At 70.7% G+C, this 57,270-nt stretch carries 46 protein-coding genes (2 of these 46 cut by a window edge); 22 read left to right on the top strand and 24 right to left on the bottom strand.

Going from position 1 to position 57,270, the window contains the following annotated elements:
- A protein-coding gene (locus WMF12_RS17905) for a type VI secretion system Vgr family protein (RefSeq protein WP_437872770.1) crosses the window boundary here: on the bottom strand, positions 1–1,194 show its beginning. Its footprint begins 1,224 nt before the window's first position; the window shows 1,194 of its 2,418 coding nt (coding positions 1–1,194); the start codon lies at positions 1,192–1,194; its stop codon lies beyond the left edge, outside the window.
- A 758-nt stretch (positions 1,195–1,952) separates the two neighbouring features.
- Here WMF12_RS17905 and WMF12_RS17900 point away from each other — a divergent pair.
- Positions 1,953–5,141, top strand: coding sequence for a DEAD/DEAH box helicase (locus tag WMF12_RS17900; RefSeq protein WP_437872768.1), 3,189 nt, complete (start codon positions 1,953–1,955; stop codon positions 5,139–5,141).
- The gene (locus WMF12_RS17895; RefSeq protein ID WP_437872767.1) at positions 5,138–6,061 is read left to right on the top strand and encodes an SWIM zinc finger family protein; all 924 of its coding nucleotides are present in this window, start codon (positions 5,138–5,140) and stop codon (positions 6,059–6,061) included. Before WMF12_RS17900 ends, WMF12_RS17895 begins: the two co-directional genes overlap by 4 nt.
- An 8-nt stretch (positions 6,062–6,069) precedes the next feature.
- Here the strand turns inward: WMF12_RS17895 and minE are convergent, their stop codons facing one another.
- A complete protein-coding gene (minE, locus tag WMF12_RS17890) occupies positions 6,070–6,384 on the bottom strand; it encodes a cell division topological specificity factor MinE (protein ID WP_437746852.1) in 315 nt (104 codons plus the stop codon).
- A gap of 12 nt (positions 6,385–6,396) precedes the next feature.
- Positions 6,397–7,224 (bottom strand): septum site-determining protein MinD, encoded by an 828-nt coding sequence (minD, locus tag WMF12_RS17885; protein ID WP_437746851.1) that lies wholly within the window; start codon positions 7,222–7,224, stop codon positions 6,397–6,399.
- 246 nt (positions 7,225–7,470) lie between these two features.
- Here minD and WMF12_RS17880 point away from each other — a divergent pair, with 246 nt between their 5' ends.
- The 4 genes from WMF12_RS17880 (at position 7,471) to WMF12_RS17865 (ending at position 11,530) form a co-directional block, all read left to right on the top strand.
- Positions 7,471–7,641 (top strand): hypothetical protein, encoded by a 171-nt coding sequence (locus tag WMF12_RS17880; protein WP_437872763.1) that lies wholly within the window; start codon positions 7,471–7,473, stop codon positions 7,639–7,641.
- A gap of 371 nt (positions 7,642–8,012) precedes the next feature.
- The gene (locus WMF12_RS17875; protein WP_437872759.1) at positions 8,013–9,176 is read left to right on the top strand and encodes a sugar ABC transporter substrate-binding protein; all 1,164 of its coding nucleotides are present in this window, start codon (positions 8,013–8,015) and stop codon (positions 9,174–9,176) included.
- A gap of 76 nt (positions 9,177–9,252) precedes the next feature.
- Positions 9,253–9,690, top strand: coding sequence for an NADAR family protein (locus WMF12_RS17870; protein ID WP_437872756.1), 438 nt, complete (start codon positions 9,253–9,255; stop codon positions 9,688–9,690).
- Positions 9,691–9,889: 199 nt separating this feature from the next.
- Positions 9,890–11,530 (top strand): hypothetical protein, encoded by a 1,641-nt coding sequence (locus tag WMF12_RS17865; protein WP_437872755.1) that lies wholly within the window; start codon positions 9,890–9,892, stop codon positions 11,528–11,530.
- 84 nt (positions 11,531–11,614) lie between these two features.
- Here WMF12_RS17865 and WMF12_RS17860 read toward each other — a convergent pair whose 3' ends face one another.
- Together WMF12_RS17860 and WMF12_RS17855 are read right to left on the bottom strand one after the other, a co-directional pair.
- Positions 11,615–11,980: a hypothetical protein gene (locus tag WMF12_RS17860; RefSeq protein WP_437872753.1), complete on the bottom strand. Its 366-nt coding sequence runs from the start codon at positions 11,978–11,980 to the stop codon at positions 11,615–11,617.
- 106 nt (positions 11,981–12,086) lie between these two features.
- A complete protein-coding gene (locus WMF12_RS17855) occupies positions 12,087–12,758 on the bottom strand; it encodes a cyclase family protein (RefSeq protein WP_437872751.1) in 672 nt (223 codons plus the stop codon).
- A 321-nt stretch (positions 12,759–13,079) separates the two neighbouring features.
- Between WMF12_RS17855 and WMF12_RS17850 the strand changes: the two genes are divergently transcribed.
- Positions 13,080–14,822, top strand: a complete 1,743-nt coding sequence (locus WMF12_RS17850) for an ABC transporter substrate-binding protein (RefSeq protein WP_437873866.1) — start codon at positions 13,080–13,082, stop codon at positions 14,820–14,822.
- Positions 14,823–14,844: 22 nt separating this feature from the next.
- On the opposite strand, the gene minC is transcribed toward WMF12_RS17850, so the two are convergent.
- A complete protein-coding gene (gene minC / locus WMF12_RS17845) occupies positions 14,845–15,675 on the bottom strand; it encodes a septum site-determining protein MinC (protein WP_437872750.1) in 831 nt (276 codons plus the stop codon).
- Between the two features lie 180 nt (positions 15,676–15,855).
- Here minC and WMF12_RS17840 point away from each other — a divergent pair, with 180 nt between their 5' ends.
- Positions 15,856–16,644 carry a hypothetical protein gene (locus WMF12_RS17840; protein ID WP_437872746.1) on the top strand — a complete coding sequence of 263 codons (789 nt, stop codon included), beginning with the start codon at positions 15,856–15,858 and terminating at the stop codon, positions 16,642–16,644.
- Between the two features lie 161 nt (positions 16,645–16,805).
- On the opposite strand, the gene WMF12_RS17835 is transcribed toward WMF12_RS17840, so the two are convergent.
- Together WMF12_RS17835 and WMF12_RS17830 are read right to left on the bottom strand one after the other, a co-directional pair.
- Positions 16,806–17,837, bottom strand: a complete 1,032-nt coding sequence (locus WMF12_RS17835) for an SDR family NAD(P)-dependent oxidoreductase (RefSeq protein WP_437872745.1) — start codon at positions 17,835–17,837, stop codon at positions 16,806–16,808.
- Complete coding sequence (locus WMF12_RS17830; protein ID WP_437872740.1) at positions 17,834–18,574, bottom strand: TetR/AcrR family transcriptional regulator; 741 nt, start codon at positions 18,572–18,574, stop codon at positions 17,834–17,836. Before WMF12_RS17830 ends, WMF12_RS17835 begins: the two co-directional genes overlap by 4 nt.
- A gap of 413 nt (positions 18,575–18,987) precedes the next feature.
- Here WMF12_RS17830 and WMF12_RS17825 point away from each other — a divergent pair, with 413 nt between their 5' ends.
- Complete coding sequence (locus WMF12_RS17825; protein WP_437872738.1) at positions 18,988–19,383, top strand: four-helix bundle copper-binding protein; 396 nt, start codon at positions 18,988–18,990, stop codon at positions 19,381–19,383.
- 57 nt (positions 19,384–19,440) lie between these two features.
- Here the strand turns inward: WMF12_RS17825 and WMF12_RS17820 are convergent, their stop codons facing one another.
- From WMF12_RS17820 to WMF12_RS17805, 4 genes are all read right to left on the bottom strand, one after another.
- Entirely contained in the window at positions 19,441–22,908 is a 3,468-nt protein-coding gene (locus WMF12_RS17820) for an efflux RND transporter permease subunit (RefSeq protein WP_437872735.1), read from the bottom strand.
- Complete coding sequence (locus WMF12_RS17815) at positions 22,898–24,139, bottom strand: efflux RND transporter periplasmic adaptor subunit (RefSeq protein WP_437872732.1); 1,242 nt, start codon at positions 24,137–24,139, stop codon at positions 22,898–22,900. The genes WMF12_RS17820 and WMF12_RS17815 overlap by 11 nt, the downstream gene beginning before the upstream one ends.
- On the bottom strand, positions 24,136–25,377 hold the full coding sequence (locus tag WMF12_RS17810) for a TolC family protein (RefSeq protein ID WP_437872729.1): 1,242 nt from the start codon (positions 25,375–25,377) through the stop codon (positions 24,136–24,138). The genes WMF12_RS17815 and WMF12_RS17810 overlap by 4 nt, the downstream gene beginning before the upstream one ends.
- Before the next feature lie 282 nt (positions 25,378–25,659).
- Positions 25,660–26,208 carry a DUF305 domain-containing protein gene (locus tag WMF12_RS17805; protein ID WP_437872728.1) on the bottom strand — a complete coding sequence of 183 codons (549 nt, stop codon included), beginning with the start codon at positions 26,206–26,208 and terminating at the stop codon, positions 25,660–25,662.
- A gap of 543 nt (positions 26,209–26,751) precedes the next feature.
- Here WMF12_RS17805 and WMF12_RS17800 point away from each other — a divergent pair.
- From WMF12_RS17800 to WMF12_RS17785, 4 genes are all read left to right on the top strand, one after another.
- Positions 26,752–28,017: an FG-GAP repeat domain-containing protein gene (locus WMF12_RS17800; RefSeq protein WP_437873865.1), complete on the top strand. Its 1,266-nt coding sequence runs from the start codon at positions 26,752–26,754 to the stop codon at positions 28,015–28,017.
- Between the two features lie 554 nt (positions 28,018–28,571).
- Positions 28,572–29,414 carry a hypothetical protein gene (locus WMF12_RS17795; protein ID WP_437872727.1) on the top strand — a complete coding sequence of 281 codons (843 nt, stop codon included), beginning with the start codon at positions 28,572–28,574 and terminating at the stop codon, positions 29,412–29,414.
- Positions 29,415–29,662: 248 nt separating this feature from the next.
- A complete protein-coding gene (locus WMF12_RS17790; RefSeq protein ID WP_437872726.1) occupies positions 29,663–30,901 on the top strand; it encodes a cysteine synthase family protein in 1,239 nt (412 codons plus the stop codon).
- A complete protein-coding gene (locus tag WMF12_RS17785) occupies positions 30,888–32,201 on the top strand; it encodes a hypothetical protein (protein WP_437872725.1) in 1,314 nt (437 codons plus the stop codon). The genes WMF12_RS17790 and WMF12_RS17785 overlap by 14 nt, the downstream gene beginning before the upstream one ends.
- A gap of 102 nt (positions 32,202–32,303) precedes the next feature.
- Here WMF12_RS17785 and WMF12_RS17780 read toward each other — a convergent pair whose 3' ends face one another.
- Both WMF12_RS17780 and WMF12_RS17775 read right to left on the bottom strand, forming a co-directional pair.
- On the bottom strand, positions 32,304–33,491 hold the full coding sequence (locus tag WMF12_RS17780) for an aminotransferase class V-fold PLP-dependent enzyme (protein ID WP_437872724.1): 1,188 nt from the start codon (positions 33,489–33,491) through the stop codon (positions 32,304–32,306).
- 386 nt (positions 33,492–33,877) lie between these two features.
- Complete coding sequence (locus tag WMF12_RS17775; protein WP_437872723.1) at positions 33,878–34,417, bottom strand: substrate binding domain-containing protein; 540 nt, start codon at positions 34,415–34,417, stop codon at positions 33,878–33,880.
- Between the two features lie 132 nt (positions 34,418–34,549).
- Here WMF12_RS17775 and WMF12_RS17770 point away from each other — a divergent pair, with 132 nt between their 5' ends.
- A complete protein-coding gene (locus WMF12_RS17770) occupies positions 34,550–35,032 on the top strand; it encodes a hypothetical protein (RefSeq protein WP_437872722.1) in 483 nt (160 codons plus the stop codon).
- A gap of 8 nt (positions 35,033–35,040) precedes the next feature.
- Here the strand turns inward: WMF12_RS17770 and WMF12_RS17765 are convergent, their stop codons facing one another.
- The 3 genes from WMF12_RS17765 to WMF12_RS17755 form a co-directional block, all read right to left on the bottom strand.
- Positions 35,041–36,408: a multicopper oxidase family protein gene (locus WMF12_RS17765; RefSeq protein WP_437872721.1), complete on the bottom strand. Its 1,368-nt coding sequence runs from the start codon at positions 36,406–36,408 to the stop codon at positions 35,041–35,043.
- A 32-nt stretch (positions 36,409–36,440) separates the two neighbouring features.
- Positions 36,441–36,917, bottom strand: coding sequence for a hypothetical protein (locus WMF12_RS17760; RefSeq protein WP_437872720.1), 477 nt, complete (start codon positions 36,915–36,917; stop codon positions 36,441–36,443).
- A gap of 250 nt (positions 36,918–37,167) precedes the next feature.
- On the bottom strand, positions 37,168–37,854 hold the full coding sequence (locus tag WMF12_RS17755) for a TetR/AcrR family transcriptional regulator (RefSeq protein WP_437872719.1): 687 nt from the start codon (positions 37,852–37,854) through the stop codon (positions 37,168–37,170).
- 30 nt (positions 37,855–37,884) lie between these two features.
- Here WMF12_RS17755 and WMF12_RS17750 point away from each other — a divergent pair, with 30 nt between their 5' ends.
- Positions 37,885–38,787, top strand: coding sequence for a sterol desaturase family protein (locus WMF12_RS17750; protein ID WP_437746826.1), 903 nt, complete (start codon positions 37,885–37,887; stop codon positions 38,785–38,787).
- Positions 38,788–38,892: 105 nt separating this feature from the next.
- On the opposite strand, the gene WMF12_RS17745 is transcribed toward WMF12_RS17750, so the two are convergent.
- From WMF12_RS17745 to WMF12_RS17735, 3 genes are all read right to left on the bottom strand, one after another.
- Positions 38,893–41,142, bottom strand: a complete 2,250-nt coding sequence (locus tag WMF12_RS17745; protein ID WP_437872718.1) for a copper-transporting P-type ATPase — start codon at positions 41,140–41,142, stop codon at positions 38,893–38,895.
- Between the two features lie 202 nt (positions 41,143–41,344).
- Positions 41,345–42,760 (bottom strand): sigma-54-dependent transcriptional regulator, encoded by a 1,416-nt coding sequence (locus WMF12_RS17740; RefSeq protein ID WP_437872717.1) that lies wholly within the window; start codon positions 42,758–42,760, stop codon positions 41,345–41,347.
- Complete coding sequence (locus WMF12_RS17735) at positions 42,757–44,253, bottom strand: sensor histidine kinase (protein ID WP_437872716.1); 1,497 nt, start codon at positions 44,251–44,253, stop codon at positions 42,757–42,759. The genes WMF12_RS17740 and WMF12_RS17735 overlap by 4 nt, the downstream gene beginning before the upstream one ends.
- Positions 44,254–44,740: 487 nt before the next feature.
- Here WMF12_RS17735 and WMF12_RS17730 point away from each other — a divergent pair, with 487 nt between their 5' ends.
- From WMF12_RS17730 to WMF12_RS17710, 5 genes are read left to right on the top strand one after another with little or no spacing between them, the layout of a single operon-like run.
- Complete coding sequence (locus tag WMF12_RS17730) at positions 44,741–45,457, top strand: hypothetical protein (protein WP_437872714.1); 717 nt, start codon at positions 44,741–44,743, stop codon at positions 45,455–45,457.
- A 37-nt stretch (positions 45,458–45,494) separates the two neighbouring features.
- Entirely contained in the window at positions 45,495–46,763 is a 1,269-nt protein-coding gene (locus tag WMF12_RS17725) for a TolC family protein (RefSeq protein ID WP_437872713.1), read from the top strand.
- Positions 46,760–47,404: a hypothetical protein gene (locus WMF12_RS17720; protein ID WP_437872712.1), complete on the top strand. Its 645-nt coding sequence runs from the start codon at positions 46,760–46,762 to the stop codon at positions 47,402–47,404. Before WMF12_RS17725 ends, WMF12_RS17720 begins: the two co-directional genes overlap by 4 nt.
- On the top strand, positions 47,401–48,579 hold the full coding sequence (locus WMF12_RS17715; RefSeq protein ID WP_437872711.1) for an efflux RND transporter periplasmic adaptor subunit: 1,179 nt from the start codon (positions 47,401–47,403) through the stop codon (positions 48,577–48,579). The genes WMF12_RS17720 and WMF12_RS17715 overlap by 4 nt, the downstream gene beginning before the upstream one ends.
- An 8-nt stretch (positions 48,580–48,587) precedes the next feature.
- Complete coding sequence (locus WMF12_RS17710) at positions 48,588–51,866, top strand: efflux RND transporter permease subunit (protein WP_437872709.1); 3,279 nt, start codon at positions 48,588–48,590, stop codon at positions 51,864–51,866.
- On the opposite strand, the gene WMF12_RS17705 is transcribed toward WMF12_RS17710, so the two are convergent.
- The 4 genes from WMF12_RS17705 to WMF12_RS17690 form a co-directional block, all read right to left on the bottom strand.
- Positions 51,760–52,710 carry an STAS domain-containing protein gene (locus tag WMF12_RS17705; protein ID WP_437872708.1) on the bottom strand — a complete coding sequence of 317 codons (951 nt, stop codon included), beginning with the start codon at positions 52,708–52,710 and terminating at the stop codon, positions 51,760–51,762. The two genes, WMF12_RS17710 and WMF12_RS17705, sit on opposite strands and share 107 nt — an antisense overlap.
- A 222-nt stretch (positions 52,711–52,932) precedes the next feature.
- Complete coding sequence (locus tag WMF12_RS17700; protein ID WP_437872706.1) at positions 52,933–53,505, bottom strand: hypothetical protein; 573 nt, start codon at positions 53,503–53,505, stop codon at positions 52,933–52,935.
- Between the two features lie 2 nt (positions 53,506–53,507).
- Positions 53,508–54,866: a hypothetical protein gene (locus WMF12_RS17695; protein WP_437872705.1), complete on the bottom strand. Its 1,359-nt coding sequence runs from the start codon at positions 54,864–54,866 to the stop codon at positions 53,508–53,510.
- Positions 54,863–55,777 (bottom strand): hypothetical protein, encoded by a 915-nt coding sequence (locus WMF12_RS17690; RefSeq protein ID WP_437872704.1) that lies wholly within the window; start codon positions 55,775–55,777, stop codon positions 54,863–54,865. Before WMF12_RS17690 ends, WMF12_RS17695 begins: the two co-directional genes overlap by 4 nt.
- A 159-nt stretch (positions 55,778–55,936) precedes the next feature.
- Here WMF12_RS17690 and WMF12_RS17685 point away from each other — a divergent pair, with 159 nt between their 5' ends.
- On the top strand, positions 55,937–56,788 hold the full coding sequence (locus WMF12_RS17685; protein ID WP_437537716.1) for a DUF350 domain-containing protein: 852 nt from the start codon (positions 55,937–55,939) through the stop codon (positions 56,786–56,788).
- Positions 56,785–57,270 carry the 5' portion of a glutathionylspermidine synthase family protein gene (locus WMF12_RS17680; RefSeq protein WP_437872703.1) on the top strand. 759 nt of this gene lie beyond the right edge of the window, so 486 of the gene's 1,245 nt are visible here — the first part of the coding sequence; the start codon lies at positions 56,785–56,787; its stop codon lies beyond the right edge, outside the window. The genes WMF12_RS17685 and WMF12_RS17680 overlap by 4 nt, the downstream gene beginning before the upstream one ends.

Raw genomic sequence — 57,270 nt, 5'->3', positions numbered from 1 at the left:
GTCGAAGTGAAACTTGACCCGGTAGCGACCATGGCTGTCGATCTGGGCGTAGTCGCTGACCGCCGCGCCTTCGATGATCGCGGTCTCGGTGCCGTAGATGCGCGGCCACTCGGTGACCTGCCGCGCCCGGAACTGCGCCGTCGCGGCGATGGCCTTGGCCTCGATACGGTAGCCTTCCTCCCACGGCGCGAGCTCCCGGAGCTCGGGCACGCCGGGGGCCTGGTTCGACCAGTGCTCGATCTCGGTGGTCAGATAGCTCGTGTTGTACGCGGCCCGCGGATGGTCCTCGAGCTCGAAGGTGAACCCAGGGATCAGCGTCCCCGCCGCGCCCGTCGCCTGGTAGACAACGCCGGCGACCGCGAGGCTCTCGGCCTTGATCCGCGCGAGCCGCGCCCCTTCTCGCGGTGAGAAGAACCGCGCGCCGTACAGGCTGACCTCGCCGAAGCCATTGGCGCAAACGGGCGACTGCCCGGCGACCGCTACGGCCGGATTGGTGTAGTCATAGTCCTTGAGGCGGACCGAGCCGGGCACGGCGCCATGCCGGCACGTGAAGGAGCGGAAGGCGTCTCTCGCCGTGTCGGCACCGCCGCTTTGCGGATAATAACGGACCGGTTTGTCGCCATGGGGCTCATGGGCCGACCGATCGTCGACCAGCACCAGCGTCTCGCCGCCCTCCCCATGCTCGAAGTGATAATAGATGCCTTCGCGCTCCATCCACCGGGCGATGAAGTCATAGTCGCTCTCGCGGTACTGGCAGACATGCTCCTCGGCGCCGTAGGCGCCCCGGAGCTGGAAGGCGCAGTCCGTGACGCCGCCCTTCTGAAGGACGTCTCGAATGATCGCCGGGATGGTCTTCCCGCTGAAGACACGGCTGTGGAGCGACAGGGTGAGCAGGGCGAGGCGCGGGACCATGATGGCCCGGAAGACGCACCGACCGGCCAGATCGTTGATCAGCTCGATGCTCTCGAGGACGCCGCTCCGGAGGAAGCGCGCGCCGCCGTCGCTCCGGTCCAGGGAGATGGTCACCGGCTTGCCCACGGCCGCGGCCATGTCGACCTCATGGCCGACGTCGTTGGTCATCGTCAAGTAGAGCTCAAAGCGATAGAGCTTCGAGATACCCTCGGTACCGTGAAAGGCCACGAGCTGGGCGGAAGAGGGCAAGGAGCTCGATTGAACGACAAACATGTCGGGCATGGGGAGCCTCACGGGTGCGGACCAGCAGCAGGGACAGCCATGCGATGCCGATCATGGAGGGGCATTGCATCAAGCGTGTGTCAGGACGCTGTATGTCGAGACGTCTATCGTCGTTATTTTCTCGATTTGCTGGAGGAGACCGTTCGCATCGCGGTCTCTCTCGCCTGGTGGATGCCGCGTGGCGGGCCGTCCTTCACCAAATCACCGGCGGCCATCTCTTTTTCGAGAGGAGCCTCCCGTCGCGCTGGCGCGCTCGATCCCCTCGAGCCGGAGCTCGCGGAGATCCTCGAGGTCCACGGGCGAGCTCGCGCGAGGCTGGCTCGGAGACGACGCGCGCGGGGGCGCTCCCGCCCAGCACGCCGCGCCGCGAAGGGTGAAAAATTTCAACGAAACAGAATTGCCCAACAGGCTCTGCTTCGTTCTCGTCCGGGGAAGGCTCGCCCCGAGGCTCAGCCGCGCGAGCGGTCAGAGCGGCTGCGCCATGTCGGCGGAGGCGACCAGCTGAGGCTCTCCGCGCGTCCAGCCACAGCGGACCACGGCGCGCATTGCATCGAGTCACGACTTTTTCCCATGGCACGCTCACCGACCCTGTGAATCGGAGGTTCCAAAAAAATCCTGGTAATTTACCGGGCGAGTCCGGAATGGGTCACAACCGCTGATCCGCGGGTGCGCTCCCGCCCGACCCACCGCTTTTTTCACCTCACGACGCGCGACGACCCTTTTCGTCTTGCCCGGTTGTGCAATGAATCTGCGCGCCGATGCCGCTCGTCTTTCTGCCCGGCGATCTCCGCTTCTTCCTCTGGGACGACACGGCCCCTCCGCGGCTCGCGGCCCGGTCGCTCGGCGCGACGACCCCGGCGGAGGCGATCGTGGTCTCCGAGGCGGGCCGCGCCGTGAGGAAGACCGGAGAGGCCGCGGCGCTCCTCGACGGCCTGGCCGCGCTCGCCAGCATGGCCCAGGACGACCTCGGGCGAGCGCCGCCGTCCATCGCCGCATGGAGCCTTGCGAGCAAGCTCGCGCTCGACCTCGTGGTGCGCGAGCGGGTCGTGCCCCGCGTCGTGCCCGCCAGCGCCGCGGGGGGGCGCACGGAGGCCCGCTGGGCGGTGTCGCTGGCGGCCCCGGAGGACGCCGCGCGCGTCGCGGCGCTCGCCCGCGCCATGCCGCCCGCCGCGCACGCGGTGCCGGCGGGCGCGCAGCAGGCCAGCGGCGACGGCGGGCGCTCCCGGGCGCCCGCCGCCGCGGAGGTCTGGTCCGCCGACGCCCTGCTGCGCGCCTTCCTGGACGCCGCGGCCGACGCGCTCGCGCGCGGCGGCGACACGGACCGCCCGGCGCGCGCGCCGCGTCCGGCGCACGCCCCGTGGGAGCGCCGGCTGGTGCTCGCCCTGACGGGCCCGCGGCGCGCCTTCGCCGCGGAAGGGCTCGCCGAGCGCGCGCTCGTGGCCGATCTCGACGCGTGGGTCCGGCCCGCGCTCGGCGCGTGCGACGCGCTGCGCGCCTGCTTCCGGCTGGAGCTGCCCCAGGGCGACCGCGGCTTCGTGCTCCGCTTCCTGCTGCAGGCGACCGACGATCCCAGCCTGCTCGTGCCCGCCGCCGACGTGTGGAAGACCCAGGGACGCACGCTGAAGGCGCTCGGGCGCGCGTTCTCCGGCGCCGAGGAGGTCCTCCTCGGCGCGCTCGGCGCCGCGGCGCGGCGCTTCGCGCCGATCGCCCGGGCCCTCGGCGAGGCGCGGCCGGAGCGCGTGGACCTCGATCCCGCGGAGGCGTGGGACTTCCTCGCGCAGGCCGCGCCGGCGCTGGGCGAGGCCGGGTTCGGCGTGGTCGTTCCGGGAGAGCTCCTTGTCTCGGGGCAGCGCCGCCTGCGCCTCCGCATGCGCGTCGGCGCGGCGCGCCCCACCGCGGGCGTCGTCGCGGGCAGCGCCGGGCTCGGCCTCGACGAGGCGCTCGATTTCGCGTGGGAGGCGGCGCTCGGCGACGAGGCGCTCTCCGCGCGCGAGCTCGCCGCCCTCGCGCGGCAGAAATCGCCGCTCGTCCGGCACCGCGGGGCCTGGGTGGTCGTGGTCCCCGAGGAGCTCGCCGAGATAGCGCGGCGCCTCGAGGCCGGCGGCGGCCGCATCTCGGCGCGCGAGGCGCTGGAGGGCGCCCTCGCGGGCGAGACCCGCGTCGACGGCCTGGCCGTCCCCGTGGTCGCCGAGGGCGCGCTCGCGCGCGCGATGGAGCGGCTCCGCTCGGGCGCCGAGCGCGCCGCCGCGCCGCCCGCGGGGTTCGTGGGGACGCTGCGCCCGTACCAGGCCCGCGGCGTCGCCTGGCTGCAGACGATGGCGAGCCTCGGCCTGGGCGCCTGCCTGGCCGACGACATGGGCCTCGGCAAGACCGTCCAGCTGCTGGCGTTCCTTGTCGGCCGGCGGGCGGCGGCGCCCGAGGACGCGCGCCCGACGCTGCTCGTCGCCCCGACGTCGGTCGTCGGCAACTGGGAGCGGGAAGCGGCTCGCTTCGCCCCTGCCCTGCCCCTCGTGCGGCACTACGGCGAGGGGCGCGCCCGCTCGGCCGAGGAGCTCGCTTCGCGGGCGTCCGGCGCGAGCGAGCGGCCCGCCGAGGGCGGCGGGCTCGTCCTGACCACGTACGGCCTGCTCCGCCGCGACGCCGCGGCGCTCGCCGGCGTGGACTGGGCCGCGGTCGTGCTGGACGAGGCGCAGAACATCAAGAACGCCGCGTCGCGCACCGCCCGCGCCGCGCGCGCGCTCCGCGCCCCGCACCGCGTCGCGCTGACCGGAACGCCCGTCGAGAACCGCCTCGCCGAGCTCTGGTCGATCCTCGAGTTCGCGAACCCCGGACTGCTCGGCCCGCTCGAGGCGTTCCGGCGCGCCTACGCGGTGCCCATCGAGCGCTACGGCGACCGGAAGGCCGCAGAGCGGCTCCGGCGCGTCGCCGGGCCGTTCTTGCTGCGACGCGTCAAGAGCGATCCCGCCGTGCTTCAGGACCTTCCGCCGAAGGACGAGGCCAGGGTCTTCTGCACGCTCACGCGCGAGCAGGTGACGCTCTACCAGGCGGCGCTCGACGAGGCGATGCGCCGCATCGAGGAGGCCGAGGGCATCGAGCGGCGCGGGCTCGTGCTCTCGCTGCTGACGGTGCTCAAGCAGATCTGCAACCACCCGGCGCAGTGCCTCGGGGAGGCGGGGCCGCTCGCGGGCCGGTCCGGCAAGCTCGCGCGGCTCACCGAGATGCTCGAGGAGGCGCTCGCGGCGGGCGATCGCGCGCTCGTGTTCACGCAGTTCCGCGAGATGGGCGACCGGCTGGTCCGGCACCTCGCGCCTTCGCTCGACACGGAGGTCCTCTTCCTGCACGGCGGCACGCCGAGGCTCGCGCGCGACGAGATGGTGCGGCGGTTCCAGGACGATCCGCGGGGGCCGCGCGTGTTCGTCCTCTCGCTGAAGGCCGGCGGCGCGGGGCTCAACCTGACGGCGGCGAGCCACGTGTTCCACTTCGATCGCTGGTGGAACCCCGCGGTCGAGGACCAGGCGACGGACCGCGCGCACCGGATCGGGCAGCGGCGCGCGGTGCAGGTCCACAAGCTCGTCTGCGCGGGCACCGTGGAGGAGAAGGTCGACCGGATGCTGGAGCAGAAGCGCGATCTGGCGGCGCAGGTGGTGGGCCAGGGCGAGGCGTGGATCACCGAGCTCGACGACGCGGCGCTGCGCGAGCTGTTCGCGCTGTCGAGGGACGCCGTGACCGGCGCGGGCGAGCTGGACGATCGCGAGGAGCCGGAGCCGGGGCCTGGGGAGGAGCGCGGCGCCGCGCCGGACGGGCGCGGCGTGCCGGAAGGCGAGCGCGGCGCGCAAGAAGGCGGCCGCGGCGACGCACCGGGCGCGCGGCAGGTGCGCCGCGCGGAGAGCCGGCGGACGGGCGCGAGGCGCCAGGTGGACCGAGCGCGGGGAGGAGCGCCCACATGAGCCCGCCGGCGCGATGGGCGCCGTTCCACCGGGAGGCCGGGCCGAAGCCGCCGCCGCCGGCGCGAGGCATCCGGATGAAGCGGGCCGGCACGACCTGGTGGGGCAAGCGCTGGGTGGAGGCGCTGGAGCGGATGGCGCCCGACGACGCGGGCCGCCTCGCGCGCGGGCGCACGTACGCGCGCACGGGGAGGACCCACGATCTCACGGTGAAGCCCGGCCTCGTGACCGCGCGCGTGACCGGCTCGCAGCCGAGGCCGTACAAGGTGATCCTCACGATCGCGCGGCTCGACGACGCCACCTGGGCGAAGGCGATCGCCGCCATGGCGAAGCGGGCGAGCTTCGCGGCGGAGCTCCTCGCGGGCCAGATGCCGGAGGACATCGAGTCCGCGTTCCAGAGCGCCGGGACGAGCTTGTTCCCGGAGCGGCCCGAGGACCTCACCACGGCCTGCTCGTGCCCCGACATGGCGAACCCCTGCAAGCACGTCGCGGCGACGCACTACGTGCTCGGGGAGGCGTTCGACAAGGACCCCTTTCTGCTGTTCGAGCTGCGCGGGCGCACGCGCGAGCAGGTGATCGAGGCGATCCGGGCCGCGCGGGGCGCCCCCGCGCGCGCCAAGCGGGCGGGCGCCGGCAAAGGCGCCCCCTGCGCCGGAGACGCGCCGGCGATCGCGACGGTGACGCCCGGCAAGATGGCGGTGAAGGACTACGACGCCTGGCGCGAGGCGCCGCCGGCGCTCGACGTGGCGCTGGAGCCGCCCGCGGCGCACGCGGCGCTCCTGTCCCAGCTCGGCGCGCCGCCGGGCTGGACCGAGGAGCGCTCTCCGGCGGATCTCTTCGGACCGCTCCTCCGGGCGGCGTCGGAGCGGGCGCGGGAGATCGCGATGGCGGAGGGCGCGCCGCGGGGGCGAGGGCGCGGCTGAGCCGCGCTTCAGCAGTTCCGCGCGGCGGGGGCCACCGCCCGGGACGCGGCGGCGCGCACGGCCGCCCGCTCCGACTCGGAGAGCACGACGTTCAGCTCGAGCACGTCGCAATCGCCGCTCCGCTCCACGTTCACGCTCACCTGGTCCAGGTCGATCCGCTCGTACTTCGAGATCACCTGGAGCAGCTCCTGCTTGAGCCGCGGCAGGTAGTCCGGCTCGCCCGTCGGGCGCACGCGCTCGCGCGCCACGATGATCTGCAGACGCTCCTTCGCCACGGTCGCCGACTTCGGCTGCGACTTACGGAAATAATCCATGATCGACATGGCAGAGCTCCCTCAGACGGTCGCCGCCTGGCCGCCAAAAATCCGGCTGAAGAACCCCTTCTTGGCCGGCTCCAGGAAGCGGTGGGGGCGCTCCGCGCCAAGGAAGCGCTGGACCACGTCGAGGTAGGCCTGCGCCGCGTCGCTCGTCGGATCGAGCACCACGGGCGTCCCGGCGTTCGACGCCTGGAGCACCGCCGGCGACTCCGGGATCACGCCGAGCAGCGGGATGCCGAGGAGCTCCAGCACGTCCTGGTGCGCCAGCATCTCGCCCTTGGCGACGCGCGCCGGCGCGTACCGCGTGAGCAGGAGGTGCGTCTTCACCGCCTCCTCGCCGAGCTCCGCCCTGCGGGTCTTCGCGTCCAGGAGGCCGAGCACGCGATCCGAGTCCCGCACCGAGGAGACCTCGGGGTTCGTCACCACGATCGCCTCGTCGGCGAAATACATCGCCATCTGCGCGCCCCACTCGATCCCCGCCGGCGAGTCGCAGAAGATGTATTCGAAGCCCGCGCCGCGCAGCTCGTCCAGGATGCGCCCGACGCCGTCCAGCGTGAGGGCGTCCTTGTCCCGCGTCTGCGACGCGGGGAGCACGTACAGCGAATCGAGCCTCTTGTCGCGGATCACCGCCTGACGGAGCGTCGCCTCTCCGCGGATCACGTTGACGAGATCGTAGACCACGCGCCGCTCGCACCCCATCACGAGATCGAGGTTGCGGAGCCCCACGTCGAAGTCGATGGCGATCGTCTTGCAACCGACGGCCGCGAGGCCGGACGCGAGGTTTGCGGTCGTGGTGGTCTTGCCGACTCCGCCTTTGCCCGAGGTGACGACGACTACCTTTGACACCAGAAACCTCCTTAAGATGGTTCGAGAGACGTGGCCTGTCCTACGGCCGAGCCCGCGCGGATGCCCGCCTCCCGGCGTTGAGGGGGCGGCGTCGACGTGATGGGAGCTCGGCGCCCACCCGATTCCATTGAGGCCGGGGACGCGCTCGACTGGGTACGTCATCGCGAACCGAACGAACAACTTTTTCGCGACGAAACTTGCAGCGTAACCCGGCCGGCGATCTGGAGCCAAGTTACCTACATGTAGGTGCGCCCTGCCGACGCGCCGTGGTGCGGCGAGAAGGACGCCACGTTCACGCCCGTCACGAACAGCCGGATCCTCGTGTCGCTCGCCCAGGCGTTCGGCGTCGAGATCGAGTCGTTCGGCTCCCAGCCCGACCCGGCGCTCACCACGGGCGCGCTCAGCGAGCTCACGTAGGCATTCTCCACCTCCTTCCGCGACGGGCGGCGACCTGGCCGAGACGCACCGTCGGCGCGAGGCGAGGTGTGTAATCGTGCTTCCATGGCTCGTCTGCGCCTGGTGCCTTCGGCCGAGAGCTCCCACCTCGCCTTCACGCCGCTCCTCATCGGCGATTTTCCGTGCCTATTGACAGTCACTTCGTCGACGTCGTATCTCAAAATTGCAAACATGGGTTTCAGGATGCCCACGACGTTGCAATGCGCCCGTCGAACCGACATGGTGCTCGTTTATCGCAGATGTCGGCGGCACTGTAGGGAGACCAGGACGCTTGTGGGACTCGCGTCCAAGATCTCGGCATCGTGCTCGCCGACCGCCGAGGAGGGAATGTCATGAAGATGACAGGACGACGCTGGATGACGGCCCTCGGGCTCATGCTGATGACGGCGGCGTGCGCGGCAGAGGACGCCCCCCAGTCGGACAAGCCGACCGAGGAGATCGCGCTGATCAAGCGAGACCGGACGCCGCTCACCGAGTTCACGCCAAAGGAGCTCGAGGAGACGGTCGACAACCTCATCGGCGCGATCAACCAGAGTGGGCTCGAGCCGATTCAGATGGTGGTCCTGCTGAAGCACCTCTCCACCTTCTTCGAGCCGATCGCCACCGGCGCGAACCGAGCCATGGGGGAGCTCGAGGCCGTGGGGAACGTGCTCGGCCCCAGCACGCAGATGACGACGGACGACGGCACGGCGTCGCAGAACCTCCAGAATCAACAGATCGCGAACGCGATAGAGGATGGCGTCCAGGGCCTCGGCGTATCGCCCTACGACGTCCTCAACGAGGCCTCCATCAAGGACGCCGTGGCGGAGGGGCTCCACGTGGTGACGTTCGACACCGACCTGAAGGACTCGGGGCGCACGCTCTACGTCGGGGCCATCCAGGAGAAAGCCGGCAAGTTGGGGGCAGAGACCCTGATCAATCTGCTACCGAAAGGGCCAGGCACGGTGGTGGTCCACGGCGACACGTCAACGCAGTGGTACGACGGGTCCCAGCGAACGTTCGGCGTCCTGGATGCGCTCGGGAAGACCGGTTACACGGCGCAGGTGGTCCAGGCCGTCTTCATCAACGGTCAGGAAAGCTTTGACCTCGATCAGCTGAAAACCCTGATCCTGAACGCGGACCCGCCCGTCGTGGGCATGATCGGCGTGTTCAACATCTCGTATCGCTGCGTGATGGCCGCAGAAGCCGCCGGCAGGCCGGAGATCCCCATCGTCACGTTCGACTTCGATCCGAAGACCGCCGAATACATGCAGAAGAAGCGCATCAAGGCGACGATCGTCCAGCGGCAGTACTACGAGGGGTACCTCGTGCCCTACATTCTCTATGGCATCCAGCACATCGGCCTCGAAGCGACGAAGCAGATCCTCCGTCCGCTGATGGTCGACGAGAACGGGATGGTCGACGAGCACCGGGTCAACCTCGGCGTCGACGTAGTCCCGCAGGACAAGTTCGACGAATACAACGATTTCCTCGACCAGATCGGCTCGATCCAGTAGCGGCGCCGTGGATGGCGGCGGGCTCGCGGCGAGGTTCCACCCCTGTGCCGCGGGGGCCGTGGGGTAGACTGGGCTGATGACCGTCATCCGCTTCTATCGCTCCGGCGACGCTCACGGGTTCTTCTCCAACTTCTCGCGCCACCCGGTCACGCTCAAAGGCAAGGTGTGGCCCACGAGCGAGCACTACTTCCAGGCCCAGAAGTTCCCCGGCACCGAGCACGAGGAGGCGATCCGCAACGCCTCCGGCCCCGGCGAGGCGGCCCGCATGGGCCGGCAGCGGAGCCGCCCGCTGCGCCCCGACTGGGAGCAGGTCAAAGACGATGTCATGCGCGAGGTGGTGCTGGCGAAGTTCACCCAGCACGAGGATCTCCGGCGCGCCCTGCTCGACACCGGGGACGCGGAGCTGGTCGAGCACACCGCGAACGACGCCTACTGGGCCGACGGCGGCGACGGGAGCGGGCGGAACATGCTGGGCATCATCCTGATGGAGGTCCGCGCGCAGCTGCGCCGCTGACGCGTCAGGGCGGCTCTCTCTCCCCGGACGGCCCTGGATCGCTCGCGATGGGCAGGACGCGCGTGGCGACCGGGGCATGCGCTTCCCGGCCGCTCAGGCGCTTTGACGGAGACGCCTGAGCCGGTCGGGTGTACCACAGCGCACGTCCATGAGGAGAACCCGCCTGTCCATGCGCCCAGCGTTTCCCAGACTTCTCACCATGGCTGGGCTGGTCGCGCTCGCGTCCTGCGGAGGGCCCCCCGCGGCGACGCCGCCGCGCTCGGCCGCGGCCCCGGCGCTCGCGGGGACGGCGCCGCCGGGCGGCCCCGCGATGCCGCGAAGCGTGGAGTCGCTCGTCGACGTCATCCCCGGCGACGCGGTGCTGGTAGCGAGCGTCCCGCAGGCCGGCGCGCTCCTCGCCGGCGCTGCGCCGGCCATCCGGGAGGAGCTCCTCGCGGCGGTCCTGGCGCGCCAGCCAGGCCTGAGCCCTGAGCTCGCCCGAGATCTGATGGCGTCGTTCGACGGCGCCACGGTGTTCGTCGGGGGCGAGGCGGCCCCACGCGAATCCCTGGGGGCGATCGTCGAGAACGGCTGCGTGGCGGCGCGGTTCCGCGACGGAGCCCCGGTCGAGCGGCTGCTGAAGGAGCTGCCGCGCGAGGCCGGCGAGGGCAGGTTCGCGCTCCGAGGCGACGAGGACGACGTGATCGCCCACGGCGCGTGGCTCGCCGAGGCGCGGGTCGCCCTCGTCTGCGCCCGGCCAGAGCCGCTCTCGAGGGCCCTGCGTGTCGCGGGGCAGCGCGAGCCGTCGTTCAAGACGTCCTCGCTCTTCCAGGCCGAGCGCGCCAAGGATCCCTGGCTCGCGATCGACCTCCACCGGCTGCAAGGCGGCGGCGCGACCGGCCCCGAGCCCGGCTCGCGGCTCTTCATCGCCGTTCCCATCCACCAGGACGCGCCCGGGCTCCACGTGGAGCTCGCGCTTTTTGGACCGGAAGTTCCCGCGCTCGGCACGGTGCTCGCTGCGACGGACCATGCCGCCGTGGCGAAGCTGCCCCAGGGGGCGCTTGTGACGTTCGGGCTGTCCCTTCAGCGGTCGCCAGGAAAGACGGTGAGCGATGTCCTCGGCGCCTTCGACGGGTTCGCCGGCGAGCCCACCGCGGCGGCGGCCGCGGCCGCGCTCGCCGAGGTAGGGCTCGAGCTCGGCGATGTGGACAGGGCGCTCGGCGGCGAGGCCGCGGTCGGGATCTACCGCGATCCGAAGCACAAGCTCGGCCTCGCAGGCGCCAGGCGCGCCGAGGCGCTCAGGCACAGCGCCGTGCTGATCGCGCTGGCGACAGCGGATGAGGCAGCGCAAAAGAAGGTGTTCGGCGCGGTCGCCGCGCACATGAAGCGGACATCGAAGAAGCTCAGGGCCAAGCCTGGGTCGCTCGCGCAAGATCTCGATGACGGCAACGAGCTGAGGGCCGAGACCCGGCCTGGGTTCATCCTGATCGGCGCGGGCGACCGGCGCTACCTCGCCCAGGTCGCCGCGCGCTTCGGGAAGGACAAGGAATCGCTGGCCGCGACCCCGTCGTTCGCCGAGGCCCGGGCGCTCGCGAAGGGCGCCTCGCATCTGCAGCTGTACATCGACCGTCAGGCGTTCGCGGGCCTGCTCGACGGCCCTGTGGCGGCGAGCGTCGGCGCGCTCGGCGCATCGCCGACGCTGGTCTCGCTCGCGCTCGCGCCGAGCGACCGCGGGCTGGATCTCACGCTGAGCGGCCATGGCGGGGTCGAGATCCTCGGCGCGAGCGCCGCGCTCGCCGTCGCCGGCGTCAGGCGTTACATCAACTCCGCGAAGGCAGCGGCGGCGGACGAGCTGGAGTAACGCGCCGGGGCCGCGCCCGGCGCGCATCGCCCTGGACAGCGAGGCTCCGCTGAAGTTGGCTGTCGTGCGACCGCGGCGCCGCGCTCAGAACTGCGCCACGCCGAACGGCTGCCCGGAGACCGACCCCGCGAACGACTCGTCGAACGCGCCGTCCTCGGTCGAGAAGGCCAGCGGGACGTCGATCTGCAGGTGATCCGAGCAATCCACGGCGAGCGCCGGCTCGGCGCCGCTCGAATCGCCCTTTGCCACCGTCGATCGCACGAAGCGCGCGGCGACGAGCTCGCCCACGGAGACGGTCGCCGTCGTGCTGCCGCCCTTCGCCCACGTGAGCGGGACGGAGCGCTCTCCGGAGATCGCCGTGAGCGCCGCTCGCGCCGAGAAGCCCAGCGGGGAGACGTCGTCTGCGCCGATGTCCTCCTTACTCCTCGTCGCACCCGCCCTCCGCGCCATGGACTCCGCCGATCTGGCCGCCCTGCGGCCCGCTGCCCGCGCCATCGACGCACCCGAAGAGCCCGACGCTCGTCGCCGCCACAATCACCCAAGAAAGCCGCGCGGCTCATACGATGGCGAACGCCCGGACCGGGAACGTGCCGAAGGCGCGGACCTTCACCGGGACGGCGAAGACGCGGGCTCCGGCGGCGGGGAGCTTGTCGAGCCCGGTCATGTGCTCGCAGATCGGGATGTCCGCTCCGAGCAGGAGGGAGTGGACTGGCCGCGCGGGATCGGCCGTGTCGTCGATATTGTAGGTGTCGACGCCCACGAACACGGCGCCTGCGCCGGCCAGGAGCCGCGCCGCGTCCCGCGTGAGGTACGGGTGTCCTTCGAAATAGCGGTCTGTGCGCCAGTGAGCGCTCCAGCCCGTGCGCACGAGGACGGCCTTCCCGGCGAGATCGAGCCCGTCGAAGGCGTCGGCGTCGATCGCTCTGCCGGACCGGCCCCGCGCCTCGACCACCACGCTCTCCAGATCGGCCAGTGATTCGAGCGGCAAGCCGGCGAGATCCTTGCCGTTCGCATAGCGATGAAACGGGCTGTCCACGTAGGTGCCCGTGTTGGCGACCATGTCGATTCGGCCGATGTGGAACTCGACGCCTTCCGCGTAAACGCCGCGGGACTGCTCGCGCGAGAGGAAATCGCAGACGACGGGCGCCGGCACGCCCTTGTACGTCGTCATGCCGTGCTCGACGGTGTGGCTCAGGTCGACGAAGGTTCGTGAGACGGGGGTGGTCACGGTCGGCTCCTCGGAAGGGGCTCCGCGCGGCGGAGCCTCCTGTGCGGCCCGGTCGGGGCCCCGAGCCGCCGCCAGTTTCGCGGGAGGGCGCGAGGAGATCCAGAAATCGCGAGCGAGCGGGTCAAGTTGACATGTGCTCACATGCGCCGATAGAGTGCGAGCGCGGCGATACCTGGCCCGATGGTTCACGGGGGCGAGCGTCGTGCATGGGTGCCTCGGCGGGGGCCGGGCGTCGTCGCTGGAGTGGTCACGGGAACGGAGCGTCGCGGGGGGGTCGAGATCGCCCGCGTGGAGAGGTGGATGTCTGGGATGAGTCGAACCATGCCGCGCCGCGCGTTCGTCCTGTCGGCGCTGCTGCTGTCCACCTGCGCCGCGGCGGGCTGTCGTTCGAAGAATGGCAGCGAGAACCCGTCCGCCGCTCCGGAGCGGGCGGCGGCGCCGGGGGGGTCGGCGCAGGAGGCGGCGGCCGCCTCCGCGCAGCAGCCCCCGCCGAAGCGGGCCGCGGTGGTCACGATCGCGAGGGAGCAGCAGGCCACCTGGGTGCGCAACTTCAACCCCCTGCTCCCCGAGGGGAGCGCGCGCTTCCCGACGGTCGCCGGCATCTACGAGCCGATGCTCGTCTACAACACGATGCGGAGCGATTACACGCCGTGGCTCGCGACGAGCTACGCGTGGAGCGACGCGAACAAGAAGCTCACCTTCACGACCCGCTCCGGCGTCAAGTGGTCGGACGGACAGGCGTTCACGGCGAGGGACGTCGCGTTCACGTTCGCGCTCATCAAGAAGCACGCGGCGCTCGATCTCGCCGGGGTGTGGCGGTTCCTCGGCGCCGTGACGGCGATCGACGACACCACCGTCGAGTTCACGCTGCGGCGGCCCTATGTCCCCGGGCTCAGCTACATCGGCCACCAGCCGATCGTGCCGGAGCACGTGTGGAAGGAAGTCGTCGATCCGGTCGCGTTCGCGAACGAGAACCCCGTGGCGACAGGGCCCTTCACCGAGGTGAAGGTCTTCCAGAACCAGGTGTACGAGCTCGGCAAGAACCCGCGCTACTGGCAGGAGGGCAAGCCGGCGGTCGACGGGCTGCGCTTCCCGGCGTATCCGAGCAACGACCAGGTCACCCTGGCGCTCGTCAACGGCGAGATCGACTGGGCGGGCGCGTTCGTGCCGGACATCGAGCGGGTCTTCGTCGCCAAGGATCCGGCCAACCATCATTACTGGTTCCCGCTCGTCGGGGGCACCGCCACGCTGTACCCGAACGCCACGAAGAAGCCGTTCGACGACGTGCGCGTGCGCAAGGCCATCAGCATGGCGATCGACCGCGAGCAGATCGTCAAGCTCGCCGCGGACAACTACACCCATGGCGCGGACGCGACGGGGCTGGACGACTCCTACGAGCGGTTTCGCAGCGAGAAGGCGGTGGAGGCCGGCGACTGGGTGAAGTTCGATCCGCAGCGGGCGAACCAGATCCTCGACGAGGCGGGCTATCCGAGGGGCGCGGACGGGATCCGGACGAGGCTCGGCAAGCCGATGCACTTCGAGATCAACGTCGTCAGCGGCTGGTCCGACTGGGTCCGCGCGGTCCAGATCATCACGCAGAACCTGGAGAGCGTGGGCATCGCCGCGTCGATGAAGACCTACGACTTCAGCGCGTTTTACGCGGCGCTGCAGAAGGGCCTGTTCGATCTGTCGATGGGCTGGACCAGCGTCGAGCCCACGCCGTACAATTTCTACCGCGATCTGATGAGCGCAGATCTCGTGAAGCCGCTCGGCGAGGTGGCGCCGCGCAACTGGCACCGTTTCGGCGCCAGGGAGGCTGACGTGCTGTTCCACGCGTTCGAGTCCGCGACGGCCCCTGCCGATCAGAAGCGCATCCTGGACGGGCTGCAGATGATCTTCGTCCAGGCCGCGCCGGTGATCCCGCTCTTCAACAACCCGTCGTGGGGCGAATACAGCACGAAGCGGTTCACCGGCTTCCCGACGATGGAGAACCCGTACGCGAAGCTGACGCCGAACAACCCGCCGGAGTACCTGCTCGTCCTGACCGAGCTCCGACCCAGGTAAAGAGCGGCGGGGGGGAACCGATCTAGAGGCGCGTGACCACGAGCCCGTCGTTCTGCACGGAGATGCGGGCGGGCTTGCCGCGGTGCTCGTCGGGGATCTCGTCGGCCATGAGGTAGCGGCCGGCGATGGAGACGAACTCCGCCTCTAGGCTCATGCAGAAGATGCTCGCGTCCGCGTTGTTGTGGGCGCCGGCCATGGCGCGGCCGCGGAGCGGCGCATAGACATGGATGTTGTCGTTCGCGATGAGCTCCGCGCCCGAGCTGACCGGCGAGAGGACCACGAGGTCGCCGTGCGGCACGTAGATGACCTGCCCGCTGCGCACCGGCTGCCGCACGGTGAGCCCCGCCGGCGGCGGCTCCCCGGCCGCGTCCGGCGGCGGCGCGGCGTCCCTCGGGCGGCGGGCGGGCCCCGCCGCGGCGGCCCCTGGCGCGCCGCGGTCCGGCGCGGGCCCTACCGCTACGGGCCCCGGCGTGGGGGTGCTCCCCTCGGCCGGCCCGGCCTGGCGTGACGAGCGCGTGAGCGGCGTCCGCAGCACGCCGAGGCCGGCGGCGACGGCCCGCTCGCGCTGGGCGTCCGTCGGGTTGCGCACGGCGATGGGCACGAGGTTGTGCTTCCTCAGCAGCCCGGCGAGGGCGCCGAGATCGACGGGCTCGTCGCCGAGCTCCGCGAGGTCGAGCAGGATCGGCAGGTGCAGGAAGAAGTGCGGCATCTGCGAGATGTGGTCGGCGAGCTGACGCGCGACCGCCGAAACATCCGCCGTCTTGAGACAGAGCATCGTGATGGCGGGCATCGTGCCCTTGAGCGCAAACGCCTGCTGCTCCTGCCGCTTCTCCCCTCGCCTGCCCGACACCATCGCTGTCCTCGCTCGCAAAAAGGTGCTCCCCGCGGCGGCACTCTAACCCGGATCTGGGGGCTCGCGCGGGAAAAACCGCTGGGGTTCCGGGCCTCGCCGCGCGGCCGGCGCGTCGCTGCCTGCGGCCGGCGCGCCGCTGCTTGGCTGGCCGCCTCGCGCGGTGCTAACGGTGGTTTGGCCATGCCGACCGCGCGCCGCGCCTCCGTACTGCGGCTCGATCCCCCTCCCGCCTCGTCCTCCGCCTCTCCCTCTCCCGCGTCCCCGCGCGCGACGCCCCGGCCGGTCGACGCGCTCGATCACCACTTCGCGCTGGAGGTCCCGCGCGTGTTCTCCGAGGCGGAGCGCGCCGCGCTCGTTGCTGGGGTCCACGCGGCCCGCGCCGAGTGGACTGCCGACTTCGGAGGCGAGCAGTTCTCGCTCGGGCGCGCCTTCTACACGCACCTGGAGCAGGGGCGCTCCCGGCTCTATTTCGCCGACGCGGCGGCCTCCGACGCCCGCGTCGAGCGCCACCTCCCCGGGCTCCAGCGCCGGATGCGCGAGCTCGTCGCTGCGCTCACCGGCGGGCTCGCGCAGCCCCGGCGCGGCTTCTGCGGGCCAGGCGTCCACATCTTCCCCGCGGGGGAGAAGGTCGCGCGCGAAGGCGGCGTCGTGCACTTCGATACGGAGGGGCTCTCCGACTACCACCTTGCCCGCCGGCTCCGCGCGATCACCGTCGTCGTGATGCTGGAGCTCCCCGACGCGGACGGGGGGCTCAAGCTGTGGGATGTCCTCTACGATGGGCGAGACGACCCCGGCGACGAGGCGCTCTCCGCGCGGAGCCTCGTCGCCGGCTACAGCCCTGGCGGCGCGCTGGTCATCGACAGCTACCGCCTGCACCAGATACAGCCGTTCCCGGGCGACCGCGACCGCATCTCCGCGACGGTGCACGCGGCCGAGATCGACAGCGGCCGCTGGGAGACATGGTTTTAGAGCGACAGGCGGGTTGATACTGCCTGAAAGGAGCAAAATTTCGAACCGCCAAGCGCGCCAAGGGCGCCAAGGGCACCCAAAAGAGGACAGACTCTCCGCATCCCTGCCGGTGCATTTCTCGGTGGAGAGGCTGGAGCGCCGAAGCGCCGGTGGCGCGGCGCTCAGTCGCTCGCTCGCCCCGACGCCCCGAACGCGTGCCGCAAGTGCGGCCCGATGCGCCGGGCGATGACGAGATCGACCAGGGGCGGGGCGAACGCCTGCAGCAGCAGCAAGATCCGCGTGGACGCGCCCATCACGGCCCTCGTCCTCCTCGCGAGCAGGGCGGCCAGCACGAAGTCAGCGACCTTCTCCGGCGGCGCGAGCGTGCTCCCCGCGCGGCGCCAGAGATCTGCAAAGGGGCGCTCGGCGGCTGTGTCCGCCGGCGCCGGGCCGACATAACAGAGGCGCTCGGCCCGCCCCTCGACGGCAAGCTCGCGGTTCACCGCGCTGCAGAAGCCCGCCAGCCCGGCCCGCGCGGCCACGTCGACCGAGTAATACGGCAGCGCGAGGGTCCCGTCGCCGAAGCCACCGAAGAGGGCGATCACGCCCCCTGGGCGCAAGCGCGGCAGGAAGGCGCGCGCCACATGGATCGGCCCCGCGAGATCGACGGCCAGCTCCGCTTCGATCTCCTGGTCGGTGTGCGTGTCGAGCCCCTTGCGCACGTCGACGCCGGTCGCGCACACCACGTGGTCGACCGGCCCCACGCGCGCCGCCACGTCGCGCAGCTGCGGCGCCGCGAGCTCGGCCGTGTGGTGGGCCGCGCCGTACGTCTCCGCGAGCCGAGCGAGGCGCGCGCCGTCGCGCGCGAGGAGGACGACCTCCGCGCCCTCCCTCACCAAGGCGCGCACGACGGCCTCGCCCAGCCCGCCCGTGGCCCCGACCACCGCGACCCGCTTGTCGCGGAAGCTCCGGCCGGTATTGACCTTCGGAGGCCGAAAGCGCGCGAGCGCCTCGGCGCCGAGGACCAGCCCCGCCCCCCAGAACATGACCTCGCCGGCCCCGATGAGCCCGGCGGCGAGGGCGGCGCGCCCCCCGACCGAGAGCGGGAGGAAGGGCACGACAAGGAACGCCGAGAACCAGACCGGAAACGAGCCGATCACCGAGCCCCAGGCGAGCGCGCGCAGGACAGCCTTGCAGCGAGAGGACGGCGTCACGGAGCGCTCCCCTCGGTCAGCTGCTGCAGGCGGCGGATGACCTCGATCCGTCGCTCGGGTGGCAGCGGGTCCAGCCCGAGCAGCTCCGCCATCCAGAGGCCGTCGACGGCGAGCCGGACGACCAGCGCGTCGATGGGACAGATGCCGTCGCGCGCGAGCCGCTCCGCCCACGCACGGTAGCGCTCGCGCAGCGGCTCCAGCAGGTGGGGCGCGAGCGCGACGGCCGCGAGCAGCGCGGCGCTTGTCCGGTCGGGCACGTCGCCCTCGACGGTGGCATGCAGGTAGGCGCGCGCGAAAGAGCCCGGTTTGCCGTCCTCGAGCTGCGCGAGCCGGCGGTCGAAGCCGGCGACGAGCACCTCCACAAGGCCCCCGACGAGCGCCTCCTTCGAAGCGAAGTGATAGAGCAGCCCACCCTTGCTCACCCCGGCCTCGGCCGCGACGGCATCGAGGGTCATGGCGTCGCTGCCGTCACGGCGAACGACGACGGCGGCGGCGGCAAGGATGCGGTCGCGCTGGCTGATCCGCGGCATGTCGTTACTGTACCGTCCAGACGGTTCAGTTTCAAGGGGCAGCACGGCACGCGACCGCGCGAGCGCGGGACCGATGGGTTTCCAGCAAGCCACGCCGTTGGCTCCCCTGCCCGCGCGGCATCGCGCGGCCGTGCCTTGGCGGCGCGCTGCGACACACGGCGCCTCGTCGGAACCGGTCAGCCCGACAAGCCTCTCCGCGCGACGCACGGCACCTCGTCGGAACCGGTCAGCCTGACAAGCCCCTCCTCTCCAACTGGTGCGAGCCGCGTGCTCTCGCCAGCGCACCGGCTGCGGAGAGCGACAGCCTGGTCGGCCGGATAGATGAAAGTGACCGTGCAGGTCACATCGATCCCATCGCCCCCCTCGAATCCCATCCGCCCAGATCTGTTCCAAGCATCGCCCTGTGAGCAGCCCAGACGCATGGGCGAGCAGGATGGCACGACGCACGCGCGGCGTCGGCGCTCGTTCAGCCGCCATCCGAGCCGCGAATGCGGAGCGCTCCGACATGACGAGCCTGGTGAATTCGACAAGTCTCTCGCCCTGCCAGTCGGGCTCGTCCTGTGCGCGCGAGGCGAGCTCACGAGGCATCGAGAAGCATCATCGGAACAAGGGAGGGACACATGGCCCACAAGGGTTTCACTCTGAGCACGGCTTTCGTGAACACGGCCAGCCACGCCCAGAGCTGCGAGTCGATCTGCGTCCAGTCAATCCAGCACTGCCTCCATATGGGAGGCTCGCACGCGGAGCCTTCCCACATTCAGCTCCTGCAGGATTGCGCCAAGATCTGCGAGACGACCGCGACGTTCCTGATGCGCGGCTCGCCGCAACACAACCAGGTCACGGCCGCGTGCGCGAGCGTCTGCGAGCTCTGCGCCCAGAGCTGTGACAAGTTCACGGGTGACGCGCAGATGAGGGCCTGCGCCGACGAGTGCCGTCGCTGCGCCGCCGCGTGTCAGCAGGTCGCGCAGATGCGGCCGGGCGGGGCAGCCGGCGCGGGGCACCAGAGCGTGCCCTGAGACCGGCCAGGGCGCCGCGCGAGGCGGCGCTGAGCAGGACGACCCCGCGCAGCGCGGTCAGCCCTGCGCGGCTTCCTCCGTCGCGGCCAGCGCTGGAGCCGCAGCCGGCGGCGCCGCGGGCGTGGCCCGGCGGAGCTCGAAGCTCCTCCACACCACGTACATCGCGGGGATCACGAGGAGCGTCAGCAGCGTGAGCGACACCAGCCCTCCCCACATGGGCGCGGCGATGCGCTTGGCCACGTCGGCCCCGACGCCATCGTCGAGCAGCACGGGGAGCAGGCCGAACACGTTGGTGAGCACCGTCATCAGGAGCGGGCGGACGCGCTTCGCGCCCGCCTCCAGCGAGGCCTGGATGAGGTCGTCGACGCTCGCCAGCGTGCCGGCCTCACGCCCGCTCTTCCAGGCCTCGTCGAGGTAGACGATCATGACGCTCGCTGTCTCGGCGGCGACGCCGAGGAGCGCGATCATCCCGACCCACACGGCGATCGAGGTGTTGAAGCCGGCGGCGTAGAGCGTCCATATCGCGCCCACTGCGGCGAAGGGCACGCCGGTCATCACGAGGAGCGTCTGCGCCGCGCCGCTGAAGTTCAGAACCAGGATCACGAAGACGATGCCGATCGTGAGCGGCAGGATGTACGCGAGGCGCTCTCGCACGCGCTCGAGCAGCTCGTACTGGCCGGTCCACTTGAGATAGTACCCCGCGGGGAGCTCGACCTCTCGCGCGACGGCCACCTTCGCCGACTCCACGTAACCGCCGACGTCGCTCGTGGAGGTGTCGATGTAGATCCAGCCCGTGAGCGAGCCCATCTCGCTCTTGATCATCGGCGGCCCCATGACCGTATCGATCCTGGCGAGCTGCCCGAGCGGGACGAACGCCGCGCGCGCCGGCCCCTCTGCCTGGCCCCTCGCCATCGCGGCGCTCCCGCCCATCGCGCCCCCGCCCATCGCGCCGCCCCCGCCGGCGGCGAGGCCCGCGATCTCGCCCGGCGAGGGCGCACCTCCCATCGCGCCGCCGCCCATGGAGCTCGCCGCCATCCCTCCTGCTGGGCTCATGGCCGTCGCGCCCCCCATCGGCGCCGGGGCGCTCCCGATCGGCAGCGGGCGCGGCGACAGCGGGGCGACCGGGACCGGCACGTCGCGCAGCGCCTCGATGTTGTCCCGGAGCTCCCGCGGATAGCGCACGCTCACCCGGTAGCGCTCGCGCCCCTCGAAGGTGGTGTCGACATCCATCCCGCCTATCGCGCTCTCCACCACGTCGAGCACGTCGCGCACGCTGAGGCCGTACCGGGCGATCGCTTGCCGGTCCGGCGTGATGTCGAGGAAGAAGCCGCCGAGCTCGCGCTCCGCATAGACGCTCCGCGTTCCGGGCACGTCCCTGAGCACGCGCTCGAGGTCGCCGTCGATCCTGCTGATGACCTCGAGATCCGGCCCGAAGACCTTGACCCCGATCGGCGTCCGGATCCCCGTCGCGAGCATGTCGATCCGCGCCTTGATGGGCATGGTCCACGCGCCCTGCACGCCTGGCGTCGCCGTCTTCTGCTCGAGCTCGGCGACGAGCGTCTCCTGGGTCATGCCCGGCCGCCACGCGCTCTTGGGCTTGAGCTGAACGACGGTCTCGAACATCGAGAGCGGGGCCGGATCGAGCGCGGTCTCGGCGCGGCCCGCCTTGCCGAACACGCGCTCGACCTCGGGCACGGTCCGGATCTGCGCGTCCTGCCAGGCCAGGAGGCGCCGGGCCTCGGTGATGGGGATGCCCGGCACCGTGACCGGCATGAAGAGCAAGTCGCCCTCCTCGAGCGGCGGCATGAACTCCGATCCCAGGCGCGACATCGGGTAGACCGTGGCGCCCATGAGCCCGAGCGCGGCCGCGATGACGAGCCCGCGGCGGCGCAGGCACGCCCGCAGCACGGGCCGATAGGCCGCGATGCAGACGCGGTTGATCGGGTTCCGCCCCTCCGGCGTGATCCGGCCCCGGAGGAACGTCACCATCAGCGCGGGCACCAGCGTGACCGCGAACAGCGACGCGAACGCCATCGAGAAGGTCTTGGCCAGGGCGAGCGGCCGGAAGAGCCGGCCCTCCTCGCCTTCGAGCGTGAAGACGGGCAAGAACGCGATGGTGAGCACGAGCAGCGCCCCGAACATCGAGGGCCCGAGCTCGCGCGCGGCGCCGATGACGATCTCCGCGCGGGGGATCTCGCGCCCTTCCCTCTCCGCAGCCTCGATCTTCCGGTGCGCGTTCTCGACAAGCACGCAGGCGGAGTCGACCATGTCGCCCAGCGCCAGGATGATCCCGGCGAGCGACATGATGTTGATCGACAGGTCGAGCGCATAAAAGGCGATGAACGTCGCGGCCGTCGCCACCGGGAGCGCGATGGCGGCCACCAGGGCGGAGCGCAGGTGAAAGAGGAAGACGAAGATGACCAGGATGACCACGCCCAGGATCTGGACCAGGTTGGTCGAGAGCGTCTTCACCGAGCCGGCGATGAGCTCGCTCCGGTCGTAGACCGGCACGACCTTCACGCCGGCCGGGAGCGAGCCCTTCACCTCCTCGAGCCTGCTCTTGACCCGCTCGATGACGTCGAGCGCGTTCTCCCCGTGGCGCATCACCACGATGCCGCCCACGACCTCACCGCGGCCGTCGAGCTCGGCCACGCCGCGGCGGAGATTGCCACCCACGGTCACGTCGGCCACGTCGCGGACGCGGATCGGCGTGCCGCGCGCGTCGGTCGCGACGACCGCGTCCTGGAGATCCTCCCTCGCGCGCACGTAGCCGCGGCCGCGCAGCACATACTCGTGCTGCGCCATCTCGATCACGCGCCCGCCCACCTCGGTGTTGGCCCCGCGGACGGCCGCGGCGACCTGCCCGACGGACACGCCCCTCGCCTTCATGCGCGCCGGGTCGACCTGGATCTGAACCTCCTTCTCGAAGCCGCCCACGCTCGCGACCTCGGCGACGCCCTCCAGGCCCTGGAGCCAGTAGCGCAGGTGCCAGTCCTGGAACGAGCGCAGCTCCTGCAGGTTGTGCGCGCCGCTCTCGTCGACGAGGGCATATTGATAGACCCATCCCACGCTGGTCGCGTCCGGGCCGATCTGCGGCGTGACGCCCTCGGGCAGGCTGTCCTTCACCTTGGCGAGCTGCTCGACGACGCGCGATCGCGCCCAGTAGATGTCCGTCCCGTCCTTGAAGACGACGTAGACGAAGCTCATCCCGAACATCGTGAAGCCGCGGACGGTCTTCACGCTGGGCGCGCCCAGGAACGATGTGACGACGGGATAGGTGACCTGATCCTCGATGAGCGTCGGGCTGCGGCCCATCCACTCGGTCGCCACGATCACCTGGGTGTCGGACAGATCCGGCAGGGCGTCGAGCTGGGAGCGCCGCGCGCTGAACAGCCCGAAAGCCGTGAGCGCCGCGGCGAGGAGGAAGATGAAGAACCGCTTGCGGGCGGAGAAGTCGATGAGGCGCGCGATGGCGCCCGTCGGCGCCTCCGGCGCGTCGGCGCGGCGCGGCGGCTCAGTGGACATGGCCGCCCTTCGGAGCGCTGGAGGCCTGGAGCCGGCTCTCGGAGTCGAGGAGGAACTGCGCCCCTGTCGCCACCTGGTCTCCCGCGGAGAGGCCGGCGTCGACCCGGTAGCGATCGCCGATGAGCGGACCGAGCTTCACCTCGCGCGGCTCCGCCCGGCCGCCCTGGACCACGAAGACGATGGCGCGCGTGCCGGTCCGGATCACCGCGCTCTCGAGGACCGACAGCCCCTCGCCGAGCGCCAGATCCATGGTCACGGAGACGAACGCGCCTGGCCGGAGCGAGCCGTCGCTGTTGTCGAGCTCGAACCGGATCTTCATCGTGCGGGTGGCCTCGTCCACCGTCGGCGGGACGAACGCGACCGGCGCGTGGAGCGCGCCTTCGCGCCCTTCCACGGTGAGGTGCGCGTGAACCCCGGCGCGAACATACGGCACGTCGCGCTCGTACACGTCGGCCAGCACCCAGACGCGGGACAGGTCCGAGAGGGTGTACAGCTCCAGCGAGGGCTCCACGAACATGCCCTCCACGGCCTGCTTCGCCACGACCACGCCGGCGCGGGGCGCGGTGAGGGCGAAGGTACGCTGCGGCTGCCGGGTGGCCTCCAGCCGCGCGATCTCCGCCTTCGGCACGTCCCACAGCGAGAGGCGCCGGCGGGCGGCGCCGAGGAGCTGCTCCTGGGCGCGCCGCTCCGCGGCCCCGAACTCTCCCGCGGGCACCGGCCCTCCCGCGGCGCGCTCGAGCAGCGCGACGAACTCCAGCTCCGCCGCGAAGACCTCCTGGCTGTAGAGCGAGCAGAGCACCTGCCCGGCCGAGACCTTGCGGCCGACGAAGTCGACGGCGACGCGCTCGATGAAGCCCCGGACCTTGGCGTGCACGTGCGCCGAGCGCGTCTCGTCCAGCGCGACGACGCCCACCGTGCGCAGAGGCCTCTTGAGCTCCCGCGCTTCGACCGTGGCCGTGCTGAGCGAAAGGCCGCCGAGGCGCGCCGGGTCCAGCGCGACCGCGGCGTAGCCCGCCGGGGTCATGGGCGCGCCGGGGCTCTCGTTGGTGCGGCCTCCCGCGGGCTCGGCCCCCTGCGCCCCGTGACCGGCGTGGGGATCGCTCGGCGCCGGCCCCGGCGTGGCGGTCGGGGCCGCGTGCCCAGCGTGGCCGTCGTCGGTCGCGGGCGAGGGAGCCTCGCAGCCGAGCAGCGCCACCGCGGCGGCGAGCAAGAAGGAATGTGTTCGCTTCATGGTCCATCTCCACCGAGCGGCCCGCCCACGGCCCGCTCGAGCTCTGCGAGGGCGATCTCGCGGCGCACCATCACCTCGGCGACGACGAGCTCCGCGCCCTGAAGGGCGCGCCGCGCGTCGAGGACGGCCACGAGGTCCGCGGTCGCCGTGCCGTAGCTCGCGAGCGCGGCCTCGAAGCTCTCCCGCGCCTTCGGGAGCGCTACCGCGCGCAGGAGCTCCATCTGCCGGGCCGCGGCCTGCGCCCGGTGCCATGCGCCGGCGACCTCGGAGGAGATCATCGCGCGCATCTCCGCCTGGTCTTCCGCCACGCCCTCCGCGCGCGCGTCGAAGGCGCGGGCGAGGTGTCCCTGCTTGGCGGCGCCGAAGATCGGGATCGTGCCGCCGATCATCGCGCCGAACGACGGCGCAGCGCCGATGTTCTGGTTGAGCCAGACGCCCGTCATGAGGTCCGGATACGGCTCCTTGCGCGCCATCGCCGCCATCGCCTGCGCCTCGGAGCGCATCGCCGCCATCCCCTTCAGCTCGGGCCGCGCCGCGGCGGCCCGGCCGACGAGCGCCGCGAGCCCGCCGGACGGCATCGGCGAGGGCGCGCCGCTCGGATCGGCGATCGCCGTGTCGACAGGCCGGTTTCTCAGCGCGTTGAGCATGGCCACCATGGAGGCGCGCTCGCCCTCCAGGTTGACGAGCTCCACGTCGATCGCCGCGACCTCCACCTGCGCGCGCGCCACGTCGTGGTGGCCGGCCTGGCCCGCGGCGTAGCGCCCGAGCGCCGCGCCGGCGATGCCGGCCGCGAGGCCGCGCCCGGCGCTGCTCACCTCGCGGCGCTTCGCGTTCAGCAGCAGCATGAAGTAGGCGCGCTTCGCCTCGAGGCGCAGGTCGAGCCGGCGGACCGCGAGCTCCGCCGCGGCGCTGTTCTCCTGCTGCTCCACCGCCCGGCGCGTCAGGTCGAGCTTCCCGGGCCAGGGGACCATCTGCGAGAGCTCGTACCGGATCATGGGCATCTCCTCGCCCATCGGGACCCGATCGAGCATCACGCTGACCGTGGGATCGGGCCACGCCCCCGCCGCCGCGACCTCGTCCTGGAACGCGCGCCGCCGCAGCGCGCCCGCGCGCAGCGATGGGCTCCGGGCGAGTACGTCGGCGACGATCGCCGTCAGCCCGGCTTCCTCCGCCTGCGCGGCCTGCGCGCCGCCGAGCGACGCCAGCGCGAGCATGGCGGCGAGCAGTCTCGACTTCATGCCGGGGCCCACAGCACACGTCGTGCCGCGCGCTCACCGCCTGTCGCCGCCGGCGATCCCGCCAGCGCGCCGGCGCAGGGCTTGCGCGACGCGCGCAGATGGCGCCCCTCGCCCGGCAGCCGGTGTCGGGCTCAGCGGGCGGTTGTGACCGATCCAGTCACTTCACCATGTTTGATGTGGCCGTACCTGCTGCTCCTCGTCGAGGCTCGCCTCGGCCCGGCGCCACCCCTGCGATGCCGAGGGCGCCGCCGGCGCCGGCCCGCCGGAGGGCAGGCGCGGCCGTTACTCTTCCGGATACCACGCCGCTCGCCACGCCTTCATCTGGTCGATCTCCCTCTGCTGTGCCTCGATGATGCCGGCGGCGAGCGTCCTGATCTCGGCGTGCTCGGCCTTCTGCTGGGCCATCTCGGCGGCGTCGATCGCCATCTCGTGGTGCGGGATCATGGCGTCGATGAACGCCCTGTCGAACGGCTCCGCCGTCTTCAGCTCCTCGCTCTCCCTCGCCATGTCCATCGTGGCGTCGTGCTCCATGCCGGGGAGCATGGGCATCTCGTTCATGGGCGGCGTCTCGCCGCTCCCATACCACTGTTCGCGCCAGCTCTTCAGCTGGCTGATTTCCTGGTTCTGGGCGGAGACGATCTCGTCGGCCATCGCCTTGAGCTCCGCGTGCTCGGCCCGCTCCTGGGCCGTCATGGCCATCATCACGGCGCCCTCGTGATGGGGCGTCATCATGTCGATGAACTGCCGATCGAACGGGGCCGAGGCCGCTTCCCCACCGCCCGTCGTATGACCGTCATGCTCGTCCGAGGACGACTTGCCGCACGCGTTCACGAGGACAGAGGCTCCCGCGAGGACGAGCGCGGCGAGCAGGCGGTCTGGACGTGAGCCCAGCCTTCGCCCCTCGAGCGCGCCTCGGCGCAACGGACACGACAACGAAGCGCGGCGCTCACGGGCCGTGGCACACCCCCCGTCGGGTTCGATCGGTCGTGAATGCAGACTCGGAATCATGGCATCCTCCGGTGTCAGTGGACCTGACCGCCGATGCGAAAGCAGTGCCGCCCTTTCCCCCTCGGGAAGGGCGTCCCATCGGCCAGCTCATGCCCACGCAGAGCGTCCTCGAGCGGTCAAGATGCCGCAGGTGTGGCGTGTTTGTTCGCGTGCTCGTACAACCGCTAGATTGAACCCACGTTGTCTCCCATGGGCGAGCCTCTGCCCTTCCAGGAGGGATTGTTGACACATCCCACGGGTCGCACCCGAGCCTTGCGGGCCCTGGCAGGCCCCTCGGAGCGAAGAAGTCTGGACGAGAGCCGTCCGTGCGCCGGCATGCGCCTTGCCATGCAACTTGGTTGATCGACTTGGCATCCCAACGTGCTGATGGGCTATCGCTCGGGCCAGGTCGCCATGCACCCACGGTGCTCGTGGCACGCACATCTCCATGAGATTTGCCGCCGACGGGGAGGACGTGGCGCCCGACTCGTGCCATCGGGACGGTCTTGGGCTCACGTGCTCAACCCCGCAGAGGGGTCCCGGCAGCGGACACTGGGTGCCGCTGTCTCCGAACGAGCCGGCCTACGCTGCTTGGTAAAACTCATGATGCTCGCGGGTGTGCTCGCGGCGATCCGTCCGCCGGTCTCTCGTGCGGGTAACGACCTGGACCGCGATACGGCCGGACGCGCTCTCCCGTCGCCTGGCGTGGCGGGGCAGAGGGCGAGCGACGGAGCCTGGCGGGTCTTACAAGGCGACTTCAATGGCGACGGTATGACCGACGTGCTCTGGGTCGATACCACAAGCGGCTCACTGGCCGTATGGCTGATGAACGGGACCCAGGTCCTCTGGCCCGGGCCGGAGCTGCCGGGGCTGAGCGGCAGCGGCTGGCGACCCATCAAGCCAGGTGACATGAACGGTGACGGCCTGCGGGATGTGATCTGGAACAACTCCGACAGGGGCTCGCTGGCCGTGTGGCTGATGAACGGGACCCAGGTCCTCCGGCCCGTGCCGGAGCTCCCGGGGCCGAGCGGCGACGGCTGGAACGCCATCTCCGTGGCGGACTTCAACCGCGATGGCCTGCCGGACGTGCCCTGGTACAACTCCGGGAGGAACTCGATATCCGTCTGGCTGATGAATGGAACTCAGGTCCTCTGGCCTGGGCCGGAGCTCCACGGGCCGAGCGGCGGCGGCTGGAAGGCTACCGCGACTGGAGACCTCAACTCCGACGGCACGGCGGACGTGCTCTGGCTCAACTCCGGCGAGAGCGCCATCGCCGTGTGGCTGATGGACGGGACCCGGCTCCTCGCTCCGGGGCCGGAGCTCCACGGGCCGAGCGGCGGCGGCTGGAAGGCTACCGTCGCTGGGGACTTCAACTTCGACCGCATGGCGGACGTGCTCTGGAGCAACCCCGGCGAGAGCTCCATGGTCGTGTGGCTGATGAACGGGACCCAGGTCCTCGCTCCGGGGCCGGAGATCCCGGGGCCGAGCGGCAGCGGCTGGAGCCCCGCTACGTCCGGGGACTTCAATTTCGACGGTATGCTGGACGTGCTCTGGTATAACCCCGAGAAACACGCGATCGCCGTGTGGCTGTTGGCGGGCTCTCAGGTCCTCTTGCCAGGGCCCGAGATCCCGGGGCCGGGTGATCGCCCGTAGGGTTGGCCGCCGATTACGCGCGTGCGCCGCTTTCGCCAACATCCTCGAGCACGTCGCGCGGCATGATGGGCGAGGTCCACGTGGCGAGCCAATCCCGGCCGACCCTCGATGGATCGGAGTGGCCTCCGGAGCGTGGCATCCCTGATGCATCCCGCGAGCTTTTCATGATTCCGTAGTTTCCCCAGCCCACCCTCGAGCTCGGCCCGCTGCACATCTGATCGGACGCGCGAGGACCTCGGCCAGCCTCGGCATTCGCCGCGGTGCGCGCTGCGGCCGTCCCGGTGACCCCTGCGGTCACCGCGCCGTGACCCCACAGGTCACAACTCAGGAGCGCCGAGCGGCGCTCCGATCGACGAAAACTGATGCCGTATGACGATCGCCTGTGACCGTGGAAGGCACAACGAGGCGGCCGCTTCGCTCCTCCACCGGGGCGATCGAGCCTGGCACGGGGACTTCCATCCTCCCGGCGGCCTTGAAGCCCTGGTATGGCGCTTGCGTAGTCCTTGCGCAATCATGGGGTTTTGGCCCGGCTCGGCCCGAGCAAGGAGCTCACCATGTTCATCCCTCCATCTATTCAAGGTTCTCTCCTCCTGTTGTCCGCCTCCTCCGTCCTCGCGGCGGGCTGCGTCGCCGACCCGTCGTCCGATGCGGGCGAGCCCGTCGCTGATACTTACCAGAGCTTCGATGAATGGAAGGCCAGCCTCCCGCGCGATCCGAACGACGGCGCTTATCTCGTCGACGGCGACATCGGCGTTCACGACGACGTGACCCTGAAGGAGCTCTCCGCCGTGCGCCAGCAACCGGGGGCGCTCATCGTCAACAAGCGCGACGACGGGAGCGATGACCGCTGGAGCGACGAGCAGAAGATGAACCTGACGTATTGCGTCTCTCCGCGGTTCGGCGACGATCATGACGCGGTGGTCGCCGCGACGCGGTCGGCCGAGTCCAGCTGGGCGAGCGCCGCCGCCGTGCGCTTCGTCTACCTGCCCGACCAGGACGAGGCCTGCGAGTCCGAGGAGCATCCCGCGCTGTTCGAGGTCGTCCCCGCCAGCGGCACCACGTACAACGGGCGAGCTTTCCTTCCCAGCATGGTCGCGCGGGGGTATCACCAGGTCTTCATCGATCTGGAGAACATCGCTCGCTCCGCCTCGAAGACCTTGACCGGGGTCCTCCGGCACGAGCTCGGGCACGTCCTCGGCTTCCGGCACGAGCACGCCCGGCCGGAGGGCAACGGCGCCTGCACCGAGCGTCCCGGCTGGCGGGCGCTCACGCCTTATGATCCGGCGTCGGTGATGCACTACAACGCGGAGAGCCGGTGCGAGGGCACCAACGGGGGAGACTACGTGCTGACCTGGCTCGACATGGCAGGGGCGGCGAAGCTGTATGGCGAGCCTTGATGAGCTCCTCCGCGACGGGTGGCCGCCGGCGGCCGGTCTCCACGTTGCGCCGCCCGCGGCGCGAAGGATGTAACCGATAGGGTTACAATTCATGTGACCGATGCAGTTACCTGCAGTGGTTCGGGGACCGAAATTCGCGGGCAAATTCGCTGAAACGACCTGGCATGCACGTTGCGTTCGCGACTGCACGACTGAATTGAGCAGCTGTGGACTGGATGAGAGGCAGCAAGCGAATGGACAAGACGAACATGCATCACGGTCGTGCCTTGATCCCGACCGCCCGTAACAAGAGGACGCGAGCGCCGTCGATGGCGGCGCCGGCGCTCGAGCGCGCTGAGCCCAGGCCGCCGAGCATCGCGCGCGAGGTGAGGAGGCGGGGCACGCGAGCGCCCGCCTTCGCGCTTCGCGAGCGCAGGCTTCGCGAGCGCAGACCGCGGCTCGCCCGCGACGTGACCGAGGCCATCGGCCATGTCCCGTTCGTCCGCCTGAACCGCATGGGGGAGGTATGCGAGCGACACGACCTGTTCCTCAAGCTGGAGTCGTGCAACCCCGGCGGTAGCATCAAGGAGAAGAACGCCGCGTACCTCATCAAGGAGGCTGAAGCGAGAGGGCTGTTGCGTCGCGGCGGAACGATCGTCGAGTCGAGCTCGGGCAATTTCGGCATCGGTCTCGCCATGGTCGGGGCGGCCCGGGGCTACCGCGTGATCATCGTCGTTGATGCCAAGACCGCCCCGCCCATGCGGCGTATGCTGGAGGCCTACGGCGCGGAGCTCATGGACGTACCGCTCTCTGCAATGGATGCGCACGGATCCATGCAGGTGGCTCGCATGAGGAAGGCGGCCGAGCTCGCCAGGGAGATCCCCGGCGCGTGGTACCCTTGCCAGCACCTCAATCCTTCGAACCCTGAGGCCCATGCGCTCTACACGGCGCCCGAGATCGAGGAGGCCTTCAGCGGCCCGCCGGATGTGATCGTGCTGGGCATCAGCACGGCCGGCCAGCTCGCTGGGGTCGCGAAGTTCTTCCAGCGCTGGTACGCTGGCACCAAGCTCGTCGGCGTCGACGTGGCCGGCTCCGCCATCCTCGGAACGCCGCGCCATCCGTACAAGATGACCGGGCTGGGCCTCTCCTTCGTTCCACCCAATTTCACTCCGGTGGCGCTGGATGCCGCGTATTCTATTTCAGACCAGATGGCCTTCTCCGTCTGTCACGCGCTGGCCAAGAAGGAGGGCCTGCTCCTGGGAGCGTCGACCGGCGCGATCGTGGCCGCTGGCCTGGCCTACGCAGCGCCCTTCGTGCGGCGCCAAGAGGTCGTGATCATCAACCCTGACCGCGGCGATCGATATCTGGAGACCGTCTACAACCGGGAATGGCTCGCCGCGCAGGGCATCGAGATCCTGGGGGACGATGTCCTCATGGCGGCGATCCGGCGGCTCGAACCGGTGTCCCGCGAGACGATGATGGAGAACGCGCAGCATGAGCGAGCCTGAGGCGACGGAGATGACGGTTCGGTCGCTCTGGGCGCAGTTCCTCCCGCTGTCGCTGAGCGAGGTGACGATGGCGGCCGGCGAACCGCTCATCACGACGACGCTCGCCCACCTGCCGGAGGCCCAGGTGAACCTGGCAGCTGCCGGTGTGGCGAAGTCGCTCGCAGTGTTCTTCGAGAGTCCGATCATCATGCTCCTGCACGCCTCGAACGCGCTGTCGGCTGCCGTGGCGTCCCGGAGGGCGCTCTTTCGCTTCATGATGATCGCCATAGCGGTCCTGACGGGCTGCCTCTTGCTTTTGGCGTCGCCGCCCGCCTTCGCGTTCTTGGGGCGGCATGTCTTGCGCCTCGACGGCGCAATCGGCGAACGTGCGCAGGTCGTCCTGCTCCTCTTGATCCTCTGGCCGGCCGCGATCGGATGGCGGCGCTATTTCCAAGGCCAGCTCATCCGCGCCGGCCACGCCAGGCAGGTGGGCCGGGCGGGCCTGGCGAGGCTCGCCGTCGTCGCCGCCGTGCTCGCCGTCGGGTTCGCGACCGGCATGCCAGGCGCCTGGCTCGCGGGCACGGCGCTCCTCCTGGGCGTGATCTCCGAGGCGCTGCTCGTGACGGTAGCGGCCAGGAAGCTCGGCACAGCTCACGCGCCGCAAACCGCAGACGCGCGCGACCTCCCGACGGATGTCGCCGGCGTCTGGCGGTTCTACTGGCCGCTCGCCAACTCCATGCTCGTGGTCTGGGGCGGACGCGCGATCCTCGTGGCGCTCGTGGCACGCGCCGAAGATGCGTCCGTCGCGCTGGCTGCCTGGCCCGCCGCGTGGGGCTTCGTGCTCTTGATCGCGAACACGACGCGCATGGTCCAGCAAGTCATCATCCGCAACCGCGCCCAGGCGTCGGACGGCCTCCTGGTTCGGTTTGCCCTGAGCGTCGGAGTACCCTGTACATTGCTTCTGCTCGGCATCGCGGTAACGTCGCCTGGGCGGCTCTTGCTGAGTGCCTTCCTCGGGCATGACTCGTCCCTTCTGGCAGGAGGTTTGCCCGTCGTCCTCCTTTGCTCCATCGTGCCGATGTTCATCTCACTTCAAAACGCGGTTCAGGGGTTCCTGATCAGCGAAGGTCGCACGAGCCGGGTCAATGTTGCGACATGGCTCGGAACAACCGTCCTCCTGGGCGCTGCTGCCTCGGGGATCCGAGCAAAGATGCCCGGCGCCACGGCGGCCGCGGTGGCCATGCTCGCGGCCCTCGCCGCCGAAGTCCTATGGCTGAGTCTCGGGCTGCGCCAGCGTGCCGAGCGGGCTCAAGCGCACTGACCGGGAGGCTCTCTTGCCCCCATGCCTCGGGCGAACCCGCCCGCCGGCGTTCACGATGCTGCGTGGTCCGTTTTTCGCGGTGCGCGCTTCCGGCGTCCTCTGTCAGCTTCGAAACCGATGGGCGACATCCACCAGAGCTCTCGCCAAACGGTTGACGTCATCGACCGAGGTATACAAGGCAGGGGTCACCCGCACGCAGTCACCTTTCGCGAGCCCGCCGCGGCGCACCGTGAAGATCCGGTGCGCGTCCATCAGATAATCGGCGATCGCCACGTTGTCGGCCTCCGAGGTTCGCCCGGCTATCCGGAACGACGTGATCGCCCCGTACATCTCCGGCTCGTCCGGGGTCAGCACCTCGACGTTACCAATCTGTCTCACCCGGCTGACCCAGCAATCCCGCAGGTAGCGTAGCCGGGCCTGCTTCGCCGCAGCGCCCAGCGCGAGATGACAGTCCAACGCGACCGGCAGGGTAAGGAAGGGGGCGATGTCGAGCGTGCCCGAGTGAACCCGGGAGCGCACGTCGTCTGCCGGGTGGAACTCGTCGGCGAGGAAGCGGTCGATGTCGGCGGTCCGACCCTTGCGGATATAGAGGAAGCCGACGCCGAGCGGTGCATTGATCCACTTGTGCAACGAGAACCCAGCAAAATCCGCGTTCAGGTCGCCGATCGTGAAGTCCAGCTGACCCCAGGAGTGGGCCGCGTCGACGATCACATCCACGCCGGCGTCCCTGGCCATGGCGACGACCTCGCGCACGGGCACAACGAGGCCGGTGCGATTGTTGATATGAGTGAGCAGAAGCAGCTTGACCCGTGGGTGCTCGTGCAGCGCCCTGGCATAGGTGTCGAGGACGACCTGCCTGGTCGGCGGTTCCGGGATCGAGATGGTCACAACGTCCACGCCGCGCCGATCGCGCAGCCAGTTGAAGGCGTACTGGCAGCTGTAGTAGTCGACGTCGGCGTACATGACAGCGTCCCCGGGGCGCAGCCGGTTATAGCCCGCGATGAGGTTCTGCAGCGCCTCGGTGCCGCCCCGGGTGAGCGCAATCTCCTCCTTCGACACGCCCGCCACAGCGGCGAGCCGCTCGCGGACCCGTTCCTCCTCGCCCTTGTAGGTGGTACGCAGCAGGTACGAGCTCGAGTCGTTGAGCCGCCTGGTGTTGCGCAGGTACTCACGGTACACCGGCTCAGGCATGATTCCATAGTAGCCGTTTTCTAGGTTGGTGAAGTCTGGACTCACCTGGTACTGGCGAGCGATCCTGCGCCAGAACCGCTCGTCCCGCGCCAGCGCCATCGGGTCGCTCCCCGCCGGTGCAGCCACGGGGGTAGCGTCTCCCGCCTCGGGATAAGCTGCCCGGCATGCTCCAAGGGCAGCGGCGACCGTGGCGATTTCAGCAAACAAGCGACGCCTGGATAGGGTCATCCAGTTCCTCCATCAAATCCGGCATGGCTACGTGTCCACCCGTCAACTGGCGAGTTCGCCCCTCTATCGCGCACGTCCTCGTGTGCCTGGCGAGGTCATCAGGCATGAAGGCACCAGGTCCCACGGCCGCCGGTATACCCGGCACCTCCTGGCGAGATCGTTAGCTGATCATCTTGGGACCGACCACCGTGAAGTATCCGCTCGGCGACCCCCTCAGGCCAGTGGACGGGCGCTCGCGTCGGGCTGCGCCAGGCGTCTCACGAACGGGGTGATCCGAGCAGCGTGGAGGCGAAGTCCAGGAAGACCCGCACCCTTGGGATGACGTGCCGCGGGCTCTGGTAGAGCGCGTGGATCGGACGCTCGTCCACGGCGAACTCATCGAGCACGGTGTCCAGCGCCCCTGACGCGAGCTCGGGCGCGATCATGAAGTCGAAGACCCAGGCGAGCCCGGCGCCAGCCACGGCCAGCGCCTTGAGCGCGTCGCCGTCGTTGACGCTGAGAGAGCCAGTGGGCTCGAACCGGAGCGTCCCGCTCTCTGCGCGGAAACGCCATGGCACGACATGGCTCTCGCGGACGAACGCGAGGCAACGATGCCGCTGGAGGTCCTCCGGCGTCGCCGGCGGCCCGCTCCGGCGCAGGTACTCCGGTGAGGCGCACACGAGCATCCGCGTGACGCCGAGCCTCCGCGCCACGACCTGGGCGTCCCGGAGATGCCCGATCCGCAGGCTGACGTCGACCCCCTCCGCTGCCGGGTCGATCACCGCATCCCGTAGCCGGAGATCGTGCGCGCCGCGCACGAGTCATGTTCGTGGGACGAGATCGACCCGTCGCCGCGCGCCGGGTATCCCTGCTCATGCGGCGGGCGCCTTCTGACCAGGTGAGGCGAGGCGCCAGCACGACCCCCAATCCTCAATCGCAGAGCTTCATTCATGCAGACATCCCAGGACAGCACAGCAGCACTCACGCGGAAGGCAGCGCTCGGCGGCATCGCCGTGATGGTGCTCACCACCGTGCATCACGCGATCGGCGCCGTGGTTTACAGGACGCCCTGGCGCCTGCACATCGCTTTGCTCAGCGTCCCGACGATCGCGGTGATCCTCGGCGCCCTCGCCGTCCACCGCCGCCGCGCGGGCGCGCCAGCCGGGCGAGCTTCGTTCGTCGTGCTCGTCGCCGTGCTGGCCCTCATTCCGATCGCCTGGATCGGGGTGTTCGAGGGCCTCTACAACCACGTGGTGAAGGATGCGTTGTACTTCCTCGCACCTCGGTCGCCGGCGCTCCTGCGCCTCTTTCCACCGCCCACCTACGTGATGCCGGACAATGCGATCTTCGAGATCACGGGTGTCCTTCAGGTCATCCCGGCATGGGTCGCCGCCGCGGCGCTCGCGCGACGCCTGCTCGACCTCCGAAGGTGAGCGGGTCCTCAGGGCCCGACGTGGATCTCGCCCATCATGCCGCGCTCGGTGTGCTCGAGGATGTGACAGTGATACATCCACATGCCCGGCTCATCGAAGCGCGTCACGATGCGCACGGTGGACCGCTGCGGCAGGATCACGGTGTCCTTGTTGGCGAGCTCCTCGTCGGCCACCGGCACATCGTCCCTGGCCAGGACCTGGAAGAAGAAGCCGTGGAGGTGGAACGGGTGGTCCATCTCCGCGTCGTTCTTCAGGTCATAGACATGGACCGAGCCCTTCTCGACGTCGAGCGGCGGGACGTCCGGAAACGCCTTGCCGTCGATCGTGAACGTCAGCTTGCCATCGACATACCCCTCGTCGAACGTGATCGTCGCCTCCGCCGGCCCGCCCGGTAGCCGCTCGATGGCGGGGCCCGTCTCGGGGAGCGTGCGCCCGGACAGCCCGGGCCCCTCGCCGATCCGCACCCTGGCGAGCGGCATCGGCTCGGCCAGTCCGGTGTGGTGCCCGCGCTCGTAGGGCTCGTTCATCAGGGTGAGCTCCGTTCCCGGCTCGCCGTCGGCGATCAACAGCACGTCGTAGCGCTCGCCGGGAGAGACCAGGAGCCTCTCGGCATCGTACGGCTTCGGGATCAGCCCGCCGTCGGTGCCGATGACGCGGAATGTGTGGCCCGGGAGCGCCAGGTTGAAGAAGCGCCCGTTCGCCACGTTGACGATCCGGAGACGCGTGAGCCCGCCCGGTTGCACATCGAGCGCTGGCATCACGTGGCCGTTGACGAGCACGACATTGCCCTCGCGGCCCATCATGATCGTGTCGTCGTCGAGCTCTTCATTGAAGGTCCCGTCCTTGTTCAGGAACACGTCCCCGAGCACGGCGATCTTCTCGACATCGGCCTCCGGCTCGTTCGGTCCACGCACCCGGATGAGGCCGAAGAGCCCCTTCTGGATCTGCTCCGGCTCCATCACGTGCGGGTGGAACCAGTAAAACCCCGCGTCTCGCAGCGTGAACTGGTACGTGAACGTCTCGCCTGACGCGATCGGCTCCTGCACGGCCATCACGCCGTCCATCTCGTTGGGCACCCGGATGCCGTGCCAGTGGATGGTCGTCTCTTCCGGCAGGCTGTTCTTGAAGTGGACGATCAGCGTGTCGCCCACGTTCGCCTCGACGAGGGGCCCGGGGACCGCACCGTTGTAGGACCAGACCGTGGTGGTCGTGCCCTCCAGGTAGGTCTTCTCTGCCTCCTTGGCCTCGAGATCGACCTCGACGATCCTGGGATCGGGGTTCCTGTCGGGCGCGGCGGCGGGCTCGCCCCAGGCATCGGGGGCGGGCGGCTCCTCTACCCGATCGGCGGCGCACCCGGCCGCGAGCAGCGACAGCAAGGCGACGCCCGAAAGAGCACGCGAAAGCCGTATCAATGTTCGCTCTCCTCGTCGGTGGGGTTGCCGGACATCTCGTTGGAGTACCCGGAGTAGGCCTCGCCCACCTTGCAGCGAAGACGGTACGTGTACTCCATGTCCTCCGTCGCCTCGGAGTCCATGTAGGCCTTCTTCGATCCTGCGACGGTGAAGGCGACGGCGTAGTCGTGCATCGGGTCCTTGCGCTCGGCCTCGATCTGATCGCACTCCGGCTGCGGCACCCACTCGACGTGAAGCACGTCCAGCATCGGCATCACGAACGACAGCACCGGCGCGTCGGGCGCCGTCGCCGGAGGCCCGCCGCCGCTCCCGCCTCCCTCTCCAGTACCGCCGTGCCCCCCCGTGCCGCTCGCAGCTCCCGCACCGCCGCCCCCTCCCGTTGCGCCGGCGGAAGAACTCCCCGTCTCCGAGCCTCCGCAGGCGGCGAGGGCGAGGCCGACGGCGGCGAGGCCGATGAGTCGAGAGTAAGCCATGACGGTGTCTCCTTGCTGGTTCCTGGTGTCCCCTGAATGTAACCTATTTGGTCACAGCGGCGAGGTGCAGCGGCACGCCGCCGCTTGTTCTAGGCACCAGCGGGCCAGGCGTGACGCGCGGACACGTTTTTTTCGCCCGTGTCGCCCAGAGGCGGATGCCCGCTACGCTCTTCGATCCGTCCGCTGACCGGCAAGGCGAACAGGTTTGATCTCCGTAGCTTCCGCCTGGACGTGCTGGCGCGGCTGCGCCTCACTCGCTCCGCGTCCGTCCGCTCGCCGCGGCCCGCTCGTCCGCGAGGACCCGCTGCAGCAGCGCCGTGCTCTCCTCCGCCATCCGCTCCGGTGAGCACGGCATTCCCTTGTGGACCCAGCTCGTCATCAGCCGCACCAGCGCCGCCGCCGCCGCCTCGCAGCGGAGCATGAACAGGGCGCCCTCCTCCGGCGCCATCCGCGGAGCGTACAGGCGGCAGATGCTGCCCTGAAGGATGTCCTCCAGGGAGCGCGTCAGCACCCGCTCGCTCTTCTCTGCGGACAGGAGCTTGCGCACCAGCTCGTGCATCTCGGCGAGGTGGCGGTAAAACGGCAGGAAGTCGAACGGACGTCCCGCATCCCGCAGGGACAGCGCCCGCAGGTGCTCGTGTCCGAACAGCAGCAGCTGCTCCTTGTTCTCGTAGTGCGAGTAGAACGTGGACCGCCCGACGTTGGCTCGATCGATGATGTCCTGGATGGACACCTCGTCATAGCCCTTCTCCAGGATCAGCGAGACCAGGGCGTCCGAGAGCAGCTTCCGGCTCTTCTGCACGCGCCGATCCTGCACGCGCCGATCCTGCACGCGCCGATCCTGCACGCGCCGATCCGCGATCTTGCCGGCGGCCCGCGTCCTGTCGCCGCCCCTGTCCCTGTCCTCGTTTCCGGACTTTTTCGAGCTCTTGTTCACTAACGTTCAATCCGCGGTCCGTGTCGCTAGATGGAAGAGGCGCCCGACCTCAGCATCCATCCCATGCGAGGAACGCTGATCTGGATGACGAGCCGCCTGCTGTACCCGCTGCTGCTGGCGGTGACCTTGTACATCATCTACGCCGCCGTGACGCAGGGCTGGGACCTGAGCCGCGCCCTGTGGGGCTACCTCCTGGGCCTGACCGTCTTTCTCATCACCGTCGAGCGCCTGCTGCCGCTGTCGCCGGACTGGGGCATGACCCGCCAGAGCTTCTGGCGCGACCTCAAGTACCTGCTGGCCTCGGGCGTCACCATCGCGGTGGTGCGGACCGGCTTCGGCACCCTGGCCCTGTGGCTCAGCGAGCGGCATCAGGGCCCGCTCGCCAGCGCCTCCGTGCTCCTCAGCGTGGGGGTCTTCCTTGTGGTCTTCGAGCTGCTGCAGTACTGGTTCCATCGCCTCAGCCACGAAGGCAACGGAGCCCTGGGGCGCTTCTTGTGGAAGGTCCACCTGGCGCATCACCTTCCGGATCGCGTCTACGTGGTGATGCACGGCGTGTTTCACCCCCTCAACGCGCTCATCTCGGCGGTGCTGATCCAGTCGACCCTGCTGATCTTGGGGCTGTCGCCGCAGGCCGTCTTCGCGGCGATGTTGCTCATCGATCTGCAGACGATGATTTCGCACTTCAACGTCGACATCCGCGCCGGATTCCTGAATTACGTGTTCATCGGCACCGAGCTGCACCGCTATCATCACAGCGCCGACATCGACGAGGCCCGGAACTTCGGGACCGTACTTCCGCTGTGGGATCTGGTCTTCGGGACGTTCGTGTACCGGCCGGACGCGGCCCCGCGCCGCCTGGGCGTCGACCGCTCCGCGGGCTATCCGCCGTCGCAGCAGTTCTGGCAGGTGCTGGCCCTGCCGTTCCGACGCTGACTCAACTCGGTCGGGAGCGCGTGACACGGGTGCATGCCTGCTCCGCCAGGGCTCGGCCGACGCCGGATTCTGTGAGGTGCCGGAACGCTGACGTCGGCGGTTCGATCAGAGCTCGACCCGGCGCAGCCGGAGGGCGTTGCCGATGACAGATACCGAGCTCAGGCTCATCGCTGCGCTGGCGAGCATCGGGCTGAGCAGCACCCCGAGGACCGGGTAAAGAACGCCCGCCGCGACCGGCACGCCGAGCGCGTTGTAGACGAACGCAAAGAACAGGTTCTGTCGGATGTTGCGCATCGTCGCCCGGCTGAGCTTCCGCGCGCGCAGCAGCCCGCGGAGGTCGCCGCGCACGAGCGTGATCCCGGCGCTCTCGATGGCGACGTCGGTCCCGGTGCCCATGGCGACGCCGACGTGCGCCTGCGCGAGCGCGGGCGCGTCGTTGATACCGTCGCCCGTCATCGCCACGATGCGGCCTTCGGCCTGGAGGCGCTTCACGACCGCGGCCTTCTGATCGGGCAACACCTCGGCCTCGACGTGCTCGATGCCGAGCTTCCGGGCGACCGCCTCCGCCGTCGTGCGGCTGTCGCCGGTGAGCATGATCAGGCGGATGCCCTCCTCGCGGAGGAGACGGACGGCCTCGCTGGTCGAGGCGCGCACCGGGTCGGCCACGCCGACGATGCCGGCCGCCTTGCCATCCACCGCCACGAGCATCGCCGTCTGGCCCTCTTGTCGGCGCTCCTCGGCTCGACGCGGGAGATCATCCGGCGGGATACCGAGCTCCTCGAAGAGCTTGAGGTTCCCGAGCGCGACCGAGCGCCCGGCCACCATGCCCACCACGCCCTTGCCCGTGATCGACCGGAACCCCTCTGCCGGCAGGAGCTCGAGCTTCTGCTCGAGGGCCCCGGCGACGATCGCGCTCGCGAGCGGGTGCTCGCTCCCGCGCTCGAGGCTCGCCGCGAGCCTGAGGATCTCGTTCGGCGGGAGGTCGCCCAGCGTCGCGACCGAGGCGAGCTTCGGCTTGCCCTCGGTGAGCGTGCCGGTCTTGTCGACGACGAGGGTGTCGACCTTCTCGAAGGTCTCGAGCGCCTCGGCGTTCTTGATCAGGATACCGGCCGTCGCGCCCCGCCCCGTCCCGACCATGATCGAGATGGGCGTGGCGAGGCCGAGCGCGCATGGGCACGCGATGATGAGCACAGCCACGGCGTTGACGAGCGCGTGGGAGAGCCTGGGCTCCGGCCCGACGAGCAGCCAGACCACGAAGGTCAGCGCCGCGATCGCGATCACGGCGGGCACGAAGTACGCGGCGACGGCATCCGCGAGGCGCTGGATGGGGGCGCGGCTGCGCTGGGCCTCGCCCACCATCTGGACGATCCGGGCGAGCAGGGTGTCGCGCCCGACGCGATCGGCCCGCATCACGAAGCCGCCCGTGCCGTTGACGGTGCCGCCGACCACACGGGCGCCGGGCGTCTTCTCGACCGGAATGGGCTCGCCCGTGACCATCGACTCGTCGACCGCGCTGCTCCCCTCGAGGACCTCGCCGTCGACCGGCACCTTCTCCCCCGGCCGCACGCGCAGCCGGTCGCCTGGCTGCACGAGCTCGAGAGAGACGTCCTCTTCGTGGGCGTCCGCGCCGATACGCCTGGCGGTCTTGGGGGCGAGGCCGAGGAGCGCCCTGAGCGCGCTGCTCGTCCGGCTGCGGGCGCGGAGCTCGAGGACCTGGCCGAGCAGCACGAGCGAGATGATGACGCTGGCAGCCTCGAAATAGACCGGGACCACGCCGCGGTGGCGGACCGAGTGGGGGAAGACGCCGGGCGTCAGCGTGGCCACGACGCTGTACGCATAGGCGGCGCCCGTGCCGATGGCGATCAGGGTGAACATGTTGAGGTGCCGAGTCCTGATCGAGGCCCAGCCGCGCTCGAAGAACGGAGCGCCGCACCAGAGCACCACGGGCGTGGCGAGGGCGAGCTCGATCCAGACGAGCCATCGGTCGAGGAGGTGCTGCACCGGCTGGCCCGGGAGCATCTCGGACATCCCCAGCACGAGGACAACGAGGCTCAGCGGGACGCTGATCCAGAAGCGCCGGGACATGTCCGCGAGCTCCGGGTTCGGCGCGTCCTCGAGCGTCACCGTGCGCGGCTCGAGGGCCATCCCGCAGATCGGGCAGGAGCCCGGCTCCGTGCGGACGACCTCGGGGTGCATCGGGCAGACGTACTCGACGCGCGTTGCCTGGGCCGGCTCGAGCGGCTTAAGGGCCATCCCGCAGACCGGATCCTTCGTCTGCGCTCGGTCCAGGTCGGCAGGAGCAGGGTGGCCGTGCTCGTGAAGGTGGCCGTGATCGTGGTGATGCCCGTGGTTCATGTCGTCTCCCTCCTCGCCGACGAGCGCGGTTCGGGTTTCTTACATCCCAAGCACCCCGCGGGCGCCGCTTGTCGCTTCGCGCGGCCGCCCGGCGCTCCCGCAGCAGACGGTGCGCAATGACGCCCGCGATGGCGGGCGAGCAGGACCATGGTTTCCGGCGTTCGAGGCGCCGGCTCGCCCATGTTCCGCGGTGAATGCCCGCTCAGTTCTTCGATCCGTCCGTGCCCCGGCGCTCCTCGCGGAAGTCGTCGGCGGAGAGGCCGCAGCGGCGGAGGAGCCGGTAGAAGCTCTCCCGCTCGACGCCCGCGTGGGCGGCGGCCTTCAGCACGTCGCCGCGAAAGCGGCGCATCACGGCCTCCAGGTAGCGCCGGTTCATCTCCTCGCGCGACGCGTCGACCGCCTCCCGATACGAGAGCTGAGCGAGGTCCACGTCGCTCGAGCTCGTGAGCCGGAGCGGGCTCGCCCCCTGCACCTCGGACGGCAGCGACTCGAGGCGGATCTCGCTCGTCGTCTCGATGACCAGCGCCCGCTCGACGGCGCTCTTGAGCTCGCGCACGTTGCCAGGCCACCGGTACATCTGGAGCGCGCTCATCGCCGCCGCCGAGAACCCGGTCGCGGACGAGCGCGACTGCGGCGCTCGCTCGGCGAGAAACCGCTGCGCCAGGTGCGGGATGTCCTCCGCGCGCTCGCGCAGCGGGGGCAGCTCGACGACGCAGACGTTGAGCCGGAACCACAGGTCCTCGCGGAGGGCGCCCGTCTTGACCATGGCCCGGAGGTCGCGGTGCGTCGCGCTGATGAGCCGCACGTCCACCTTGCGCTCGCGCGACTCGCCGATGCGCCGCACCGCCCGCTCCTCGAGCACCCGCGTGAGCTTCGCCTGGACCGTCGGCCTGAGCTCGCCGATCTCGTCGAGGAACAGCGTGCTCCCGTGCGCCTCCTCGAAGAGCCCCGCCCGGTCCGTGGCCGCGCCCGTGAACGAGCCGCGCGCGTGCCCGAACAGCTCGCTCTCGATGAGCGAACGGGGGATGGCCGCGCAGTTGACGGCGATGGGGCGGTGCGACGCGCGGGACGAGTGCTCATGTATGGCGCGCGCCACGAGCTCCTTCCCGGTGCCTGTCTCGCCCAGGATGAGCACGCTCGCGTCCGTCGGCGCCACGCGCTCGATGAGCTGGTAGAGCGCCCGCATGGCGGGCGAACGCCCCGTCATGCCCGCAAAGCCCTGGGCATCCGGCGCTTCCTGCTCGCCCTTCAGCACCGCGGCCTGCGCCGTGGCCCGCTCGACCAGCGCGCGCAGCTCGTCCGGGTCGAACGGCTTCGTCACGTAATCGTAGGCGCCCTCGCGCATGGCCTGGACTGCGGTCGGGACCGACGCATACGCGGTCATCAGGATGAAGGGCACTCCGGGCCAGCGCGCGCGCACTGCCCGGAGCACCTCGAGCCCGTCCCCGTCGTTCATGCGCAGATCGCAGACGACGGTTGTGACCGGCTCGGTTTCAAGGATCTGGAGCGCCGTTCGCACGCCCCGCGCCGTCAGGACCTTGGCGCTCTTGCCGAGCACCTTGGAGAGCAGCGCCAGCATGTTCGCCTTGTCGTCGACGACGAGCACTGTCGGCTTCATGCGCGCTCCTGGCTCTCCCTTGCTTCCTCGATGAGGACGCCCGGCAAGTCGATCACGAACTGGGACCCGCCTCCCGGCCTGGGCTCCGCCCGGATGGTCCCGCCGTGCGCGGTCACCAGACCATAGCAGACCGCGAGGCCGAGGCCGGTGCCGTCGCGGCGGGTCGTGAAGAACGGCTCGAAGAGCCGCTCGCGCGCCGCCTCGGGAATACCGGCTCCCCGGTCCAGGACCTCGATCCGGTAGCCATCGTCCTGCCGCCTTCCGCGCACGAGGATATCGTCACCTTCCGAGGTTCCAGAGGTCGCCTCGCGCGCGTTGGTCACGAGGTTGACGATGACCTGCCGGATGCGGAGCGGATCCACGTTGATGAAGAATCGCTCGGCGTCCACGAGCGGGACTTGGTCGCGCCGCCCCGGCCCGCCGTCGCAGTGCGAGGCCGCGTCCCTGAGGAGCTCTTCGGCCTGCACGGGGCGCGGCGAGAGGATCGGAGAGCGCGCGTACATGAGCAGCTCCTCCGCGATCCGCTGGCAGGCCGCCGCTTCCTCGTCGAGGATCGAGAGCTCCTCGCGGAGCTCGGGCTTCTCCGCCTCCTTCGCCATCGTCTTCACGTAACCGCGGATCACGGCGATGGGGTTGTTGATCTCGTGCGCGACGCCGGCGGCGACGCGGCCGACCGCCGCCAGCCGCTCCGAGGCGACCAGCTCGGCTTCGGTGCGCGACAGCGCGTCCAGCATGCGGTTGAACGCGTCGGCGACCGCCGCGAGCTCCACGGCCGCCACCGGCTCGACGCGGGCGCTGCGATCTCCAGCGGTGACGCGCCCGGCGACGCGCTCGAGCGAGGAGAGCGGGGTGGAGAAAGAGCGCCAGAGCTTGCGCCCGGCGATCAAGGCGAGCGCCGCGGCGAGCGCGCAGACGGCCGTCGCGAGGATCAAAGCGAACCGGATGAACTGCTCAGCCCGGCGCTCGGCGGCCATGGCGCGCTCGTCGAAGTGACGCGCCAGGCTGTCCGCATGCTCCGTCATCCGGTCGACGAGCGCGTTCGCACGGTCGTGCGCGTGGTGGACCTCGTGCGAGTCCTGCCGATCGATCGCGGGGAGGATGGTCATGGAGAAGAGCTGGCTGAGCTCGCGGCTCGCCTTCTCGATGTCGTCGAGCTTCGTGGCCGCCTCGGCGTCGAGGCCGGGGCGTAGCTCGGCGAGCTTCGCGCCGAGCTCGCTCACCCAGGCGTCGTGGTGCGCGACGTGGGACCGGTCGCGCAGGATGATCGTGTGGGCCTCGTGGATGTACTGCTCGCGCGCGGTGACGCTGAGCAGCGCAGCCCGGCGGGAGGCCACCTCGAAGTCGTGGGCCTCCAGGATCGCGCGACGGGACGCGAGGCCCGTGAGCACGGTGGCGACGCCGCTCACGGCGACCAGGGCGACGAGGAGGCTGATGACCAGGAGCAGCCGGCGGCGGAGTCGATACGGGCGCTGTGGAGCGGGAGGCGGAGCCATGGAGGGGCGCATCCTCGCAAGCTGCGTACCGGGGCCGCAATCGAGCGCTGACGGGCGCGCTGACCGGCGCGCTGAGCCGCCGATCAGGCCCGGCCGACGCGGTCCCCGCCCCGGCGGGGGGGGTAGTTTGTGACTGAATCGGTCACTGGATCGTGACCGTCGAGGTCACCACGGGGACCGGGCGCCGCGCAGAAGCCCGGAATTCCGGGCCGCGGCCGCTTGGCGCGCTGATTGCTGAGGACCCCGCTCGCCAGGGCAAGCACCTCGGCTCCAGGAAAGCACGATGCGCCAAATCCTTCTCTCTCTGCTCGTCTCGATCCCGCTTGTGGCCTGCTCCACGAAGGAGACACCTGGCCACCACCACGAAAGCACCGCCTCGACACAAGCTCCCGCCGCGGCGCCGCCCCCCACGAATGCGCCCCACGACCACGCCGCGAGCACCCGCCCCCACGCGGATCACAACGCTCGTCACGGAGGCCTGGTCACCATGGAGGGCGACAACCACGTCGAGGTCGTGGTCGGGGCCGACGGCGCCATCGACCTCTACGTCAGCGACGCGGTCCGGACGCCGATCCCGCCGAAGGACGTCTCCGGCACCATCACGATCGAGCCCAAGGGCAAGGGCGAGAAGCAGACCCTGACGCTCGCGCCGAATGAGGCGAAGGGCTCGCTCTCGGCCAAGGGCCCGGCGCCGAACAACGCGGATTACACCTGGGATCTGAAGGTCCGCGGCGCGCCGATGAAGATGACGCTCACGGTGCCGGCCAGCGGAACGGCGGCCTTCGCCGACGCGCCCGCCGACCATCCGGCCGGCGACCACGCGCACGGCTCGCCGCATGGCGGCGTCGTCCAGTCGCTCGCAGGGGGTCATGTCGAGGTGAAGCTCGAGAAGACCGGCGACATCACGGTCTGGATGCTGGATTCGGCCGAGAAGCCTCGCTCCGCGAAGGGCGTCACGGCGAGCCTCCGCCCCGTCGTCGCGGGGGCGAAGGAGACCCAGCTCGCCTACGACGAGAAGGCCGATGTGCTGCGGGGCAAGATCGATCCGCTCAAGCAGGACCACGTGGACGGGGTGCTCAGCATCACGCCGGCCGGAGGGACCGCGACCTCGCTCCGGTTCGCGTTCCATCTCGAAGGCCATGCGGGGCACGACGGCCAAAAGGGGCACGACCACGCGGGGCACGACCACCACGCGGGGCACTGAGATGACGACCCGGCGGCCGCACCGGAGCCGACGCGCGATGTTCGCGGCCCTGGCTGCAACGCTGACGCTCGTGCCCGCGTCGGGCGCCCGCGGCGAGACGCTGACGTGGGCCCAGGTGAAGGCGCGCGCCGCCGCGCGGTCCCCCGCGACCGTGGAGGCGAACCAGGGCGCGCGCGCTGCACGCGCGGAGGCGGCCGGCGCGGGGCGCTGGCCCCGCACGAACCCCGTGCTCACGGGGGGCGTCGATCTCGGCGCACCGTTCGGACACCCGGAAGACCGGACCTTCTCGGTCGGCATCGAGCAAGGGCTCGACGTCGTCGGGGTCGCGGCCACAGCGGCGCGCGCCGGCCAGCAGAAGGTCGCCGTCGCGGAGCTGGAGGGGGCGGTGCTGAAGCTCGACGGGCTCGCCGAGGCGGCCGAGGCGTTCATCGAGCTCGATCGAGCGCAGCGCGTGCTCGCCGTCTGGACCGAGCTCGACCGGGTCTTCGAGCGCATTGCCGCTGGCACCGCGGCGGCCTCCCGCGCCGGTGAGCGGTCGGATCTCGACGCGATCCTGGCCAGCGCCGAGAGCGCCGGTGCGACGACCGAGCTCGCCGGCGCGAAGGCCGAGCTCGCGCGCGCGCAGGCGCGGCTCGGGGTGCTCATCGCCGCTGCGGAGCCCTCGTCCCTCCGCGTCGTGGAGGCGCCGGTCCGGCCGCCAGACGCCCGTGGCCGCGACGTGCTCGTGGCCGCCGCGCTCCGCCGCCGGCCCGAGGTTGGGCTCTGGCGGGCCCGGATGGGAGAGGCCGAGGCACGGCGCGCGTTCGCCGCACGTGCCGCGCTCCCGGAGCCCACGCTGGGCCTCGGGGTCGAGGTGGGGCGAGAAGAGCGCGACGCCGCCCTGGCCAGCCCGGACGGGGCGACCGGCGTCCGGCACGAGCGCACGCAGCTTCAGATCACGCTGTCCGTGCCGCTGCCGTTCTTCGACCGGAACCAGGCCGAGCGAGCCCGCGCGCTCGCCGACGCGAGCTCCGCCAGCGAGCAGGGCGCGATCGCCGCCCGGCAGATCAGCGCAGCGGTCACACGCGCGAGGTCCGCGGTCGACGCGAGCTGGGCGGCCCTCGCGCGGTGGCAGGCCATCGCTCCCCGGCTCGACGAGGCGCAGGCGATGGTCGAGAAGGGCTACGCCGCAGGGCAGATCGATCTGTTCGACACCCTCGCCCGCGCCGAGCGCGTCGCCCGCGCGCGCGTCCAGATCCTCGAGGCGCGCGCCGCCTACCTGAAAGCCCGCGCGGAGCTGTCCCGCGCGCTCGGAGAAGAACCATGATGCACAAGAAGCACCTCGCCTGTGCCGTGGCGCTCGCGATGGTTGCGTCGGCCCCGCGCGCCTCCGCGCACGGCGGCGAGGATCATGCGGCGCCCGCCGCGCCGACCGCCGCGAGCACCGGGACAGAGCACGTCGTGTCCGGGGAAACGGCGGTGTTCTCGGTCGTCATCAAATACCCGGCGAAGAAGGCAGAAGGACCGTCGCCCGCGCGCCTCTACGTCGCTCGGGCCGACTCCAGCGCGCCGGTCGAAGGCGCGCGTGTCCGCCTCGAGCTGAAGGGAGGGCTGACGTTCGCCGCGGACGCGGGGAAGACGGCAGCCGCCGGCGTTTATGAGGTCGCGTTCCCCGCTGCCCCGGAAGGAGCAACGGCCAACGGGGTCGTATCGGTCGAGGCCGGGGACGCCTTCGACCTCGTGCTCGTCGGGGACCTGCGCTTCGGCGCCATCGCGCCCGCCGCCGCGCCGACCGGGATGACGCCGGGCCGGGAGTTGCCCTTCGGCGGCCTGGCGGCGGCCGCGGGAGCGCTGGCCGTGCTCAGCGGCGGGATCGGGTATGCGCTCGGGCGTCGCTCGAGGCGGCAGCCGCCTGCCGCTACCCGTCGCCCCGAGGATCCCTCCGCGCTCCCGCAGGGGGCCTCGTGAGCCGCGCCCGATCCCTGTCCATCACCGCCGCGCTCGCCATCGCCTCGGCCCTCGCGGTCACGGGCCTCGGGGAGCGCGCCGACGCGCACGGCGGCGAGGACCACAGCGTGCCCGCAAAGCCCGCAGCCAGCGCCGCGGCGGACCCGAACGTGGCCCGGGTGCCGGTCGAGACCCAGTTCCTGCTTGGGCTGCGCACCGAGCGCGCGAAGCGCGGCGCGCTGGCCACGAGCCTCGGGCAGATCGGCACGGTGGTCGCGCGCCCCGCGGGCGAGCTCGCCGTCGTGGCCCCGACGTCCGGCCGGCTCTTCCCGCCCGAGGGCGGGTTCCTCCGGCTCGGCGACGACGTGAAGAAGGGGCAGCTCCTCGCGACGCTCCGGCCGAGCCTGGGCGGCGCGGAGAGCGCGCAGCTCGGGCTGTCGCGCAGCGACGCCGCGTCCCGGGTCGCCGCCGCCGAGGCGCGACTCGGCCTGGCCGAACGCGAGCTCGCACGACGCCGCGAGCTCAAGGGGATCGTCGCCGAGAAGGACATCCAGGCTGCCGAGGCCGAGGTGGAAATCGCCAGGGCCGAGGTCGCGCGCGCCCGGGCGGACGTCGGGGTGCTCGCGAGCGGGGCGGGCGCGCAGCGGCTCAGCGCGACGATCGACGGGACGGTGGTCTCCGGCCGCGTGAGCCCGGGCGCCCAGGTCGCGGAGGGGACCGAGCTCTGGCGCGTCGTCGATCTCGCGACGCTCTGGGTCGACGTGCGCATCCCCGAGGCGGACGCGGCGCGCCTCGCGGGCGATCGCGCGGAGGTGACGCTCGTCACGGGTCCCGCAGCGCGCTTCGAGGCCAGACGCCTCGCCGTCGCGTCGCTGGTCGACCCGGCGACCCGCGCCGTCCAGGCGCTCTTCGAGTTCGACAACAAAGACCGGCGCGCGCGCGTCGGCGCGCTCGTCAACATCAGCATGGCGGGGAGCGCGCCCGTCGAGAGCGTCGTGGTCCCGGGTTCGGCGCTGCTCGATCGCAGCGGCACGCCCACGGTCGTCGTGAAGACCGGCCCCGAGACGTTCGAGCTGCGCGCGGTCGCGATCGGGCCGAAGTCCGCCGGCGCGATCGGGATCACGGCGGGCGTGACGGCGGGAGAGCGCGTGGTCGTCGACGGCGCCATGGCCGTCCTCCTCACCGCCGGGGGCTAGCAGGAACCATGTTCGAAACCCTGATCCGCTTCTCCCTCAGGAACCGCCTCTTCGTCATCGCCGCGGCGGCGCTGGTGCTCGTCTACGGGACGTACTCGCTGCTGAAGCTCCCGATCGACGTCTTTCCTGATCTGAATCGGCCGACGGTCACCCTCATGACCGAGGCTCCCGGGCTGGCGCCCGAGGAGGTGGAGACGCTGGTCACGGTGCCCCTCGAGCGGGTGATGAACGGCGCGCCCGGGGTCGAGCGCGTGCGCTCTACCTCGGGCGTCGGCCTGAGCGTCGTGTACGTCGAGTTCGACTGGTCCACGGACATCTACCGCGACCGACAGCTCGTCGCCGAGCGCCTTGCCACGGTGACGGAGCAGCTCCCGAAGGGCGTCACGCCGCAGATGGGGCCCGTCGCCTCGATCATGGGGGAGATCCTGCTGATCGGGGTGCAGGGCGATGGGGTCTCGCCCATGACCCTCCGGACCCAGGCCGACTGGGTGATCCGGCCGCGGCTGCTCACGATCCCGGGGGTCGCGCAGGTGATCCCCATCGGCGGCGAGGTCCGCCAGATCCAGGTCACCGTCGACCCGGCCAAGCTCGCGGCCGCGGCGGTGTCGCTCGACGAGATCTCGCGCGCCCTGACCGGCGCGAACGCCAACGCCACCGGCGGTTACGTCGACCGGCGGGGGCTGGAGTTCCTCGTGCGGACGCTCGGCCGCGCCCGGACTGAAGCGGACATCGCCGCGACCGTCATCGCCATGCGGAACGGGACGCCGGTGACCCTGGCGCAGGTCGCCACGGTGCAAGAGGCCGCGCGCATCAAGCGTGGCGACGGGTCGATCGACGGCAAGCCCGCCGTGATCCTCTCGGTGCAGAAGCAGCCGGGCGCCGACACCGTCGCGCTCACCGGCAGCATCGACAAGGCCGTGGCCGAGCTGCAGAGGTCGATGCCCGCGGGCGTCACCATCAACCCGCACCTCTTCCGGCAGGCGACCTTCATCCAGGGCGCGGTCCACAACGTGGTCGAGGCGCTGCGCGACGGCGCGATCCTGGTCACGATCGTCCTCTTCCTGTTCCTGCTCAACTTCCGGACGACCGCGATCACGCTGACCGCCATCCCGCTCTCGTTCATCGCGAGCGCGCTCGTGTTCCGGGCCTTCGACCTGTCGGTCAACACGATGACGCTGGGCGGTCTCGCGGTGGCGATCGGCGAGCTCGTCGACGACGCCATCGTGGACGTGGAGAACGTGTTCCGGCGCCTTCGAGAGAACAGGGCGCTCGCCTCGCCGCGGCCGGCGATGGACGTCATCCGCGACGCGTCGAGCGAGGTCCGGAGCTCCATCGTCTTCGCGACGATCCTGGTGGTCCTGGTCTTCGTCCCCCTGTTCGCCATGAGCGGCATCGAGGGGCGGCTCTTCGCTCCGCTCGGGGTCGCCTATATCGTGTCGATCCTTGCATCGCTGGTTGTATCCCTGACGGTCACTCCCGCGCTCTGCTCGTATCTCTTGCCGTCCATGAAGCGCATGAGCCACGAGGAAGGCTGGTTGGTGCGCAAGCTCAAGGCCGCGGACCGGCGCGTGCTCGCGGCGTCGCTGCGGCACCCCGGGGCCGTGATGGCGGCGGCAGGCGCGCTGGTCCTCGCCGCCGCGGCGACGGTGCCGTTCCTGGGCGGCGAGTTCCTCCCGCCGTTCAACGAGGGGACGCTCACAGTGAACGTCATCGCCAGGCCGGGCACGTCGCTCGCGGAATCGAGTCGCCTCGGCACGCTGGCCGAGCAGCTGATCCACGAGGTCCCCGAGGTCGTGTCGACCGGGCGGCGGACGGGCCGGGCGGAGCTCGACGAACACGCGGAGGGGGTCCACTATTCGGAGATCGACGTCGATCTCCGGGCGTCCGAGCGCGAGCGCGAGGTGATCCTCGGCGACATCCGCGGCCAGCTCGACAAGATCCCCGGCGTGGCGGTCAACGTGGGCCAGCCGATCTCGCACCGGCTCGACCACCTGCTCTCGGGCGTCCGTGCGCAGGTGGCCGTGAAGATCTTCGGCGAGGATCTCGGCGAGCTGCGGCGCCTCGGCAAGGCGGCGCGCGACGCGATGCAGGGCGTCGCCGGGGTGAAGGACCTGCAGATCGAGCAGCAGGTGCTCATCCCGCAGATCGCCATCAAGGTGAACCGAGAGCGCGCGGCGCAGCTCGGGGTCAACGCGGGTCAGCTCTCGGAGATGCTCGAGCTCGCCCTCGCGGGCGGTACCGTCACACAGCTTCTGGAGGGGCAGCGGACCATCGATGTGGTGCTGCGGTACCCGCCGGAGCTCCGCGAGGACACGGGCGCCTTGCGGCGCACGCTCGTCGATACGCCCAGCGGCGCGAAGGTGCCGCTGTCCGACCTCGCCGACGTGACGGAGAGCATGGGGCCGAACCAGATCAGCCGCGACGACACGCAGCGGCGCATCGTGGTCTCGGCCAACGTGGCGGGGCGCGACCTGGAGCAGGTCGTGCGCAATATCCAGCGCGCCGTGGACGCGATCCCGAAGCCGCCGGGCTACTACGCGACGTACGGCGGGCAGTTCGAGAGCCAGCGCTCGGCGTCGCGGCTGATCGGATGGCTCTCGATCGCGAGCCTCGCCGGGATGCTGGTGGTCCTGTACTCGCAGTTCCGCTCGTGGACCGTGGCCCTCCAGATCCTCTTGAACATCCCGCTCGCTCTGGTCGGCTCGGTGCTCGCCGTCGTTCTGACCGGCGGGGTCCTGTCCGTCGCGACCCTCGTCGGGTTCATCACGCTGTGCGGCATCGCCTCGCGCAACGGCATCATGATGATCTCGCACTACATCCACCTCATGAAGGAAGAGGGCGAGTCGTTCGGTGAGGCGATGATCGTCCGGGGTTCGCTGGAACGCCTCGTTCCGGTGCTGATGACCGCGCTCACCGCCGCCCTGGCGCTCGTGCCCATCGCGCTGTCCAAGGGTCAGCCGGGCAAAGAGATCCTGCAGCCCGTCGCGGTCGTGATCCTCGGCGGCCTGCTCTCGTCGACGCTGCTCGACATCGTCGTCACGCCGGCGGTGTTCCTGAAGTTCGGCCGCAGCTCCGCTGAGCGTCTGGCGAGCGCCCGGGACAGCGCGGGCGGCGCCCAAGCCGACCTGGCCGGTGCCCGGGCGCAGTCCGGCGCATGCCGCGGTGCCCGAGGGCGGCCCCTCAGCGCCCGGCCGCCCGGCGTGCCCGCAGCGCGTGGTCGATGCCGCTCTCGAGGGTGCTGCGGACGACGGCGACGCCGTGAAGGCTCTCCTCGATGGCGGCGATGACCCGGGCCATCTGCGGCTGGACGCCGGTGAGCACCACCTCGGCGCCGAGCAGGCGCACGGCCTTGGCGATCTGGACCAGCCCCTGGGCGACCTCGTGCCCGGCGCCGGTGACGCCGGTGACGTCGAGGATCGCCGTGCGGGCCCCGCGCTGGACCACGCCGTCGAGGAGGGTCTCGAGCACCTGGCGGGCGCGATCCTTGTCAAAGTCGCCGACGAGGGGCATGGCCAAAACGCCTTCGGCGATGGGGATGAGCGGCGTGGACAGCGCGCGCAGCGCGGCCTCCCGCGTGCGCTGTATCTCCTCCTGCAGCCGCCGGTTCTCCTCCTCGGCCGCCTGGCGCTCGAAGAGCTCGAGCTGCTGCCGGGTCACGTCGCGGTGCGTCTCGATGACGTATCTTGCGCCGGCCTCGTCGGTGACGGGGAAGAAGAGCGTGTCAATCCACAGCTTGATGTCGTAGGCGCCCGGCAAGCCCACTCGGGATACATCAACGAGCTTCGGCTCCAGCTCGACGATCTCGCCCTGCGCCGCGCGCAGGAACCCCGCCGCGAATCCCCCCTCGACGGCCTGCTCGTCGTGGAGGATGTTGTGCAGCTTGGTCTCCGGCGTCGGCGGCTCGACCCCCGTGGCCGCGTAATGTAGCCGGTTGGCGCCGATGGACGCGCCGTCCGCGCGACGGACGACGATGCCGATGGGGAAGTGCTCGAATATCTCGCGATACGGAAGGCGAAACCAGAGATGCGGGTCGACGCTCCCGCGCTCCCTTTCGAGATCGGCGACACGCTGCCGCAAGCGGTCGTTCTCGCTCCGGAGCGCCGCGATCGTGTCCAGCTCGGTTTCCTCCATCACGCATCGACCTCGCTCAACCCACCAGACAACGACGGGCGACTCGCTGGCTTGGTGCGCGCCAGGGCAGAGATTCCCCTGCGATCACGTCACCACACCACGCACGTTTCGACAAGCCCCCGCGTGAGCCCCGCCGCCTCGACCTGGCGGCCCTGCACAAGGCGTTTGCTGGCGCACGATCCGTGGTTCCAGCTCGCTATTTCAAGGCAGTGCTACACAGTGTTACACGATCTTCCGCAGGTAGTGGAACTTGGGATCCGTCAGATCGTCGGCCGTCAGCGCCCAGCCCTCGTCCCGCGGGATCAGGTAGATGACATCCGACTTCACGCTGGCGAAGCTCACGTGGCCGAGGTTCTGGAGGATGTGGCCAAACACGTCGCGGCGCCACAGGCGGTCCTTGGGGATGTCGCAGACCGTGCGGAGCATCCGATCCGTGGGTGAGCCCTGGATCAGCAGGAACGCCATCGTGAAGGTCAGGTAGCGGGGCTGGCCGCGGTACGGGTCCGGCGTCCCCGACGGCCCCTTGCGCGCGCCCTCCTCCGTGATCATGCCGCGGGACCACATGCCGTAATCGTTGAGCGCCCGGGAGTCGTCGTCGAAGTAGTCCCAGCACCCCTTCTCGAGGGCGTGCAGGTTGGACAGCAGCGCCATCTGCGCGCGGCGGTACTGGTGCCACTTGTATTGCAGGCTCATCTTCTCGAACTGGACCTGGACGGCCTCGTGCAGCGTGCGCTGCAGCGTGCTCCCGGGGTCCATGCGCGCACACACCTCCATCGCGAAGATCGAGTGCTCCACGGTCAGCCTCCGTATCCGCCCGAAGCCCGGTTCCACGAGCCGCTCCGGCTGAGGGCCGCGCCGAGGATCACGCCGGTGCCGAGCGCCACGACGACTGGCACCGTCCCGAAGCCGTCCGGGCTCGGCGACACCCCGCTCGACGCGGTGCCGCTCGAGAACGGCGTCGCGCGCTGCGTCGGCACGTACAATTTGCCGGGCCTCGGCGCGCTCGGCTCGACCGGCGCCGGGCGAGGGGGCGGCCCCCACGGATAGTCGATCCAGAACCAGCCGTGCGACGCGGCGCGGCCGCCATAGTAGTAAGGAGGCCAGTCCTCCGTCTCGTTCGCGGGCTTCGGCTCCGCCGGGTCGGCGGCAAAGACGCTCGCGGCCATCAACCCGACATCGAGCCGGCGCGACCGGAACGCAACGAGGTCGTCGTTGAGGTCGTCGGACTCGGTCGTGTCCCTCTCCGTGGGCACCACGACCAGCACATGGCGAACCCCTCGGTCCCAGAGCGCATCGGCGGACGGCAGCCTCGCGACATGCCGGTTGTCGAACTGCGTCGCGTCGTCCGAATAGGGCGAGAGCCGCTGTCGATCGAGGACGAACATCGTCGCGCGGGGGCCGGGATAAGACCGGGCGAAGAGCGGCTGGTAGTACGCCGCCGAGGCGAGCGTCAGGTGCGCCTTGACGACGCCCCGCGGATGCGGCCAGTTGTCGAACGTGAACACCGGGTCGAACGCCTCCGCCGCACCGGCGGCGAAGGCCACCGACTCCGGGCCGTCGAGATCCACGATGACCGCGATGTCGCGGCGGAGGCCGCTGTCCGTCCGGGCGGCGAGGAGCAGCGACGCGAGCGCCTTGCCGCTCCGGTAGGCGCGGTCCATCGCCGCAGTGAAGATCGGCCGGAGCACGTCGCCGAGCGGCGTGATGGGCGCCGGATCCCCCCCGGCGACGAGCGTGGGCACCGCCGACGGCGACTCGAACAGCGCGGGCACGTAGTAAGCGCGCGCGCCCTCGTCCGCCGGCCTGAGGTCGGTGGACATCCTCGCGAGCGCAGCCCGGTCGAACGGCTTCTTCGACTCGCCGTCGAACGTCACGCTCTCCTGCGCGGCGCCGAAGCTCCAGCCGAAGGTCCGCTGCATGTCGAGCGCCCGCTTCCTCTGCACCGCGGTCTCATCGTCCGAGCACCCGTCCGCGGCCACGGCGATCGCGGCCGCCACGCCGACGAGCCCGACAGCGCCGAGCGCGGCCAGGATCGCGTTCCGCCGCGACGCGTCCTTCGGCGCGTCGGCCAGGCCCTTGTGCCACCAGCGCGCCCCGACGATCCCGGGCTTGTCGAGCACCTCGGCGCGCTCGAACGGCTCGTCCAGCTGGCTCACGCGGCGGCCTCCCCGGCGCCCTGCGGCGCGCGCTCGGCCTGCGCCGGCGGCGCGGGCGGCGCGACACCGGCCGCCCTGGCGTGGTCGCGCCGGAGCGCCTCGATGAACTCCGGCGTGAAGGTGCCGTCTATGCGCACCGAGTACCTGAAGTACGGGTCCGCCTCGACGCCGTGGTAATCGTGATCGTTGAACCAGTAGGCCCGGCCGGCGACCGCCGTCTTCCGCCGCGCCCGCTCGTCCCACAGGAACAGGCGCTTGTTGCCCGCGGGACAGAGCGTGATGAAGTGGTCGGGCTCGCTGTCCGGCGCTCTCCCCTCCCCGTCGTGGTGCACCGTGCCGTGATCGTTGGCCTCGAGACCCATGATGTTGCAGCGCCCTATCGACGCGAACGGCAGGCGCTTCACGTAGGCGATCGTCCTCGGGAAGAACGACCGCGCCAGGCGGGTGAAGTCCTTGCCTTCACTCCGGCTCTTGTCGCTCCAATAGCGGTTCGGGATGAGCTCGACATAGACCTTCCAGGGGAAGTACACCCCATGGCGGAACTTGAGCCACAGCATCTGCCGCCGGGAGAGCGGGATCTCGCGCTCCTCGCCGAACTCGAGCGCGGCGCGCGCGGAGCTTTCGATCGACGAAGGGTCGTCCGAGAGGCGCTGGAACGTGGCGAATTCCTCGTCGCCGAGGCCGCGGATCACCTCGCCGTAGTCGGCGAACGCCTCGCCGAGGCGCGACGGCGGCATGATGCCCATCGCGCGGTGGCTGCCGCCGGTGTAATCGATCGGCACCTGCGTGAGCCCGAGGCAGATCTCCTCGTGGATCTCGTCGAGCGGGGCGAGGTCGAGGTACGGCTCGAGATCGATATAGGGTCGCGCGAAGATGCCCTGGATGCCGGAGTCACAAGGAGGTTCGACCATGGGTCCGCCGCCGGAGCCGGGGCGTCACAGCCCGGCAGGCCTACCCATATCACAAAGCCCGGGGCGCCCCGCAAACCCCGAAGCCCGCCTGCGCCTCGCGGCGGCGTGACGCGAGGCTTGGGCTTGTGAGGGCGCGGCGCGTTCTGTAGCGTGCGTCCCATGGATCTGTCCTACGTCATGGGGTTCGGGCTGGGCACCACGCTCGCTCTGCTCGCCCTGCTGCGCATCGGGCAGAGGGTCTTCTCACCGGCGCACACGGTCGCCCGCGATCTCACGGAGAGCAACGCCGCCCGCCGGCTGCTCACGGTGGGCCAGGTCCTCGCGGTGTTCCTCGTCGCCGCGAACGCCGTGAAGAACTGCCTCGAGGGGGAGGGCTTCGCGCGCGACCTCCTCTGGGTGAGCGCGTTCGCCGTCGTGGGCCTGCTCCTCGTGCTCGCGACCGGCCAGCTCGGGATCCGCCTTCTGCTCAGGGCGCGGCTCCCGGCCGAGATCGAGCGCGGCAACGCGGCCGCGGGGCTCGCGGCGGGCGCGCACTACGTGGCGACCGGGCTCATCACCTCGCGCGCGATCGCGGGCAAGGATCTCGGCGATCTCGCGATCTCCCTCGGCTTCTTCGTCCTCGCGCAGATCACGCTGCACGTGTTCATCTCGCTCTTCCGGGCGCTCACCACGTACGATGACGCCGAGCAGATCCAGGGAGAGAACCTCGCCGCCGCGCTGAGCTACGCCGGCGCCTCGATCGCCGTGGCGATCATCATCGCGCGGGCGCTGGAGGGCGACTTCGAGGGTCTCTTCATCTCGCTGAAGGGCTATGGCGGGGTGCTGCTCTATCTGTTCGCCCTCTACCCTGTGCGGCAGCTCCTCGTGCAGAGCGTGCTGCTCGGCGCGCCGCTCGCGCTGCGCGGCGGCCGCCTCGACGCGGGCATCGCGGCCGACCGCAACGAGGGGCTCGGCGCGCTCGAGGCGACGACCTACCTCGCGACCTCGATCGCCATCGCGCGCCTCCTATGACCTCCGCTGACCGCGCCTACGACGCCTTCGCCGCGAAGATCGTCGACACGGGCATCATCACCGACCCCTGGTTCGACGGGGCCCCGCGCTTCCGCGAGGAGCCGGTGTTCGTCACCGCCGCCGAGCAGCGCGCCCTGTACCGCGCCGCCGAGGAGGTCGCGGCGGTCTACAACGAGCTTTGCCTGATCGTCGCGGACGAGCCGTCGCTGCTCGACGACTTCTTCTGTCTGACGCCCTGTCAGAAGGCGATGTGGCTCTCGTCACAGCCGCTGTGGCACGGCATCGCGCGCGCCGACGTCTTCCTGACGGACGAGGGCCCGGCGATCGCCGAGCTGAACTGCGACACGCCGACGGGCGAGGCGGAGGCGGTCGTGCTGAGCGCGCTCGCTGCGCCGGATCACCCGGGCGCGCGCGACCCCAACGGCGAGCTCGGCGCCCGGTTCTGCGCGATGGTGGACGAGGTCGCCCGCGCGCTCCTCGGC

Source organism: Sorangium sp. So ce363 (genome assembly GCF_051520435.1).
Taxonomy (GTDB): domain Bacteria; phylum Myxococcota_A; class Polyangia; order Polyangiales; family Polyangiaceae; genus Sorangium; species Sorangium cellulosum_B.
Note: the sequence above shows the minus strand (reverse complement) of the source record. Positions and strands in the feature narration are given on the sequence as shown.

Excerpts from the sequence above, each read along its gene's own strand:
- WMF12_RS17705 (WP_437872708.1), bottom strand. The coding sequence starts at position 52,710 with ATGGAGGAAACCGAGCTGGACACGATCGCGGCGCTCCGGAGCGAGAAC.
- WMF12_RS17745 (WP_437872718.1), bottom strand. The coding sequence starts at position 41,142 with ATGAACCACGGGCATCACCACGATCACGGCCACCTTCACGAGCACGGC.
- WMF12_RS17870 (WP_437872756.1), top strand. The coding sequence starts at position 9,253 with ATGACCGTCATCCGCTTCTATCGCTCCGGCGACGCTCACGGGTTCTTC.
- WMF12_RS17865 (WP_437872755.1), top strand. The coding sequence starts at position 9,890 with ATGGCTGGGCTGGTCGCGCTCGCGTCCTGCGGAGGGCCCCCCGCGGCG.
- WMF12_RS17795 (WP_437872727.1), top strand. The coding sequence starts at position 28,572 with ATGTTCATCCCTCCATCTATTCAAGGTTCTCTCCTCCTGTTGTCCGCC.
- WMF12_RS17900 (WP_437872768.1), top strand. The coding sequence starts at position 1,953 with ATGCCGCTCGTCTTTCTGCCCGGCGATCTCCGCTTCTTCCTCTGGGAC.
- WMF12_RS17815 (WP_437872732.1), bottom strand. The coding sequence starts at position 24,139 with ATGAAGCGAACACATTCCTTCTTGCTCGCCGCCGCGGTGGCGCTGCTC.
- WMF12_RS17785 (WP_437872725.1), top strand. The coding sequence starts at position 30,888 with ATGAGCGAGCCTGAGGCGACGGAGATGACGGTTCGGTCGCTCTGGGCG.
- WMF12_RS17735 (WP_437872716.1), bottom strand. The coding sequence starts at position 44,253 with ATGGCTCCGCCTCCCGCTCCACAGCGCCCGTATCGACTCCGCCGCCGG.
- minE (WP_437746852.1), bottom strand. The coding sequence starts at position 6,384 with ATGTCGATCATGGATTATTTCCGTAAGTCGCAGCCGAAGTCGGCGACC.
- WMF12_RS17760 (WP_437872720.1), bottom strand. The coding sequence starts at position 36,917 with ATGGCTTACTCTCGACTCATCGGCCTCGCCGCCGTCGGCCTCGCCCTC.
- WMF12_RS17840 (WP_437872746.1), top strand. The coding sequence starts at position 15,856 with ATGCCGACCGCGCGCCGCGCCTCCGTACTGCGGCTCGATCCCCCTCCC.
- WMF12_RS17860 (WP_437872753.1), bottom strand. The coding sequence starts at position 11,980 with ATGGCGCGGAGGGCGGGTGCGACGAGGAGTAAGGAGGACATCGGCGCA.
- WMF12_RS17850 (WP_437873866.1), top strand. The coding sequence starts at position 13,080 with ATGCCGCGCCGCGCGTTCGTCCTGTCGGCGCTGCTGCTGTCCACCTGC.
- WMF12_RS17895 (WP_437872767.1), top strand. The coding sequence starts at position 5,138 with ATGAGCCCGCCGGCGCGATGGGCGCCGTTCCACCGGGAGGCCGGGCCG.
- WMF12_RS17780 (WP_437872724.1), bottom strand. The coding sequence starts at position 33,491 with ATGGCGCTGGCGCGGGACGAGCGGTTCTGGCGCAGGATCGCTCGCCAG.
- WMF12_RS17820 (WP_437872735.1), bottom strand. The coding sequence starts at position 22,908 with ATGTCCACTGAGCCGCCGCGCCGCGCCGACGCGCCGGAGGCGCCGACG.
- WMF12_RS17825 (WP_437872738.1), top strand. The coding sequence starts at position 18,988 with ATGGCCCACAAGGGTTTCACTCTGAGCACGGCTTTCGTGAACACGGCC.
- WMF12_RS17730 (WP_437872714.1), top strand. The coding sequence starts at position 44,741 with ATGGAGGGCGACAACCACGTCGAGGTCGTGGTCGGGGCCGACGGCGCC.
- WMF12_RS17725 (WP_437872713.1), top strand. The coding sequence starts at position 45,495 with ATGTTCGCGGCCCTGGCTGCAACGCTGACGCTCGTGCCCGCGTCGGGC.
- WMF12_RS17790 (WP_437872726.1), top strand. The coding sequence starts at position 29,663 with ATGCATCACGGTCGTGCCTTGATCCCGACCGCCCGTAACAAGAGGACG.
- WMF12_RS17770 (WP_437872722.1), top strand. The coding sequence starts at position 34,550 with ATGCAGACATCCCAGGACAGCACAGCAGCACTCACGCGGAAGGCAGCG.
- WMF12_RS17690 (WP_437872704.1), bottom strand. The coding sequence starts at position 55,777 with ATGGTCGAACCTCCTTGTGACTCCGGCATCCAGGGCATCTTCGCGCGA.
- minC (WP_437872750.1), bottom strand. The coding sequence starts at position 15,675 with ATGGTGTCGGGCAGGCGAGGGGAGAAGCGGCAGGAGCAGCAGGCGTTT.
- WMF12_RS17800 (WP_437873865.1), top strand. The coding sequence starts at position 26,752 with ATGGGCTATCGCTCGGGCCAGGTCGCCATGCACCCACGGTGCTCGTGG.
- WMF12_RS17750 (WP_437746826.1), top strand. The coding sequence starts at position 37,885 with ATGGAAGAGGCGCCCGACCTCAGCATCCATCCCATGCGAGGAACGCTG.
- WMF12_RS17875 (WP_437872759.1), top strand. The coding sequence starts at position 8,013 with ATGAAGATGACAGGACGACGCTGGATGACGGCCCTCGGGCTCATGCTG.
- WMF12_RS17810 (WP_437872729.1), bottom strand. The coding sequence starts at position 25,377 with ATGAAGTCGAGACTGCTCGCCGCCATGCTCGCGCTGGCGTCGCTCGGC.
- WMF12_RS17685 (WP_437537716.1), top strand. The coding sequence starts at position 55,937 with ATGGATCTGTCCTACGTCATGGGGTTCGGGCTGGGCACCACGCTCGCT.
- WMF12_RS17740 (WP_437872717.1), bottom strand. The coding sequence starts at position 42,760 with ATGAAGCCGACAGTGCTCGTCGTCGACGACAAGGCGAACATGCTGGCG.
- WMF12_RS17720 (WP_437872712.1), top strand. The coding sequence starts at position 46,760 with ATGATGCACAAGAAGCACCTCGCCTGTGCCGTGGCGCTCGCGATGGTT.
- WMF12_RS17710 (WP_437872709.1), top strand. The coding sequence starts at position 48,588 with ATGTTCGAAACCCTGATCCGCTTCTCCCTCAGGAACCGCCTCTTCGTC.